We start from the raw sequence: 57,493 nt of genomic DNA, 5'->3' as shown, positions 1-57,493 counted from the left end.
CCCTTGTAGCCACCATTGCCGGCCATGTTGAGCCGCGATTCGAATGACGAGATCAGGCGTTCGCCGTTGGCGATAAGCCCGACCGAGAAATAGTCGAGATGATACGGCTTGGCGAAAAGCACGCTCTCGATCGATTTCGGATCGAACCTTGCCGGCGACGCCGGATCGGCGGCGGTCCGTTCGAGCAGCAGATCGTAGTTCTTCTCGAACTCCACCGTCGCTTGCTTGAGCGCGGTAACCAGGGCGCGCTGTTGATCGCGCTGGGAGCTGCCTGTCGCGCCGGCGAGGAAGACGATGCGCTGCGACAGGGCTTTCTGTGTGCTGACGATATCGAGCAGCGCCTGATTGTGCCGTTGGGTAGACATCATCTGTTCCAGCAGGATGAAGGAGGCCACGACCATGGCGGCTATGATCAGCAGAGCCAGCCAGTAGCCGGATTTGATCAGGAGTATGAGCCTGCCCGAAACGGCGTGCACCGGCTGCTGCGACATTTTCTGAGGCGGCCCTCTCGCCAACGAATTCTCGTGCGATAACCTTTGGCTCCAAAGTGTTAACAGGTTTGGGACGGCAACAGGCCGGCGGCGGCGACCGTGGCGGGAAACCCGCAAAGTGGTTATTGCAATCTTTCGCGGCGCCTCCGCATTTGAACATCGTGGCCTCTGCCGTGCCATTGCCGCCACCGAAGCGGTCGCTTTTGCGATGGATTTTTCGTCCGCGCGGCGCGACAGTCCTCGTCGATCTCAACAGGGCCTGATCATGACCGAAGCATTCCTTTCCCACATCAACAGTGAGCTTGAAGGACTGAAGTCGGCCGGCCTTTACAAATCCGAACGGGTGATAACCTCGACCCAATCGGCCGAGATCGAGGTCGGCGGCGAGAAGGTGCTGAATTTCTGCGCCAATAATTATCTCGGCCTCGCCGACAGCGCCGAACTGCGCGAGGCGGCCAAGCAGGCGCTCGACCGCTACGGCTACGGCATGGCGTCGGTGCGCTTCATCTGCGGCACGCAGGAAGAACACAAGCAGCTCGAGGCGACCATTTCTGACTTCCTCGGCATGGAGGACACCATCCTCTACGGCTCCTGCTTCGACGCCAATGGCGGCCTGTTCGAGACGCTGCTCGGCGAGGAGGATGCGGTCATCTCCGATGCACTGAACCACGCCTCGATCATCGACGGCGTGCGGCTGTCGAAGGCAAAGCGCTTGCGCTACGCCAACAACGACATGGCCGATCTGGAGGCGCGGTTGAAAGAGGCGAGCGACTGCCGGTTCCGGCTGATCGCCACCGACGGCGTGTTCTCGATGGATGGCATCATCGCCAATCTGAAGGGCGTCTGCGACCTCGCCGACAAATATGATGCGATGGTGATGGTCGACGACAGCCATGCAGTTGGCTTCGTCGGCAGGAACGGCCGCGGCTCGGCCGAACATTGCGGCGTCGAGGGCAGGGTGGACATCATCACCGGCACGCTTGGCAAGGCGTTGGGCGGCGCGTCGGGCGGCTACACTTCGGGCAGGAAGCAGGTAGTCGACTGGCTGCGCCAGCGCTCGCGCCCCTATCTGTTTTCCAACACGCTGATGCCGGCGATCGCCGGCGCCTCGATCCGGGTGTTCGAACTGGTCCGCAATGGCGATGCGTTGCGTCAACTCCTATATGCCAATGCAGCGCGGTTTCGCTCCGAGATGGGCAGGCTCGGCTTTACACTGGCCGGCGCCGACCATCCGATCATCCCGGTGATGCTGGGCGACGCGACGCTGGCACAGGAAATGGCGGCGCGGATGCTGAAGCGCGGCATCTATGTCATCGGCTTCTCGTTCCCGGTGGTGCCGAAGGGCCAGGCGCGCATCCGCACGCAAATGTCGGCCGCCCATTCCGGCGCTGACATCGATCGTGCGGTTGAGGCGTTCGCCGCAGTCGGTCGCGAACTCGGCGTGATTTCCTGAGCGGCCGGGACCGAAAAGCGATTCCGGATCAAGAGATTCAAGCGACTGAGGTTCAGGCGACTAAGGTTCAGGGGACAAGAGAATGTCAAACATGATGAAGGCGCTGGTCAAGGCCAAGGCCGAGCCGGGCATCTGGATGGAAGAAGTGCCGGTGCCGGAAATCGGTCCGAACGACGTGCTGATCAAGATCAGGAAGACGGCGATCTGCGGCACCGACGTGCACATCTACAATTGGGACCAGTGGGCGCAAAAGACGGTGCCGGTGCCGATGGTGACCGGCCACGAATTCGTCGGAACCGTCGCCGATTTCGGCACGGCGGTGACCGAGTACAAACTCGGCCAGCGCGTTTCCGGAGAAGGCCATATCGTCTGCGGCCATTGCCGCAACTGCCGGGCGGGCAGGGGGCATCTGTGCCGCAACACGCTCGGCGTCGGCGTCAACCGGCCGGGTGCTTTCGGCGAGTATCTGGCGATCCCGCAGCACAATGTTGTGCCGATCCCCGACGACGTGCCGGACGAGATCGCGGCGATATTCGATCCCTTGGGCAATGCGGTTCACACCGCATTGTCCTTTGATCTCGTCGGCGAGGACGTGCTGGTCACCGGCGCCGGGCCGATCGGCATCATGGGCGCGCTGGTGGCGCAGTGCGTCGGCGCGCGAAAAGTGGTCATCACCGACATCAACCCGGTGCGCCTAGCACTGGCGAAAAAGCTCGGCGTCCAGCATGTCGTCGATGCGTCGAAGGAAAAGCTGCGCGATGTCATGCCGGCGCTCGGCATGACCGAGGGTTTTGACGTCGGCCTTGAAATGTCGGGCGCAGCCCCTGCCTTCCGCGACATGATCGACACCATGAACAATGGCGGCAAGATCGCCATCCTCGGCATTGCGCCGACCGGCTTCGAGATCGACTGGAATAAGGTCATCTTCAAGATGCTGCATCTGAAGGGCATCTACGGCCGCGAGATGTTCGAGACCTGGTACAAGATGATCGCGCTGGTGCAGGGTCCTCTCGATGTCAGTGGTCTGATCACCCACCGGATCGGCATCGACGACTATATTTCCGGCTTCGAAGCGATGAAGAGCGGCAATTCCGGCAAGGTGGTGATGGATTGGTGAGGCCAGCTCACTGCCTGCACTTTGGGGGACAAAATGGCGGAGAACGAGCACGGACGTATCATTGCTTCGGAAGCAAAGACCGTACTGCAGCCGGCCGGATTTCGGCGAAAGGGGCAGTCACGTGTCTGGATCGCTGATCGTGGCTTCTGGCTGAGTGTAGTCGAATTTCAGCCCAGCTCTTGGTCCAAAGGCACTTACCTGAACGTGGCTGTCCACTGGCTTTGGGGTTCGCTTCCGCAAACACTGACCTTCGATCGTTCTGAACGCGTCGGCGGGTTCGTTGAGTTCCAGAACTCCGCACAGTTTGTGCCCATGGTCGGTCAAATGGCGAGGAAGGTACTCGAAATTGATCAGATTCATCGATCGATGTTCCCTTCCGTGCAGGCGACAGCCGCGATCCTCGTGAATGAATTGCTGCTTGGTGCGTACGGCGAATGGGCAGCTTTCCACGCCGGGGTGGCGGCCGGCTTGGCTGGTGACTTTGAAACGGCAAGGCGGCTGTTTGAAAGCGCTCAGAGACATGCGGCTTCGCAGGCGCAGCTTCTCTTGGGCTACATCGATGATCCGATAGCATTTCGAAGCCGTGTCAGAGGCTTCATTGTAGCCGAACGCGCCTACTACGGTCTAGGAGCGTTACCTGCCGCAATAGCGATCTGATTTCTACGACGGTCAAACCTATAGAGGATTTCAACCCACTATGAGTTTTGCCTCCAGCGCCGCTACCCCACTGACAATCGCCGCCCGCTCTTCCGCACCAAGCCTCTCCAGCAGCTCCCGCTCGAACTCCTTCGCCAGCGGCACCATTTCGCGATAGGCGGCAAGCCCCGCTTTGGTCAGCGTCAGATGCTCGACGCGACGGTCTTTCTCGTCTGGCGTGCGGGTCAGCCAGCGGCGCCGCTCGAGTTCGGCGACCGCGCGCGAAACCTTGGTCTTGTGCATGGCCGATTGCTCGCCGAGCGCCGTCGCCGTCATCGTGCCGTGCTGTCCAAGTCCCGCAAGCGTGCGCCATTCGGGCCGTGTCAGGCCGTGGCGGTCCTTGTATATCCTTGAGAATTCGCGGCTGACGGCATCGGCGAGCCGATAGAGCCGGTAAGGCAGGAAGGATTCCAGCTCGAGGATTTCCATGGTTGGCCCTGACTGGGCATGCTGCCGGCTCATGCCGAAATCACCGTTGATGGTTACATTTTCAATGGTTACAAATGAAACCGGTATGGTCAACTCGGAGCATCTTTGCGGATGCGCAAACGATGCTCCGAGACCATGAATTCGGGAGGATTCCATGGCCTATTCCTACATGCCGGGTTTCGGCAACGACTTCGAGACCGAGACTCTGCCGGGCTCGCTGCCGCAAGGGCGAAACTCGCCGCAGCGGCCGGCTTACGGCCTCTATGCCGAGCAGCTTTCGGGCTCTCCATTCACCGCCCCGCGCGGCACCAATGAGCGCTCCTGGCTTTATCGGATAAGGCCGAGCGTCAGGCACACCGGTCGCTTCAAAGCGGCGAATTATCCGCTTTGGAAAAGCGCGCCGAACGTCGGCGACCATCGGCTCGCACTCGGCCAGTATCGCTGGAGCCCGGTGCCGATGCCGAAGGAGCCGACCGATTTCATCGCCGGCATGCGCTCGATCACCACCGCCGGCGACGTGCTCGGCCAGACCGGCATGGCGGCACACGTCTATGTCGCCAATCGCTCGATGGTCGACGATCATTTCTTCAACGCCGACGGCGAGTTGCTGGTCGTGCCCCAGATTGGAGCCTTGCGCTTCGTCACCGAGATGGGTGTCATCGAACTCAGGCCGGGCGAGATCGCCGTGCTGCCGCGTGGTCTGGTGTTCAAGGTCGAACTGGTCGATCCGCAAGTGCGCGGCTATGTCTGCGAGAATTACGGTGCCAAGCTGACGCTGCCGGATCGCGGCCCGATCGGCGCCAATTGCTTGGCCAATCCGCGCGATTTCAAGACGCCCTGCGCCTGGTTCGAGGACAAGGACACGCCCTGTCGGCTGATCGCGAAATGGTGTGGCCAGTTCCATGTCACCGAAATCGACCATTCGCCGCTGGATGTGGTGGCGTGGCACGGCAATTATTCGCCCTACAAATATGATCTTGCGACCTTTTCGCCGGTCGGTGCGATCCTGTTCGACCATCCCGACCCATCGATCTTCACCGTGCTGACCGCGCCGAGCGGCGAGGAAGGCACCGCCAATATCGATTTCGTCATCTTCCCGCCGCGCTGGCTGGTCGCCGAAGATACGTTCCGCCCGCCCTGGTATCACCGCAACATCATGAGCGAGTTCATGGGCCTGATTCATGGTCAGTACGATGCCAAGGAAGAGGGCTTCGTGCCCGGCGGCATCAGCCTGCACAACATGATGCTGGCTCACGGACCCGATGCGTCTGGCTTCGAAAAAGCCTCGCGCGCGGAGCTGAAGCCGGTCAAGCTCGACAACACCATGGCCTTCATGTTCGAGACACGCTTTCCGCAGATGGTGACCCGCTATGGCGCCGAGCTTGAAACCCGACAGGACAATTACATCGACTGCTGGGCCGGCCTGAAGAAGCGCTTCAACGGCACGCCAGAGGGCGACTGGTCTTGAGCGCCGTCGCATGATGGATCGTCTGGTGCTTCTGGGTTCGAAGGGTGGGCCGGCGCTCCGGCCGGGCGGGCCGTGGCCGAGTTCGTCGCTGCTGGAGATTGGCGGCCGCACCATCGTCGTCGATTGCGGGCTGGGCGTAACGCGCGGGCTGACCGATGCCCGTGTCAGCCTGAAGGCGCTCGACCTGATCTTCATCACGCATTTGCATTCCGACCATGTGCTGGAACTCGGACCGTTGATCCACACCGCATGGACGGCCGGCCTGGCAACAAAGGTCGCCGTGTTCGGCCCGCCCGGCACCGGCTACTATTGGCAGCGCTTTTGCCAGGCGATGGAGTTCGACATCGAGATCCGCATCGCCGATGAAGGGCGGCCGGATCTCCGCGACCTGGTTTCGATCGTCGAGTTTGGTGAAGGCCAGGTGGCGGAAGAGCGCGGTCTCAAAATATCGGCGCTGCGTGTCGACCACCCGCCGGTGACGGATTGCTTTGCGCTGCGCTTCGATCATGCGGGGCAAGGCATCGTCTTTTCGTCGGATACGGCGTTCTTTCCGCCATTGGCGGATTTCGCCGAGGGCGCCGACGTCCTGGTCCACGAGGCCATGCTGGAAGAGGGTATCGAGCGGCTGGTCGCGAAGACCGGCAACGGCGCAAGGCTGAGGGAACACCTGCTTGCCAGCCATAGCTTTGCCGAGGAGGCGGGCCGCATCGCCAGCGACGCAGGCGTCAAAAGGCTAGTCGTCAACCACCTCATTCCGGCCGACGATCCGGAGATCGGCGAGGCCGACTGGATCGCCGCCGTCAGGAAAACATGGGCCGGCGACTTGACGATCGCCCGCGACGGCCTTGTTGTGGGGCTGGAGCATGATCCCGAAAAGTGGGAACCGGTTTCGGAAGAGATCATGCGTAGAACAAAAAATCAAAGCAGCGCCAAAGCTGCGCCAGGAGAGGAAACCGCATGAAGCTTGCCACATTAAAGGACGCGACGCGCGACGGAAAGCTCGTCGTCGTCTCGCGCGACCTGACGCGGTTTACCGATGCTTCGTTCCTGGTGCCGACCCTGCAGGCCGCGCTCGACGACTGGCATCGGATCGCGCCGCATCTCGCTGCGATGGCCGAATCGCTTGAGAATAATGCGGTGCCGTCTGCCCGCTTTCACGAGCATGACGCCCATTCGCCGCTGCCGCGCGCCTATCAATGGGCCGACGGCTCGGCCTATGTGAACCACGTCGAGCTGGTGCGGAAGGCGCGCGGCGCCGAGATGCCGGCAAGCCTCTGGACCGATCCGCTGATCTACCAGGGCGGCTCGGACGCTTTCCTCGCACCGCGCGACCCAATCTGCATGACCGACGAGACCCTTGGCATCGACATGGAAGGAGAGGTCGCCGTCATCGTCGACGACGTGCCGATGGGTGCAGGCCTCGACCAGGCGCGGGCGGCGATCCGGCTGGTCATGCTGGTCAACGATGTAACGCTGCGCGGCCTGACCGGACCCGAGCTCGCCAAGGGGTTCGGCTTCTACCAGTCGAAACCGTCATCGGCCTTTTCGCCGGTTGCGGTGACGCCGGACGAGCTGGGCGATGCCTGGGACGGCGGCAAGGTCAGCCTGCCGCTGCTGGTCGATCTCAACGGCAGACCGTTCGGCCGGGCGAACGCCGGCATCGACATGACTTTCGACTTTCCAGCGCTGATTGTTCACGCCGCAAAAACGCGGCCGCTGGCCGCCGGCACCATCGTCGGTTCGGGCACCGTCTCCAACAAGCTCGACGGCGGCCCGGGCAAGCCTGTCTCGGCGGGCGGCGCCGGCTACTCCTGCATCGCCGAGTTGCGCATGATCGAGACCATCGAAGCCGGCGAACCGAAAACGCCGTTCCTGCGCTTTGGCGATACCGTGCGTCTCGAGATGAAGGACCGGGGTGGGCATTCGATCTTCGGCGCCATCGAGCAGAAGGTCGAGAAGTACGAGGGGGCAAGAGAATGACGGGCGAGACATTCTACCTGCTGTGCGGTGTCTGGGCTCTTGTCATGCTGGCGATCTTCATCCTGGCGATCCGCCTGAGCTATCGCATCGAGGCGCGCTCGCCCGGCCTGACCAACCGCAGCGGCTTTCCGCGCAAGGCGATGATGTTTCACACCGTCACCAACACGAATGTCGCGCTGGACCAGGAAACGCAAGGCATGCGGCGGCGCATGATCGGGCTGCTGCTGATTGTTTTGGCTGGATTTGCGCTTCTATGGGCGGGTGTGTCGCTATTCCGGGTCGCGCCGTGAAGTCATGGACCTGCTGAACCATTTCCGCCGCATGGCAGCCAACAATCTCTTGTCGAACGACCGGCTCTACCGCGCCGTGCTGCAGCTTGAGCCCGGCGAATTCGAAGCCGAACGGACGAGCTTTTTTCCGTCGATCAAGGCAACGCTGAACCACATCCTGGCGGTCGATCACCTCTATCTCGATTTTCTCGAAGAGGGCGGCGTCGGCGCCGCGGTCTACGATGAGTTCTTGCTCTTCGACGAAGCGGACGCGCTCTTTGGCAAGCGGACGGAGGCCGACCGGCGGCTGATCGCCTTTTGCGACCGCCTGTCGGCGGACGATCTCGAGCGCCGCGTTCTCACCGATCGGCGCGAGGACGGCATGATACCGGAACGGATCGGCGACCTGCTCGCCCATCTCTTCATCCACGACATCCATCATCGCGGCCAGGTGCACGCGATGCTGTCCGGCACCTCGGTGAAACCGCCGCAACTCGACGAGTTTTTCCTCGATTATGATCTGAAACTCAGGAAAGCCGAGGTCGAGAGGTTGGTGCTCGAAGGTCGCAATTAGTTGTAGTTACGAAAATTATTGACTTAATTATTGTAGGTACATAAATTCTGATGAAGATCGTTTGGGACGAACCAAAACGGTTGGCCAACATTGACAAGCACGGCTTGGATTTTGCGGCGCTTGATGACGAGTTTTTTCTTGCCTCGACAATCCGCACTGCCAAGGCCGGTCGTCTCATGGCAATTGGCCGGATCATCGATGGCATCGTTGCGGTGGTGTTTGCCCGGCTCGGTTCCGAGGGCATCTCGATAATTTCGATGCGCCCGGCAAGTCCCGCGGAAAGGAGATTGTTCAATGGCAAAGCGTAAGGTGCGCACCGAGTTCGAAGCTGGTCGCGGCTACAGCAAAGAAGACTGGGAAGCCGTTTCGGAGAATCCGGAATGGACAGAGGAGGATTTTCGAAACGCTCGTCCTTTCGCCGAAGCGTTCCCTGAGCTTGCCGAAAGCATTCGCCGTTCGCGCGGCCGGCCGGCTCTCGATAATCCGAAGAAGCAGGTAACACTCCGTCTCGACAGTGACGTAGTCGCCCGCTTTCGTGCCGGCGGCCCCGGCTGGCAGAGCCGCATCAACGAGATTCTGCGCAAAGCCGCCGGCCTCGCCAAATAGACGTTTGCCTGTGACAACGTCATTTGACATACCCGTCCCATTCGGGACCGAGTTCGTCAAAATCGTCGGCAATCCTGATTTTGCCCTTCATGGCGCCGACACGAGGCAGAGACTCGGGCACGGCTAGCGGCACGAGGCGCGCCGCAACCTTGCCGCGACGGGTAATCACAATCTCTTCGCCAGCTTCCGCGCGGCTGACGAGTTCCGACAGTCTTGCCTTGGCCTCTGCGATAGCAATGTTCATGGCCAAAGTCTGAGCTACTACTGACCGAATCGCAAGAAGTCCGGTTAGCCTACTCCGCCGCCTGCACCTTCAGCACGCCGCGCTTGATCTGGTCCTGCTCGATCGATTCGAACAAAGCGCGGAAGTTGCCCTCGCCAAAACCTTCGTCGCCCTTCCTCTGGATGAACTCGAAGAAGATCGGGCCGATCACTGTCTTGGAAAAGATCTGCAGCAGGATCTTGGTCGTGCCGCCATCGACGACGCCTTCGCCGTCGATCAGGATGCCGTGCCTTTTCATACGTTCGATCGGCTCTTCATGGCCGTTCACGCGGGCGTAAGACATGTCGTAATAGGTCTCGGGCGGTCCCGGCATGAACTTCAGGCCGTTGGCGGCCAGCCTGTCGGTGGCGCCGTAGATGTCGTCGGTGCCGACGGCGATGTGCTGGATGCCCTCGCCATTATACTTCTTCAGATATTCGGCGATCTGGCTGGTCTCGTCCTTGGACTCGTTCAGCGGAATGCGGATCTTGCCGCAGGGCGAGGTGATGGCGCGGCTGACCAGGCCGGTGATCTTGCCGTCGATGTCGAAGAAATGGATCTGCTTGAAGCCGAACAGATCGCGGTAGAAATCCCACCATTTGTCCATCTGGCCGCGATAGACATTGTGGGTCAGGTGGTCGAGGTAATAGAAGCCGACGCCTTCCGGCCTGGGGTCGCGCTTGCTGAGCCAGTCGAACTCGGCGTCGTAAGCCGAGCCCTTCTCGCCGTAAGTTTCGATGAAATAGAGCAGCGATCCGCCGATACCGACGATCGCCGGCACATCGAGCGTCTTGTCGTTGCCTTCATAGGGCGTCGCGCCCTTGGCCACAGCGTGATCGAAGGCATGCGTTGCATCGACCACCCGCCACGCCATCGAGGCGGCGCAAGGGCCGTGCTTGTCGACGAATTTCATGGCATGCGAGCCGGGTTCGGCATTGACGACATAGTTGATGTCGCCCTGCCGCCAGACGGTGATGTCCTTGCTGCGGTGCTTGGCCACCGGCACATAGCCCATGCGGGTGAACAGTTCGGCGAGCTTTTCCGGCTCGGCATGCGCGAATTCGACGAACTCGAAGCCGTCGGTGCCGGCGGGATTGGTTTTGCTGATCTTGGCGGGCGGTGCGTCGTGCGGGAAGGGACCCATGGCATTGCTCCGAAATCTGGAACTGGCCGCGTCGGCCATCTGAACGCAATTATAGCGCGGAGCGAGTGCAAATTGCTTGCATTCAAACGCTTGAAATGGTCTGATCATGCGCGAGTTGTGCACTGCGGACCCGAAATTCATGGATGAGGCGCGCATCGACCAGTTTGACCGCAAGATAATGGCTCTTTTGCAGGGCGATGCACGGCTGACCAACAACGATCTGTCGGAACGGGTGAACCTGTCCGCGTCGCAGTGCTCGCGTCGTCGCCAGCGGCTGGAGGAGGACGGCTATATCAAGGGTTACCGGGCGGTGCTCGACCGCGACAAGCTCGGTTTTTCCCTGGTCAACGTCATCTCGGTTACGCTCGCCACCCACAACCGCGACAATGCGCGGCGCTTCGGCGAATTGGTGGCGCGGCTGCCGCAAGTGCAGGAAGCGCACGCGCTGACCGGCGAGATGGACTACATATTGAAAGTCGTGACGCCGGACCTGAAGTCGCTGTCGGAATTCGTTAACAGCGTGCTCCTGCCGCACGAATCGGTGCAGCACGTGAAGACGGCGATCGTGCTGGAGACGTTGAAGGAGACCGGCGCGCTGCCGATTTAGCCAGACGGCTTTTCGTTAGATATGGCGGAGGGACAGCACCCCCCTCTGGCCTGCCGGCCATCTCCCCCTCAAGTGGGGAGATTGGCAGCTCTGACCTCGCTGCCCACTCCGCAACGCTGAAAATTGGCGAAAGCCAACGCGACATCCAATCTCCCCACTTGAGGGGGAGATGGCCGGCAGGACAGAGGGGGGTGCGAAGGATCGCCACAGTGCGGAACTTGACTTCCTCCGCTCGGAATGTGAGGCCTCTCACCCCTTCGACTGCTGGATCAGCCCATAAAGATTAGTGCAGCGGGCGCCGGACCGGCAGTAAGCGAAGACCGGGCCTTCGAGTTCGTCAAGCGCCTCGGCCTGGTCCTCGACATTCTCGGCCGTGATCTGGCCGCTGATGACCGGGATGTAGCGGAAGGCGAGCCCGGCGCCCTCGACCGCCGCTTTGACGGTGTCGGCCGATGGCTGGCCGGGCTGCTCATCGTCCGGCCGGTTGCAGATCACGCTTTTGAAGCCGGCGGCCTTGATGGTGGCGACATCTTCGGGCTGGATCTGGCCCGAGACCGAATAGTCCTCGCTGATCTGGCGGTATTCCATGGCGGTGTCCTCGCAATCTGGTTAGCGGCAGTCTTGCCACTCCCTGACCCGGTCGGCAACAGCCATTAGATAGAAATCCGGCCGGGCAATTTCAGCCCGACCGGATGGAGTGACTAGACAGCTCAGCTGCCGAGGATCGCGCCTTTGATCTGGGCGATGTTATTGTGCATCAGGTCGATATAGGTCGCGGCCGGGCCGTCGGGCTGCGACAGCGCATCGGAATAGAGCGTGCCGCCCACCTTGATGCCGGTCTCGCTGGCGATCTGCTCGATCAGCCGCGGGTTGGTGATGTTCTCGACGAAGATCGCCGCCGCCTTGTCCTGTTTCACCTGGCTGACCAGCTTGGCGACGTCGGCGGCGGAGGGCTCCGACTCGGTCGACACGCCTTCCGGGGCCAGGAACGTCAAGCCGTAGGCCTGCTCGAAATAGCCGAAGGCGTCATGCGAGGTGATGACGACGCGCTTCTCCTGCGGGATCGACTGGATCGCCGCCTGCACTTCGCCCTCAAGCGCCTCGAGCTTTTGCGTATAGGCGGCTGCATTGGCCTTGTAGCTGTCGCAACCCGCAGCGTCGGCCGTGCAAAAGGCGTCGGCGATGTTCTTCACATAGATCTTGGCATTGGCGATCGACTGGAAGGCATGCGGATCGGTGACCGTCTTGCCGCCATCGGTTTCCGCGCCTTCGGCGGCATCGGCCTCGGCGAATTCGGGTTTGAAATTGATCGGCGTGACCCCCTTGGTCAGCACGGCAATCGAGGCCTTGGTGGCGCTGGCGTCGACCAGGCGCTGCAGAAAACCTTCGAAATGCAGGCCGTTGACCAGCACGATGTCGGCCTTGGCCATCGCCACAGCATCGGCGGGGCTCGGCTCGTAGACATGGGCGTCGCCGTCAGGCCCGACGATGGTGGTCAGATCGATGCGGTCGCCGCCGACATTCTTGGCGAAATCGGCGATGATCGTGAAGCTGGCGACCACCTTCAAAGGCTCAGCAAAGGCCGAAGATGCGCCAAAGGCGGTTAATGTTATAACGCTCACGGCCAAAGCGGCGCGGATCGATTTCAGCATGGACAGTTTCTCCTTGTTGGGATCAGGCAGTTCTGTGGCGGTGATGGACGATGCGGGCGCGCAGGATACCGCGCGTGCCGAACAGGATCGAGGCGAAATAGACGACGCCGGCGGACAGGATGATGGCCGGGCCGGAGGGCAATGACGCATGGTAGGACAACAGCAGCCCGGCAATGCAGGAGGCAAAGCCGATTACTGTGGCCAGCACGCACATCGGCTCGACGCGCGAGGTCCAGAAGCGGGCCGCCGCTGCCGGCAGCATCATCAGCCCGACCGACAGCAAGGTGCCGAGCGCCTGGAAGCCGCCGACGAGGTTGAGCACGACGAGGCCGAGAAAGATGAAATGCACCGGGCTGCCCATCCGGCTGACCGAGCGCAGGAACAAAGGGTCGAGGCATTCGGCGACCAGCGCCCGCCAGAAGATGGCGAGGCTGACCAGCGTCACCGCGACGATGCCGCCGATCAGCGTCAGCGCCTCGTTGTTGAGCGCCAGCACGGTGCCGAAGAGCACATGCATGAGATCGACGCTGGAGCCGCGGATCGACACCATGAGCACGCCGATGGCCAGCGAAATCAGATAGAAGGCCGCCATAGAGGCGTCCTCGCGCTGGATGGTGAAGCGCGAGACGGCGCCGGCGCCGAGCGCCACGATGATGCCGGCGATCAGTCCGCCGATGGTCATCGGCAGGATCTCCAGGCCATAGAACAGGAAGCCGGCGGCAGCACCCGGCAGGATGGCATGCGCCATGGCATCGCCGGACAGGCTCATGCGCCGCAGCATCAGGAACACGCCGACCGGGCAGGCGCCGAGCGACAGCATCATCGAACCGGCGAGCGCCCGCTGCATGAAGGCGTAGTCGGCGAAAGGAGCGACGAAAAGACCGTAAAGCACCTCCATCATGCCGCCCTCGGCCCGGAGCCGTGATGATGGTCGTGGTCATGGCTGTGCTCGTGGCCACCGTGCTCGTGATCATGCTCGCCGGGCTCACACCATGGCGCGTTGTCCTCCCAGGCCTCGTGGAAGCGGCGCGCACGCAACAGATTCTCCGGCTGCAGCGTCTCTTTGGTCTCGCCCCAGGCGATCGGCTGGCGCGCCAGGAGCAGTGTTTCGGGGAAATTCTGCCGCACCAGATCGAGATCATGGACCACAACCATGATCGTGCGTTCCTCGCCGTGCCAGCGCTTGATCAGCGCGATCAGGTCACCGACCGTCTTGGCATCGACGGCGTTGAACGGCTCGTCGAGCAGGATGAGCTCGGCATCCTGCAACAGCACGCGGGCAAACAGCGTGCGCTGCAGCTGGCCGCCCGACAGTGTGTCGATCGGCCGCTTCTCGAAGCCGCCGAGGCCGACGGCCATCAGCGCCTTGCTGACAGAGTCGCGATCTTCCCTCGTATAACGGCCGAGCATGCCGCGCCGCGGCCACAGACCAAGCGAAACCAGGTCGACGACCCGGGCCGGAAAGGAGCGGTCGAGTTCCGATTGCTGCGGCAGATAGGCGGCGCGTACGCCGGGCGCCCGGATCACCGCGCCGGCCATCGGCTTCAGGACGCCGACAATGCCCTTCATCAGCGTTGATTTGCCGGAGCCGTTGGCGCCGACGACCGCCGTCAGCGATCCCTTGCGGATCGTACCATTGAGGTGGTGGACCGCAGGATGGCTATTGTAGCCCAGCGTCAGGTCGCGGAAGGTCAGGCAGGTTTGGCTCATGTGACGATCCATGGGGGCGATGATCGGCGCTGCAGGGGCGGATTCGATATGTGATGTTATTACATTAGTCAACAAGCCAATCGGGCGGAATTGCGGCCGGGCCGTCTTGTTGTGTGCTTTGGCTTGGCTCAAGAAGTTCCGCTTGAGCGGCCTTGCCCCCGGCGAACCCGGCCCCTAAACAGGCGCACCGACAAGAGGAGAAGGAATATCCAATGAGCATTCGTCGTATCGATGTAGGCCCGCGCATGAGCCAGATCGTCATCCACGGCAACACCGTCTATCTGGCCGGTCAGGTCGGCAAGCCGGGCGGAAACGTCGGTGCCCAGACCAGGGACATTCTGGCGGCGATCGACGAATTGCTGGCCAAGGCCGGCACCGACAAAACCAAGATCCTGCAGGCGATCATCTGGCTGGCCGACATGAGCACCTTTGCCAAGATGAACGCGGAGTGGGACAAATGGGTACCGCAAGGCAACACGCCGGCCCGCGCCACCGGCGAAGCCAAGCTTGCCGGACCGGAATATCTGGTCGAGATTATTGTTACCGCGGCGATTTGAGAATGCGGCTCTTTACCCTCCCCCTCGAGGGGAGGGTCGGCGAGTAGTCGAAGCGAAGCGGAGACTGCGAGACGGGGTGGGGTCGGCGAGGTCGCACCGACCCCACCCCGCGTCACAAAATGCCGCCATGCGGCAATTTGCTCCGCGACCCTCCCCTCGAGGGGGAGGGTTTACCCCTGCGACGGCGTGAACCGCGCCACCAGCGTGTGGTTCTCTGCCGCATAGGTGAAGCGGACATGGGTGACGGGGTGCTCGGCGCTCCATGTCCGCCGCTCGATCACCAGGCACGGCGCGCCCGTCGCGATGTCGAGTGCCGCCGCGATGTGCTTTTCGGCGGCAACCGCGCGTATGCGATGCTCGGCCGCACTCCATGGAACGCGGCCGATCAGCCACGGACCGGGCGCGGTGTCGAAAAACGCCTCTTCGGCAGCCTCCGGTACGGCAGCCAGGTTGATCAGCCGCTGCTCGTGGGCGAACGGCCGCTTGCCGGCGAAATGCCGGCATTCCAGCACCAGCACCGGCCCGGCGACGTCGAGTTCCAGCAGGGCGCGGTCGCCGGCGCTGCTGCGCCTTCTGTTTCGCGCTATGCGCTCATAGCGGTAGGGCAGGCCAAGTGCCTCGACCTCGATCCGGATGTCGTGGATTTCGAGAACGGCTGCCTGCGACTGCGGCCGGCGGACAAAACTGCCGGAGCGACGCCGGCGCTCGATCAGCCCGGCCTTGGCCAGTTGCGACAGCGCCTTGTTCACTGTCATGCGCGAACAATTGTATTCGGCCGTCAGTTCATGCTCGAACGGAATGCGGTGGCCGGGCGCCCAGGCACCCGACAGGATCCGTTCGCTGATGTCCGACAGGATGCGCTGGTGCAGCGAAAGAACCTCGCCGCCGTCCGCGCTTCCAGAATCCGCGCTTATTGTCCCGATCATGCTCATGCCGAAAGCGCCGTCATGACCTTGCGGAACCGCTCGGCGATAACATCGCGCCTGGCATGCATGCCGCCGCTGACCAGTTTCCTGCCATGCACCCAGACGCAATCGATCTTGGTGCCGTTGGCAAAAATCCAGGCGTCGAGGATTGCATCGCCCGTCTTGCCGGCCAGCGATGGATGCTTGCCGTCGAGCGAGACGAAATCGGCCGAGGCACCTGCTGCGATCTGCGAGAGGCCGGCGCCCAGCGCGGCACTGCCACCATCGAGCGCTGCATCGAATAGCGCACGGCCGGTCGAGCCGCCGGCGACCGCCAGCACATTGCGGGCGCGGTGGGCGAGGCGCTGCGAATATTCGAGCTGCCGCAACTCGTCCGGCAGGCCGATCAGTACGTTTGAATCCGAACCGATGCCGAAGCGGCCGCCATGCTGCATGAACAGGGGCGCGGCAAAGGTGCCGTCGCCGAGATTGGCCTCGGTGATCGGGCAGAGGCCGGCAACGGCGCCGCTTTTCGCCAAATCGGTCGTCTCGGTATCGGTCATGTGGGTGGCGTGGATGAGGCACCAGCGCCGGTCGACCTTGGCGTTGGCAAGCAGCCATTCGACCGGCTGCGCGCCGGACCAGGCAAGACAATCCTCGACCTCCTTCATCTGCTCGGCGATGTGGATGTGGATAGGCCCCTCCGGCGCCATCACCGTGATGTTTTCCAGTTCCTCCGGTGTCACGGCACGCAGGCTGTGCGGGGCGACGCCCACGACGCCTTGATTCAGCGCGCGAATGGATTCGCGGCATTTCTCAACAAGCCGCGAGAACTGGTTCACATCGTTGATGAACCGGCGCTGGCCTTCATTCGGAGCAGCGCCGCCGAAAGAGGAATGCGCGTAGAACACCGGCAGCAAAGTCAGCCCGATGCCTGTCTCGGACGCTGCGGCAACAATGCGCTCCGCCATCTCGGCGATGTCAGTATAGGGCCGGCCGTCACGGTCGTGGTGGAGATAGTGAAACTCGCCGACGCGCGAGAACCCGGCCTCCAGCATCTCGACATAGATCTGGGCCGCGACCGCCTCGACTTGGTCCGGCGTCATCGACAGCGCGAAACGGTACATCACCTCGCGCCAGCTCCAGAAACTGTCGGCGGAAGGGCCGCGCAATTCGGCAAGGCCGGCCATGCCGCGCTGGAAGGCATGGCTGTGCAGGTTCGGCATCCCTGATAGCAGGATGGCACGGCGCTCGTCGCCAGGCAGGAGCGAGGTATTCGCCTTGACCGTGGCGATCTTGCCGTCGGAGATGACGATCCGCACATTGCTGTGCCAGCCGTCGGGCAGAAGCGCCTGTTCCGCAAAGATTGCTGTCACGTTTTTCTCCAAATCCCGGTCTGCCGTGCGATGATAGCGCTTGCAGTGCCTTTTCATATGTATATACATAATCGTCACCTATTGAAACGGAAAAGATGATGGCTGCAGAGAGCAAAAGCCGGGCAGGAGAGCTCCGTCTCTGGCGCAATGCGCGCCTCGCGACCATGGCCGAAAGCAGCGCCGGGTCAGGCGTCGTCGAGCACGGTGCGGTCGCCGTGCGCAACGGCCGGATCGTCTATGCCGGGCCGGAAGTCGACATGCCGGCGGCTCTCCGCGAGGGCGCCGAGGCGACCGACTGCGAAGGCCGCTGGATTACGCCCGGCCTGATCGACTGCCACACCCATCTGGTCCACGCCGGCAACCGTGCCAATGAATTCGAGATGCGGCTGGCCGGCGCCAGCTATGAGGAGGTTGCCAAGGCCGGCGGCGGCATCGTCTCGTCGGTCAAGGCGTTGCGCGCGGCTAGCGAGGACGAACTGGTCGCCCAGTCGCTGCCGCGCCTCGATGCGCTGATTGCCGAAGGCGTCACCACCGTCGAGATTAAATCCGGCTACGGTCTCGACCTCGAAAACGAGAAGAAGTCGCTGCGCGCCGCACGACGGCTGGGCGGTGAGCGGCCGGTGACGGTCAGGACCACTTTCCTCGGCGCTCATGCGCTGCCGCCCGAAGCAAAAGGTGACAAGGACGCCTTTATCGATCTTGTTGCAAAGCAGATTTTGCCGGCCGTCGCTGCCGAGGGCCTGGCCGATGCCGTCGACGGTTTTTGCGAAGGCATTGCCTTTTGGCCGGAGCAGATCGCCCGCGTGTTCGATGCCGCGAAGGCGGCGGGCCTGCCGGTCAAGCTCCATGCGGACCAGCTGTCCAATCTGCACGGCGCCGAACTTGCGGCGCGCTATGGTGCGCTATCGGCCGACCACCTCGAATACACCGACGAGGCGGGTGCGGCGGCGATGGCGAAGGCAGGAACCGTGGCGACCATCCTGCCCGGCGCCTACTACTTCATCCGCGAGACCAAGAAGCCGCCGATCGCCTTGTTTCGCCAGCATGGCGTCAGGATGGCCGTTGCCACCGATAACAATCCCGGCACGTCGCCGCTGACCTCGCTGCTGCTGACCATGAACATGGCCGCGACATTGTTTGGCCTGACCGTCGATGAATGCATTGCCGGCGTTACCCGCGAGGCTGCCCGCGCGCTCGGGCTGCTTGGACAGACCGGCACGCTGGAGGCCGGAAAATCCGCCGATCTGGCGATCTGGAACGTCGAGCGCCCGGCCGAACTCGTCTACCGCATGGGCTTCAACCCGCTGCATGCCCGCATCTGGAGGGGACAATGACCGAACTCAAGCTAAGGCCGGGCAATGCCACGCTGGCCGATTGGCGCGCCATCTATCGCGGCGCCGCACTGAGGCTCGATGATGCCTGCCGGCCGAAGATCAAGGCCAGCGCCGAGGCCGTCGCCAGGATCGTTGCCAAGGGCGAGCCGGTCTATGGCATCAATACCGGCTTCGGCAAGCTGGCCAGCGTCCGCATCCCCGCCGCCGATCTGGAAACGTTGCAGCGAAACATCGTGCTGTCTCATGCCGCCGGCGTCGGCGAGCCGATGCCCGTCGCAATCTGCCGGCTGATGATGGCGCTGAAGCTGGCCAGCCTGGCACAGGGCGCCTCCGGCGTGCGGCCGCGGACGATCGAACTGATCGAGGCGATGCTGGCCAACGACGTTATCCCCGTGGTGCCGGCGCAAGGCTCGGTCGGCGCTTCCGGCGACCTTGCGCCGCTGTCGCACATGACCGCCGTGATGATCGGCGTCGGCGAGTGCTTTACCCCGCATGGCCGCTTTCCCGCCAAGGTCGCCTTCGTTTCGCACGGCCTGGAGCCGGTGACACTGGGCGCCAAGGAAGGCCTGGCGCTGCTCAACGGTACCCAGTTTTCGACCGCCTATGCGCTTGCCGCTTTGTTCGAGGCGGAAGTGCTCTACCAGTCGGCACTGGTCGCCGGCGCGCTGTCGACCGATGCCGCCAAGGGCTCCGACGCTCCGTTCGATCCACGCATCCATCTGCTCAGGAAACATCGCGGCCAGATCGAGACGGCCGAGGCGTTGCGCAATTTGATGGCCGGCAGCGCCATCCGTGAATCGCACCGCGTCGGCGACGAGCGCGTGCAGGATCCGTATTGCCTGCGCTGCCAGCCGCAGGTGATGGGCGCAGCACTCGACGTGCTCCGCAAGGCCGCCGAGACGCTCGGCACCGAGGCCAACGGCGTCACCGACAATCCGCTGATCTTTGCCGAGGACGACTCCGCACTTTCGGGCGGCAATTTCCATGCCGAGCCGGTCGCCTTCGCCGCCGACATGATCGCACTCGCCGTCTGCGAGATCGGCTCGCTGTCGGAACGGCGCATCGCCATGCTGGTCGATCCCGCGCTGTCGGGCATGCCGGCCTTTCTCACGCCCAAGCCGGGTCTGAATTCCGGTTTCATGATCCCTCAGGTCACGGCGGCAGCACTGGTTTCTGAAAACAAGCAAAAGGCCTATCCGGCCAGCGTCGATTCGATCCCGACCTCGGCCAACCAGGAAGACCACGTCTCGATGGCGGCGCATGGCGCGCGCCGCCTCATCGGCATGGTCGAGAATGCGACGGCCGTCATCGGCATCGAATTGCTGGCCGCCGCGCAAGGCTGCGATTTCCACGCACCGCTGGCCTCGAGCGCGGCACTGGAGGCGGTGCGCCGGCTGGTCAGGGCAGAGGTGCCGCATCTCGACAACGACCGGCACTTCCACCCCGACATGGAGAAGGCCATCGCCATGATACGCAGCGGCGCGGCGGTGAAGGCCGCGGGTGCGGTGAAACTGCCGGGCGTTGCGTCATGAGGCGGTGTGCCGTGACAGGTCGCGTTCTGTCGCGCCCCCCTCTGTCCTGCCCTCTTTGCCATCACTTGGCATCTCCCCCTCCAGGGGGGAGATTGGCTGTCGTCTCGGCTTTCGCCAATCTCCAGCGTTGCAGGACTGAGCGAGGCGCCGAAGCTGCCAATCTCCCCCCTAGAGGGGGAGATGTCCGGCAGGACAGAGGGGGGCGCTGTCCCGCCGACGTCCAGCCAGAAACAAAAAACCCGCCTCAAAGGCGGGTCGTCGGGCCGAATCAGCACCATGCGCAAATTAGTAGCATAGCTGCCGGCACAAAGCAAGAACAAAATGCGTTGCGAGCGATAAAAACCGAGGTCGGTGTTCACGGACGATTGCAAGGTCGCGTTCCTTCGCGCCCCCCTCTGTCCTGCCGGACATCTCCCCCACTTGGGGGGAGATTGGCAGTTTCACCGACAACGCCTTTTCTTCAGCGTTGGAGATTGGCGAAAGCCGAAGCGACATCCAATCTCCCCCCGCGTGGGGGAGATGTCCGGCAGGACAGAGGGGGGCGCCGTAGAGCTCCAGTGCAAGGAGACTTTTCATGAACGAGCACGACTGGCTTACCGTGCATGAAGGATCCAAGCCGCTGCTTGTCAGCTTGCCGCATACGGGCACGGATCTGGCTGGCCTGGAAAATCGGTTTGTTTCGCCGTGGCTCGCACGCCGCGACACCGACTGGTGGATCGAGCAACTCTACGATTTTGCGGCTGATCTTGGCGCCAGCGTCATCCGCACGGCGATTTCGCGCACCGTTATCGACGTCAACCGCGATCCGTCCGGCGTTTCGCTCTATCCCGGCCAGACGACGACTGGGCTCTGCCCGACAGAGACCTTTGACGGCGATCAGCTCTACCGCAAGGGTGAGGAGCCGGGACCGTCGGAGATCGACGAACGCCGCGAGAAGTTCTTCGTACCCTATCATGCCGCTCTGCAGGCCGAGATCGGCAGGCTGCGCGCTTTGCATGGGAAGGTCGTCGTCTATGACTGCCATTCGATCCGCTCGGTGCTGCCGCGCCTTTTTGAAGGCAAATTGCCGGTCTTCAATCTCGGCACCAATGACGGCAAGAGCGCCGATCCGACGCTGCAAGCGACGGTTGGCCAGATCCTCGCCGAAACCGGCGAGAGCTACGTCGTCAACGGCCGCTTCAAGGGCGGCTGGATCACGCGCCATTTCGGCCAGCCGCAAGCCGGCGTCCACGCGCTGCAGATGGAACTCTCCAACCGCGGCTATATGCGCGAGCCCGAAGGCAAGGGCGAACCGGCTAACTGGCCGGTGCCTTACGAGGCCGAATTCGCGGCGCCGATCCGCGTCACGCTGAAGAATATCCTGGAAACCGCGATCGCCTGGGCCGAACGCTGACGCGCGGTGGACCTCACTCGAAAGGGACAATCATGACCGATCCTCGCCACAACATCCGTGAAGTGCGCAGCCCGCGCGGCAGCGAGCTCAACGCCCGCACCTGGCTGACGGAAGCGCCGTTGCGCATGCTGATGAACAATCTCGACCCAGACGTCGCCGAAAACCCCAACGAGTTGGTCGTCTATGGCGGCATCGGCCGGGCGGCGCGCACCTGGAACGATTTCGACCGCATCGTTGCCTCGCTGAAGACGCTTGGCGACGACGAGACGTTGTTGGTGCAATCGGGCAAGCCGGTCGGCGTGTTCCGCACTCATCCTGACGCCCCGCGCGTGCTGATCGCCAATTCCAACCTGGTGCCGCACTGGGCGACATGGGAGAAATTCAACGAGCTCGATAGAAAGGGCCTGATGATGTACGGCCAGATGACGGCCGGCTCGTGGATCTACATCGGCACGCAAGGCATCGTGCAGGGCACCTACGAGACCTTCGTCGAGGCCGGCCGCCAGCATTATGGCGGCAATCTCAGGGGCAAATGGATCCTGACCGGCGGCCTCGGCGGCATGGGCGGTGCCCAGCCGCTCGCCGCGGTCATGGCCGGCGCCTGCTGCCTGGCCGTCGAATGCGATCCCGACCGCATCGATTTCCGGCTGCGCACCCGCTATGTCGATGAGCGCGCCGATACCCTTGACGAGGCCTTGGAAAAGATCGAGCTCTGGACCAAAGCCGGTGAGGCGAAATCGGTTGGCCTGGTCGGCAACGCCGCCGACATCCTGCCGGAACTGGTGCGGCGCGGCGTGCGCCCTGACATCGTCACCGACCAGACCTCGGCGCATGACCCGCTCAATGGCTATCTGCCCAAGGGCTGGTCGCTGGCCGAGTGGCGCGAGAAGCGCACCAGCGACCCGAAGGCCGTTGAAAGAGCTGCCCGCGCGTCGATGCGCGAGCATGTCGAGGCGATGGTGGCGTTCTGGAATGCCGGCGTGCCGACGCTCGACTACGGCAACAACATCCGCCAGGTGGCGAAGGAGGAGGGGTTCGAGAATGCTTTTGCCTTCCCGGGTTTCGTGCCGGCTTATATCCGTCCGCTGTTTTGCCGCGGCATCGGCCCGTTCCGCTGGGCAGCGCTTTCCGGCGATCCCGAGGATATCTACAAGACCGACGCCAAGGTGCGCGAGCTGACCCCCGGCAACACCCATCTGCACAACTGGCTCGACATGGCGCGTGAGCGCATCGCCTTCCAGGGCCTGCCGGCGCGCATCTGCTGGGTTGGGCTTGGCGATCGCCACCGGCTCGGCCTCGCCTTCAACGAGATGGTCGCCAGGGGCGAACTGAAGGCGCCGGTGGTCATCGGCCGCGATCACCTCGATTCCGGCTCGGTCGCCTCGCCGAACCGCGAGACGGAGGCGATGAAGGACGGCTCCGATGCCGTCTCCGACTGGCCGTTGCTCAATGCCTTGCTCAACACGGCGTCCGGCGCCACCTGGGTGTCGCTGCACCATGGCGGCGGCGTCGGCATGGGCTTTTCGCAGCATGCCGGCATGGTCATCGTCGCCGACGGCACGCCCGAGGCGGCCAAGCGCCTGGAGCGGGTTCTGTGGAACGATCCGGCGACCGGCGTCATGCGCCACGCCGATGCCGGCTATGACATCGCGATCGAGTGCGCCCGGGAGAACCAGCTCAACCTGCCCGGCATTTTGGGCTGAGCCGCGCCTTGCGCATCCTTCGGGCAGCCGAATACCGGTCGATGCCATGGAAGAACGGCGGCGGGGTGACGACGGAGATTGCCGTCTCGCCGCCAGGTGCCGGGCTCGACGATTTCGACTGGCGCGTCTCGATGGCGCTGGTCGAGGGCGGCGGCCCATTTTCCGGATTTGCCGGCGTCGACCGGACCTTGGCGTTGCTGGAAGGCGAGGGCATGATCCTCGACATCGCCGGCCGGCTACCGGTCGAAATCATCAAGGCTTCCGCACCGCTTGCCTTTCCGGCCGACGTGCCGACGCAAGCCACGCTGATCGCCGGTCCGATCACCGACCTCAACGTCATGACCCGCCGCGCCCGGGCGATCCACACGGTCGAGCGCCTGCTGATTTCGGCTCCGACGGAGATCCAGGCCGGAGCCGATGAAATACTCATCCTGTGCGTCGACGGCGAACTCAGCGTGGCCGGCGCGGCGCCCATGCAACTTGGGCCGCTCGACGCGCTGTTGCTCGGGGCGCAAGCGCCGGAACTGCGCCTGGATCCGGTCCGGCCGGCCATGCTGTTCGTGATCCGCATCGACCGCATTGCCGGCAACGATTAACGTCTGTTTCCAAACATGATCGCGACGCCGGCCAAATATCGCGTAAGCTGGTAGCTGCATCACGAAAAAGCCTGAATCTTCCGCCGATCAGAAGCCGAAACGATGCTCATAGTGCCGCCTGGAAGTTGTCGAAAGACGGCATCTTGTCGTGGTGCGGAAACAAACTTTCGGCCAAGTGTTGCGATGCAACCAATTGCATTTGGACCGGTTTTAGGGACATTGCCGTGGCGGTGACGCCGCACTGCGTCCCCAACACGGAACCTTAGATGAATATCCAGACCAATCTCGCACAGATCGAAAAGACGAGCGCCAGCTTCCCGGCTGTCACCGACGTGCCGATACGCTCCAATTTCCTGCCGGAAGATCGGCTGCGCGCTTTGGGCGCAGCCCTTGCCAATGGCGACGCCAAGGACTTGTTCGGTCTGACGCCTTTCGATTTTCAGGCGCGCATCCGCGACAGCGCCAGGAAAATTCTCGATGTCTACCGTTCCACCAACGCTGCCCAGGCGAGGGGCGAAACGATCACGCCCGCGGCGCAGTGGCTGCTCGACAACAATTACCTGGTCGAGGAGACCATTTTTCAGGTCAAGCGCGACCTACCGCGCCGCTTCTACCGCCAGTTGCCGACGCTGAAACTGTCGGATGGATCCAGCGTGCCGCGCGCACTGGCGGTCGCGTGGACCTATGTCGCGCATTCCGACAGTTCCGTCTCGTCGGCCATGTTCAAGGCGATCGTCGAAGGCTTCCAGTCCGTCGAGCCGCTGAAGATTGGCGAATTATGGGCGCTGCCGTCGCTGCTGCGCTTCGTCCTGATCGAGAACCTTCGCCGGATCGCGGTCCGCGTCAATCGCACGCGGGAACTGCGCCAGATCGCCAACGAGGTCGCCGATCGTGTGCTGGCGACGGACGACAGCGCCGACCGGCAGGCGATACTTTCCCACTACAGCGCCCATGCGCAGGACACCACCTTCGCCACCCAGTTGCTCTACCGGCTGCGTGACGGCTCGCAAAATGCCGGCAGGGCGCTGGAATGGCTGGAGGGCGAGCTGGAAAGGACCGGCTCCGACGCCGAGGAGATCATCCTCAGCGAGCACCACACGCTGTCCAGCGGCAACGTGACCACCGGCAACATCATCCGCGGCCTGCGCCTGATCAACGACATCGACTGGACGGTGTGGTTCGAGGGCGTCAGCCGCATCGACACCTTGCTGCGCGAACGCACCGATTTCGCCGCGCTCGATTTCTTTTCGCGCGACCAATACCGGACTGCGATCGAGGAGCTGGCGCGCCGTTCCGATCTCTCCGAATTTCGCGTTGCCGAAAGGGCGATCGAGCTCGCCGGCCATGCTGCCGATGCACCGGGCTCCGAAAGCGGTCCGATCGCTCACACTGACGTCGGCTTCTTTCTGGTCGGCCCGCGCCGGCAGGAGCTCGAGCGGTCGATCGGCTACCGGCCGACCATCGGCAAGACGCTCAACCGGACCTTCCGCAAGACCGGATGGCTGGGCATCGTCGTGCCGGTGTTTGCGCTGACGGTCCTGCTTCTGGTCGTTTCCGGCAATGCGCTTGCCAATCTCGGCCTGTCGGTGCCGTCGATCGTCCTGATGCTGGCCCTGTTCGCGGTGCCGGCCAGCGAAGGCGCGCTCGCATTCTTCAACACCGTCGTCTCGCTGTTTTTGAAGCCGACGCGTCTCATCGGCTATGATTTCAGGCACGGTGTGCCGCCCGAGGCGCGCACGCTGGTGGTGGTGCCGTCGCTGATCGGCTCGCGCGACGATGTCGAGGAGAACATCCGCAACATCGAGGTGCATCACCTCGCCAACACGGCGGGCGAAGTCTATTTCGCGCTGCTTTCCGACTGGCCGGACTCGAAGACCGAAATCGATACGGCGGATGTCGAAATCCTCGAATTCGCCCGAGCCGAAATCGCCAGGCTGAACGCCCGCTATCCCTCGGAAGGGGCGCCGCGCTTTTATCTGCTGCATCGGCGCCGGCTCTACAACGCATCGCAAGGCGTCTGGATGGGCTGGGAGCGCAAGCGCGGCAAGCTGCACGAATTGAACCTTCTGCTGCGCGGGGACAGCGACACCACCTTCCTGCCGTTGGAAGTGCCATTGCCGGAGAGCGTCGTCCACGTGATGACGCTGGACGCCGACACCCGCACCACCCGCGACGCCGTCGCTGCGCTGGCCGGCAAGCTTTGCCACCCGCTCAACCGTCCGCATTTCGATGTCGCACGGCGCGAGGTTACGGCAGGTTATTCCATCCTGCAGCCGCGTATCACCGCGTCGCTGACCAGTGGCGACGAGGCATCGTTCTTTCAGCGTGTCTTTTCCGCCAATCGCGGGCTCGATCCGTACGTCTTTGCCGTGTCGGACCTCTACCAGGACATCTTCGGCGACGGTTCCTTCACCGGCAAGGGTCTTTACCATGTCGACGCCTTCGAGGCGGCGCTGAAGGGCCGCATCGAGGAAAACACCATCCTCAGCCATGATCTGCTCGAAGGCGCCCTGGCGCGCTCGGCCTTGGTCACCGACGTCGAACTGGTCGAGGACTATCCGACCCGCTATTCGGTCGACGCGTCGCGCCACCATCGCTGGGCACGCGGCGACTGGCAGCTTCTGGGCTTCATTCTTGGCCCGCGCTCAAACGTGCCGGCGCTGTCGCGCTGGAAGATGGTGGACAATCTGCGCCGCTCGGTGACGCCGATCTTCTGGGTGATGGCCGCGATCGCCGGCTGGACGCTGCTGCCCTTCACGCAGGCCGCGCAATGGCAGGCGCTGCTGATCCTTACGCTGTTCATGGCGCCCACGTTCGACATCGTCGACGCCATTCTGCCGAAGAGCGGCGACCAGACGCCGCGCGGCCATTTCTCGGCACTGGCGCGCGACGTTGCCTTCGGCACCGCCCTGGTGGCGCTGAAGATCGTCCTGATGGCGCACCTTGCCTGGATGATGGGCGACGCGATCATCCGCACGCTTTACCGCCTGTTCGTCAGCCGCCAGAACCTGCTCGAATGGCGCACCGCCTCGCAGGCACACAAGGGCGGCGACAACGATCTCGGCTCCTACTACAGCATCATGTACGGCGCGGTGATCATAGGCGTCGTCGGCCTCGCCGTCCCGGTGCTGGCCGATTCCACCGGCGCCTTCGTCGCCTTCTTCTTTGCCTTGTTCTGGATCGGCGCGCCCGCCATCGCCTGCTGGATCAGCCGTTCGGCCGAAACCGAGGACCGCCTGCGCATATCGGCCGCCGACATCCACGCGCTGCGCACCGTGGCGCGGCGTACATGGCACTATTTCGAGACCTTCGTGACGGCCGAGCATCACCATCTGCCTCCGGATAATTTCCAGGAAAGCCCGGCCCCCGTGGTGGCGCCCCGCACCTCGCCGACCAATATCGGCGTCTACCTGCTGTCGGTAATTTCGGCACGCGATTTCGGCTGGATCAGCCTCTCCGACGCGGTCAACCGCATCGACGCGACCATGTCGACCATCGAGAGCATGCCGCGCGACCGCGGCCATCTCTTCAACTGGTATGACACGACGACCCTGAAGCCGCTCTACCCGCTGTACATTTCGGCGGTCGACAGCGGCAATCTCGCCGGCCATCTGGTGGCCGTGGCCGCTGCCTGCGCCGAATGGGCGGAAGCGCCGTCGGTGCATGTGCAGGGCGACTTCGAAGGCATCCTCGACACCGTCACCATCCTCGATGAAAGCCTTGAGGAACTGCCCGACGACCGGCGTCAATTGCGGCCCTTGCGCCAGCGGCTCGCCGACCGTCTCGACGGCATGCGGCGGGCGGTCGAATTGATCAAGGCGCAGCCGGAGATGGCGTCGATCCGTACCATCAACCTGGCCGTCCTGGCCGGCGAGATACGCAAGCTCGCGACAGCCATCCACACCGAGGCCGCGTCGACCCAGAGCGACACCATCGCCGATTGGGCGGCCAGGCTCGAAGCCACCTGCGAGGCGCATGTGCACGACGCGCACAGCGACGAAAACGCCGTCGCGGTATTGCGGGCCAAGCTTCTAACCTTGCGCGAACGCACGCGCCGTTTCGCCTTCGAGATGGATTTCTCGTTCCTGATGCGGCCCGAACGCAAGCTCTTGTCGATCGGTTACCGGGTCGAGGAGCATCAGCTCGACGAAAGCTGCTACGACCTTTTGGCCTCCGAGGCGCGGCTGACCAGCCTGTTCGCCATCGCCAAGGGCGATTTGCCGACCGAGCACTGGTTCCGGCTCGGCCGGCCGATCGTCGAGATCGGCTTCCAGGGCGCACTGATGTCCTGGTCCGGCTCGATGTTCGAATATCTGATGCCGCCGCTGGTGATGAAGGAGCCGCAAGGCAGCATTCTCAACCAGACCAGCAAGCTCATCATCAAGCGCCAGATCCAGTATGGCGGTTCGAAGAACGTTCCCTGGGGGATTTCGGAAGCGGCCTACAACGCCCGCGACCGCGAGCTAACCTATCAGTACACCAATTTCGGCGTGCCCGGGCTCGGCCTGAAGCGCGGCCTTGGCCAAAACACGGTGATCGCGCCTTACGCGACCGTGCTGGCAGCGCAGTTCACGCCGCATGAATCCGTCCAGAACCTGGCCAGGCTGAGGCGGCTGGGCGCACTGGGCCGGCACGGTTTTTACGACGCGGTGGATTTCACGCCGCAACGCGTCCCCGAGGGCACCGACCACGCCGTCGTGCTCAACTACATGGCCCACCACTCCGGCATGTCGATTGCCGCAGTTGCCGATGCGATCTTCGAAGGGCGCCTGCGCGACCGCTTCCACAGCGATCCGGTGATCGAGTCGGCCGAATTGCTGCTGCAGGAAAGGGCGCCGCGCGACATCCCGACTGCGACCGTCAGGACCGAGGCCGACGAGCGCTCGAAGGACGAGACCGAGCTGGAAAGCCCGGATACCCGCATCGTGCTCGATCCGCTCAGGGCGCTCCGCTCGACCAGTGTCATGTCCAATGGCCGCTATTCGGTCATGGTGACCGCCACCGGCTCCGGGTACAGCCGCTGGGGCGAACTTGCCGTCACGCGCTGGCAGCCGGATCCGACCGAGGACCGCCTTGGTTCCTATATTTTCCTGCGCGACGCCAGCAACGGCGACTGGTGGTCGGCCACCGCCGAGCCGAAGCGCGCCGCCGGCGAGCGTGCGCAGACGCTGTTCTCCGACGACAAGGCGAGCTTCGTCAAATCGATTGGATCGCTGCGTTCGGAAGTCGAGTGCATCGTCATCTCGGAAGGCAATGGTGAGGGCCGACGGGTGACGCTCCACAATGATGGCCCCGCTGACCGGCATATCGAAGTAACCTCGTTTGCCGAACTGGTGCTGGGCTCCGAGCCCTCGGATAATGCCCATCCGGCTTTTTCGAAGATGTTCGTGGAAACCGAGATCGCGCCGAATAACGGCGCGATCTTCGCCACCAGGGGCAAGCGCGAAAAGGACGAACCCGACGTCACCATGGTGCATTTCGTCACCGACCCGTCTGGATCGGCGCGAGACGCCGAGGCGGAAACCGACAGGCGCGCCTTCATCGGCCGCGGCCGCACCATCACCGAAGCGGCTGCCTTTGATCCCGGCGCCAAGCTTGGCGGCCATTCCGGCTTCACTCTGGATCCGATCGCATCGCTTCGCCGGCAGGTGCGCGTGCCGGCCAACAAGAAGATTTCGCTGACGTTCTGGACAGTCGTCGGTACCCATCGCGCCGAATTGGATGCCGCCATCGCACGGCTCGACCATCCCGAAAGCTTCGCCCGCCAGGCGATGCTCGCCTGGACGCGCTCGCAGGTGCAGACCCGTCACCTTGGCCTCAGCCTGTCCGACGCCGCCAATGTGCAGAAACTGGCGCGCTATCTGATCTATCCCGATCCGTTTCTGCGCCTTCCGGGCGAATCCATCGTCTCCGGGCTCGGCAGGCAGTCCAGCCTGTGGCCGACCAGCATATCCGGCGATTTTCCGATTTTCCTGGTCAGGATCGCCGATGTCGCCGATCTGGAGATCGTCGCCCAGGCGCTTCGCTTCCAGGAATACATGCGCGCCCGCGGCATGATGATCGATTTTGTCGTCGTCAACGAGCAGGCGTCATCCTACGTGCAGGACCTGCAGCGCGCGGTGGAGACGCTGTGCGAAAACAGCCGGTTGCGCGGCAAGGAACTCGGACCCCGCCAGCACATCTTCGCGGTGCGCCGCGATCTGATGGAGGAAACGACCTACAGGACCTTGCTCGCCGTCGCTCGGGTGGTGCTGCATACGCGCAACGGCACCATCTTCGACCAGATCGAGCGCGCCGAGGCCGCGGCACTGCAGGCGCGGGACGCCGCCCTCCAGCCGGCAGACCTTGCAGCGCTTCGCGAGCCGTCCTTGCCGGTGCCGACGTCGCAAGCATCTGCCGCCCAGGCACTGATCGAGGGCCGCGTCGACGGCAGCGGGCTCGACCAATGGAACGGTTTCGGCGGCTTCGACGGCGACGGACGCCACTACGTCGTGCGTCTTACCGGCCGGCGCACGACGCCGCAGCCGTGGATCAACGTCATCTCCAACCCATCGTTCGGGTTCCACATGTCGGCTGAAGGCGCTGCCTTCACCTGGAGCCGCAACAGCCGCGACTATCAGTTGACGCCATGGTCGAACGATCCGGTCACCAACCGGCCGGGCGAGGGCATCTATATCTACGATCAGGCCAGTGGCAGGGCGTTCTCGCCAATGGCTGCCGTGGTGCGTGACCCGACAATGACCTACGAAACCTGGCACGGGCAGGGTTTTTCGACGTTCCGCTCAAAACGCGGGCCGCTGTCGATGGACCTGACCCATGTTGTCGATCCCGTCGATCCGGTGAAGATATCGCGGCTGCGCATCCAGAATTCGGGTTCGGTGCCGATGCGGCTGCGCGTCTACGCCTATGCGGAATGGGTTCTTGGCGGCCATCGCTCGCGCACCGCTGCAAGCATCGTTCCGTCGAGGGATGCCGCAACCGGCGCGTTGCTGGCGCAAAATCCCTATGGGCTCGATTTCGGCGAGCGGATCGCCTTTCTGGCCGCCGACGGTGCTGTGCATTCGGTCACCGCCGATCGCGGCGAGTTCATCGGCAGGCAAGGCACGAGCGAGTTTCCGCATGCCGTGCTGAGCGGCGCCGGCCTGTCCGGCCGTGTCGAGGCCGGCGACGATCCCTGCGCGGCCATCGCACGCGACATCGACATCGCTGCCGGCGGCGACGTCACGCTGCTCTGGCTGCTCGGCGACGCGGCCTCGCCCGAGGCGGCCAGCGCGCTGGTGCAGACCCATCGCTCAAGGGATTTCGATCAGCGGCTGGCCGATAACGAGCGCACATGGCGCGGCTTTCTCGACACAATCCAGGTCGAGACGCCGGACAAGGCACTCGACGCCATGGTCAATCACTGGCTGCCCTATCAGAGCCTGGCCTGCCGCATCCGTGCCCGCTCTGCGTTCTATCAGGCGAGCGGTGCCTTCGGCTTCCGCGATCAGCTGCAGGATACCTTGGCCTTGCTGGCGCATGACCCCAAGCTGGCGCGCGATCAGATCCTCAACGCGGCGCGGCGGCAATTTCCCGAAGGCGACGTACAGCATTGGTGGCTGCCGCGCACCGAGGCCGGCGTCCGCACCATGATCTCGGACGACGTGGTCTGGCTGGCCCACGCCACGGCCCGTTACCTGCTGGTGACCGGCGACACCGCGATCCTGAAGGAGCAACTGCCCTTCATCGAAGGGCAGGCGCTGGGCGAAGGCGAGCACGATGCTTTCTTCATCCCGGAAATCTCGAAGAAGACAGCCTCGCTCTACGACCATTGCGCGCGGGCGCTCGATCTTGCCGTCAAGCGCAGCAGCCCGGCCGGGCTGCCGCTGATCCTCGGCGGCGACTGGAACGACGGCATGAACCGCGTCGGCGAGCACGGCAAGGGCGAGAGCGTGTGGCTGGGCTGGTTCCTGCTGAAGACGCTGGGCGACTTTGCCGCTGTCGCCAAGGCGGAGCGCGATGCCAAGCGCGTGCAGGCCTGGACGAAGCACGCCGAGGTGCTGAAGCGGGCGCTGGAAAGCACCGCCTGGGATGGCGAGTGGTATCGGCGCGGCAGCTTCGACGACGGCACGCCGCTCGGCTCGCGCAAGTCGGACGAGTGCAAGATCGACTCGATCGCCCAGTCCTGGAGCGTGCTTTCGGGCGAGGGCGACCCGGCGCGGTCGACCACGGCAATGGCGCAGGCGATGAAAGCGCTCGTCGACGACGACCTCAAGATCGCCAAACTGTTCACCCCGCCCTTCTCGAAGACGGAAAAGGACCCGGGCTACATCAAGAGCTATCCGCCGGGGGTCCGTGAAAACGGCGGCCAATACACGCACGCGGCAACATGGTTCGTCATTGCGCTAGCCGAGATGGGTCGCACCGACGATTCCTACCGTTGCCTTTCAATGCTCAATCCGGTCAACCATGCGCTCGACGAAGCCGCGGCAGAGCGCTACCGGGTGGAACCTTATGTCGTCGCGGCCGACGTTTATTCCGGGCAAGACAAGGGCGGCCGAGGCGGCTGGACCTGGTATACCGGGTCGGCGGGCTGGCTTTATCGAGCTGCGGTCGAGAGCATTCTCGGCATAGAGCGCCGCGGACAGCGCCTCCAGTTCACGCCGAGACTTCCTAGCCATTGGGACGGCTATTCGGCAACCCTGAAGATGCTGGGCGCCGAGATCAAAGTACGCGTCGTCCGCGACAAAAAGGCCCGGGCCATCTCACTTGAAGTGAATGGCACGAAGACCAAATCTTCGTCCTTCGAGCCAAAAGCCGGAGATAGTGCCGAGGTGGTCGTCAGAATACCGGCCTAGATTCAAGGGCTTGGAGCGTCGCTTAGCGTTCCCAGGGGCACGCACGGGCGCTCCAAGTGCATCTACCGGTTATATTTGCGTTTGACCTTGCTGAATGCCTGCACACGACTTTAGACGTCGTGCCCAGGGTCTTGCTGATTAAAATTGTGGCAGTGCTTTCCATCTGCCATGATTTTGCCGCAACGCTGACATTTCACCTTTTATCTCAAACTGTTAGACGATCACGGCAAATTTCGAAGCGTCGTCATCTTTTGTTCGCGGAATGGGAACGGAAGAGCTAGACGAGCATTGTTTTGCGACGCGTCAACCGATACGAGTCAAAAAATGACGCACTGCACCATAAATAATTGGCGGAGTAGCTGAAGTGTCACTTCTGCAAATCTACTGGCGAGCCCTTGGTTATCTCGCTGCCGACAGGAAACGCGTTGCGTTTATCTGCGGGGCGAATGTCGCGCTTGCCATTATCGCCATTCTCGAGCCGATCATGTTCGGCCGGGTGATCGATGCCATTTCGGACCGCGGCTCGGTATTCGCGACACTCGCAATGTGGGCCGGCCTCGGCGCGTTCAACATCATCGCCTTCGTGCTGGTGGCGCGCGGCGCCGACCGCTTTGCCCACCAGCGGCGCAGCGAGGTTCTTTGCCAGTCGTTCGAGCGCGTGATCACCATGCCGCTTGCCTGGCATCATCAGCGCGGCACCTCCAATTCCCTGCACACGCTCCTGCGCGCGGTCGAGACCTTGTTCAGCCTCTGGCTGGAATTCATGCGGCAGCATCTGTCGACCGCGGTTGCGTTGGTCCTGTTGGTGCCCACCGCGCTCAGCATGGATATCCGCATGTCGATGGTGCTGCTGGCGCTTGGCGCGCTCTATGTCGGCATCGGACGGCTGGTGATGCGGCGCACCAAGGAAGGCCAGGCGGCCGTGGAGCGGCACTACCACAAGGTATTTGCGCATGTGACCGACTCGGTCAGCAACGTCGCCGTCCTGCAAAGCTACAACCGCATCGGCCATGAGACCGAGGCGCTGAAGCGCTACGTCAAGAACCTGCTCGACGCACAGAATCCGGTGCTCGACTGGTGGGCGATGGCCAACGCGCTGCACCGCCTGTCGTCGACGATTTCGATGATGGTGGTGCTCTTGATTGGCGCCTATCTGGTGACGCACGGCCAGTTGCGCATCGGCGACGTCATCGCCTTTACCGGCTTTGCCACGCTGCTGATTGCCCGGCTCGACCAGATGTCGGCCTTCGCCAACCAGATTTCCGAGGCGCGCGCCAAGCTCGAGGAATTCTATCATCTCGAGGACTCTGCATCCGACGCCGCCGAGCCCGATGGGCTGCGCGAGCTCGTCAACGTCACCGGTCATGTGCGTTTCGAGAATGTCTGCTTCGAGTTCGGCAATTCCGGGCAGGGCGTCGACGACGCGTCGTTCGAGGTCCAGGCCGGCCAGACCGTCGCCATCGTCGGCCCGACGGGCGCCGGCAAGACGACGCTCATCAACCTTCTGCAGCGCGTCTTCACGCCGTCCGGCGGACGCATCCTGATCGACGGCATCGATACCCGCACGGTGACCCGCAAGTCGCTGCGCCATTCGATCGCCACCGTCTTCCAGGATGCCGGCCTGCTCAACCGCTCGATCGAGGACAACATCCGCGTCGGCCGCGCGGAGGCGAGCTATGACGAGGTCCATGCCGCGGCCAATGCCGCCGCCGCGCAGGATTTCATCCTGTCAAAGTGCGAGGGCTACGACACGGTCGTCGGCGAACGCGGCGGACAGCTGTCCGGTGGCGAGCGCCAGCGCATCGCGATCGCCCGCGCCGTGCTGAAGGACGCGCCCATCCTGGTTCTCGACGAGGCGACCAGCGCGCTCGACGTCGAGACGGAAGACCGCGTCAAGGACGCCATCGACGAATTGCGGCGCGGCCGCACCACCTTCATCATCGCCCACCGCCTGACCACCGTTCGCGACGCCGATCTGGTCGTGTTCATGGACAAGGGCCGGGTGGTCGAGATGGGCGGGTTCACCGAACTGTCGCTGCGCAACGGTCGCTTCGCCAGCCTGCTGCGCGCCGGCGGCCTGCTCAACGACGAGGAGGTCCGCCGCCTCAGCCGTCCGGTGAACGAAGCCGCCTGAGCAGCGCGGCTTGCCTTCTCCCCTTGCGGGAGAAGGTGGCCTCGCGAAGCGAGGTCGGATGAGGGGTGCTCCAGCTTGGCGCAAATCTTCATCCAAATCCAGACTTCGGCGCACGGCGATCATTGGCGCCTCACTCCGTCCAGCACCCCTCATCCGGCTCGACGCTACGCGCCGATCCACCTTCTCCCGCAAGGGGAGAAGGGAAGACGTACCGCCGCTGCGGTTGCCGCAACTCCGCCGGCGGTCTATGTAAAGCCGCATGAGCGATACGACTTCACGCCTCTCCGGCTGGATGGACCTTGCCAACCCGACGCGGTTCGTCGCGCTGGTCGACAAGGTGGTGCCGTGGTTGGCGAGCGTGGCCGCCATCGTCCTCGGCGTGGGTCTCTATATGAGCTTCACGGCGCCTGAGGACTTCCAGCAGGGCATCACCGTTCGCATCATGTATATCCACGTGCCTTTCGCCTGGCTTGCCATGATGTGCTACACGCTGATGGCGGTCTCGGCACTGGGCACGCTGGTCTGGCGCCATCCGCTGGCTGACGTGGCGCTGAAATCGGCGGCACCCATCGGCGCCGTCTTCACCGCCCTTGCACTGATCACCGGTTCGATCTGGGGCAAGCCGATGTGGGGCACCTGGTGGGTGTGGGACGCGCGGCTGACCTCGGTCTTCATACTGTTCCTGATGTATCTCGGCATCATCGCGCTGACCCGCGCGCTCGACGATGCCGGGCGCGCCGCCTGGGCCGCCGCCATCATCACCCTGGTCGGCTTCATCAACATTCCGATCATCAAATTTTCGGTCGACTGGTGGAACACGCTGCATCAGCCGGCGTCGGTGTTCCGGCTTGGCGGGCCGACCATCGATCCAAGCCTGTTGTGGCCGTTGCTGGTGATGGCACTCGGCTTCACAGTGCTGTTCTTCGCGCTGCATCTGATGGCGATGCGCACCGAGATCCGGCGCCGCCGCGTCATTTCGATGCGCCGGGTTGCCGCGAGGCAGGCTAACTGACCGCCGTCGAGTTCCTTCGCGCCCCCCTCTGGCCTGCCGGCCATCTCCCCCTCCAGGGGGGAGATTGAATGTCACGTATCGTTTCGCCAATCGCGAATGTTGAAAGAGAGGCGCTACCGGCGAAGCTACCGATCTCCCCCCTTGAGGGGGAGATGGCCGGCAGGCCAGAGGGGGGCGCTGTCCGGGCGCTGTCCCTCCAGCGTTTGAAGGATTTTGTACCTGAAGCGCACGCGCTCCAGCTGGACTCACCCCATCCGTCCTCGCGCCTTGACCGGGAGCGTCTCGATCACCTTGTCGCCTTCGATCAGATGCACCTCGTCGAACAGGTTGGTGACGACGCAGCAATGGTCGGGCACGACGCGCACGCGCTCGCCGATGCGAAGCTCGGCGCCGCCTGACAGCGTGACGTTGCCGTGCTCTTCGCTGAGGCTGGTCACCCTTGCGCCTGAAATGCCCAGCAGCTCGCCGAAATCGGCGAGCCCCAGCGTATCGCTGGACAGGGCCTTGCTGCCGGCGTCGAGGATGGCGCGTATCGGCGTTGGGTGGCTGACCACCGTCGACAGCACCGTCAGTGCGCAATCGTCGAGGCTGCCGACGCCTTTGGCGACCTGGTAGCGGTCGAGATAGATGTAGGTGCCGGGCCGGTATTCGGTAACGACGCTATGCTCGCCGGAACGCCACATATCGGGTGTGCCGCCGCTGGAGATGCGCTCGCAAGAAAGGCCGGCTGCGGCAAGTGCTTGCTGCGCATCGGCGAGCCACGCCTCGGTCTCGGCGGCGCGGCCAGCCCCCGGGTAGGTCATCAAGCCGCCGAAGACGAGCCCCCGGACCTTGTCGATCTCGCTCGCCAGCGCGACTGCCTCGCCGGCCGACTGCACACCGCAGCGGCCCATGCCGGTGTCGCATTCGACCAGCACCGGCAGGCGGTGGCCGGGATCGGTAAAGGTGGCGGCAAGTCCCATCAGCGTGTCCATGCTGTCCGTTGTCACCGACAGGGTTACGCGGCCGTGCAGCGCCTTGAGGCGCTCCAGCTTGGCCCGCCCGAGGATATTGTAGGGCAGAAAGATGTCGGTCAGTCCGGCGTCGGCCATGACCTCGGCCTCGCCGATCTTCTGGCAGGTGATGCCGACGGCGCCGGCCGCGATCTGCTTCTTTGCCCAGTAGGGCAGTTTGTGGGTCTTGATGTGCGGCCTGAGCTTCAGCCCGTGCCGGTCGGCATGGGCCTGCGCCCGCGCGATATTGGCTTCGGCGCGGCCGGCATCGATCAGGATCGCCGGCGTATCGAGGTCGTCTATGCTGCGCATGGTCTCACCATCCGAAAATTGGTTGACCTTATGGCCCTGATCGGACCGCATGTCATGGGGCCAGCGACAGCAGTTTGCATCGACACCGGATGGACGTTCGGCTATTGCGGTTTGAGCAATTCCAGGAAAAGTGTGAAACGGTTTTCCGTCCGGAATTGCGTCCAAAAAAAGATAGAACGGTTCATCGTTTCCGTGAAACGATGAACCGTTCTAGCGCTCGCAAAGCGACGGGAAGGAACCACGATCATGAAACGCTCCGCCATCAACGATATCATCCGCGACGCCGACGCCTTCATCCGCTCGTTCGGCTACATCATGCCGCCCTTCGCCTACTGGTCGCCGGAAGAGATGAAGGCGCGCCGGCAGGATTCGTCGGCAATCTTCTCGTCGCGGCTTGGCTGGGACATCACCGACTACGGCCAGGAGAAATTCGACGAGCTCGGCCTGTTCCTGTTCACCGTTCGCAACGGCCGCTACGAGGACATGAAGAAGGGCATGGGCATGCTTTATGCCGAAAAGATCATGATCTCGCGCAAGGATCAGCTGTCGCCGATGCACCGCCACAACATCAAGGCCGAGGACATCATCAACCGTGGCGGCGGCAAGCTGGTGCTGGAGCTGTTCATGCATGATCGCGATGGCGGCATCGATCCGAAGGCCGAAGTATCGGTGCCTGTCGACGGAACCATCCACAGACTACCTGCGGGTGGGCTCCTGAAGCTCGACCCAGGCCAGAGCGTCACTTTGCTGCCGGGTGTCTGGCATGCCTTCTGGGCCGAGGGCAAGGACGTGCTGATCGGCGAGGTCTCGACCGTCAACGACGATCTCACCGACAACGTCTTCCGCGAGCCGATCGGCCGCTTCGCGGACATCGACGAGGACACAGCACCGCTGCACCTGCTGGTATCCGATTATGAGAAGTGGGTGGGGTAGGGGAGGAGGTGGCGCTGGTTGGAAATGCCGGAACCGATAGCTAGGAGTCCCAATTCAGCTGCTGAAAAAATGTCCGAATACCGATTGTGCTGTCACTGAATTCGCTCGTGCTGTGCAGTGAAAAAACGATATCCACCGTGGGCGGCGCTTCTATTCTCGCTATTATTAGGCGCACTCCGTCATCCAGGATCTCAACGCCCGTTTCTCGTTTCCAATTTCCTCCCACTTGCTGAAGTCGGGGGGAGGAATCGTCGAATTGCTCTCGCATCGATTCGTCGTTTGGAAAGGGAGTGTCGGTGAGGCTGCTGAATTCTTCCCAGGACCCAGACACTGCTGCCTGAATTGCGCGCTCAATTCGGGATTTTTCGGTCTCGCTAATTTTGACTTGCATCGCCTTCGGTCTCTCCGCCCTACCGCGCATGCTTGTCGGCCCTGCGGTTGCCCAGCAGCAGCTTGCGCTCGAGATGCGCCCGCAATTCCCCGTAATACACCGTCAGGAACGGGCGTGCGTCATGGGCTTGGGGTGCCGCGCCGATCTTGCGTCCGATCGTTTCGGCCACCGTCCGCAGGGCGAAATAGTCGTCGCGGCGCAGCACCTCCTCCAGCTTGTGGAGTTCGGCAATCCCGTAGGCATCGAGTTGGGCGTGGCTGAACCGGAAGGCGCCGGCCGCCGGATCCTGCCGTGCCGACAGGTCTTCAAGCAAGGCGCGCTTCGGCGCCTCGACCACCCAGGTCCCCGCCAACAGGTCGCCGATCCGCATGCGGTCTCGATTGAACAGCGGGAACAAGGCAAACAACAGCGTCCACACCAGTCCGAACACCGTCGTCAGCGTGTCGGCGAGGTCGGTCCCGCTGCGTCCAACGATGATCGACAGCGGCAGGAACACCTCGATCTCGCGCATCAGGTTGCGGGCGATGACCTGGTCGATCGACAGGCCGTCTCCGCTGCGCGACGCGACCCGGATGCCGACGATCCGCTTGCCGGGCGTAGCCGCGCGCCGGCCCGCTTCGAAAACGATGAAGTAGGCGTTGCGCAGAAAGAAGATCAGGATGATCCAGACTACGAAGAGCGGCTGAAATCCCTCGCTGCCAAGGCCTCCCACCCCGAACAGCGCGACGATCGTGATCACGATTGCAGCCACGGCGATGAACACGATGTCGAGCAGGAAGGCGGAGGCCCGCGTGCCGGCGTCAGCAAGCCTAATCCGGAGATCGACGCCTTCGGGCGTGATCAGCGGCCGTATAGCCGCGAAGGCGGCGCGTTTAACGATCGCCATGCCGCACCGCCCGGAACAGGTAGAAATAACCGATCCACAGCACCAGCATGCCACCGCCAATGCCGTAGCGCGTGACGTCGCTGGTGATGGTCTGCCTGCCAATGCCCTCGAGCAGCCCGGCAAACAGCAGCATGACTGAGACCCCGACCATGGCGTTCGCGGCGATGCGTCCGGCGCGAGCCGCTGCCGCCATGCGTGTCAATTCGCCGGGAAAGGCGATGCTGGTGCCGATGCGCATGCCGGCCGCGCCGGCCAAAGCGATCGCGAACAATTCGCTGGTGCCGTGGATGGCCAGCCAACCGCCGAGCTCCATGCCAAGCCCCTTGGACCAATAGACTTGGAACAACGCCCCGATCATGCAGCCGTTGAACAGCATCAGCAGCACCGTCGGCACCGCGAAGGCGAAGCCAAGGGCGAAGGCCAGGATTGCGACCTGGACGTTGTGCGTGAACAGATAGGCGGCAAAGCCTGAGAGAAAGCCATTGTCGCCATCATAAAGCATGCCTCGCAGCAGTTCGGCCGAGGTGTCGGGGCCACGGCCTCCTGCCAGGCCGGGCGGGATGATCGCGCCGAACCAGCTCTTGTCGGATGCCACCAGCCAGGCGCCTGCACCAATGCCGATCACCATCAGCGCGACCGACGCCAATGTCTCGCGCCACAGGTCGCGAATGGCTTCGGGCCAGTCATGCAGGAAGAAATCGGCGAGGCGCTGCCGCAGCCCGCGGCGCGCGCCGTAGAGATAGAAATAACCGCGCAGGGACAGCGCTTCGAGATAGCCGACCAGCGCATTATCGAGCGAGGTCGCGCGCGCCACCGACAGGGAAGACAGCGCCGATCGATAAAGCAGCGGCAGCGACAGCAGCTCCTCTTCGGAAAGCGTCCGCGGCGCACGCTTCTCGACACGCGCCAGCAGCGCCTCGAATGCTTTCCAGTCGGCCTCGCGCTCGCGGCGGAAGCTGGCTAGCGACTGGCGTACCGCGTCGCCGCGCATCGCATTGCCGCGTACCGGCGCCGTCACAGCAAATCCTCCTGCTTGAACTGCAGATAGCGCTCGACCAGCGCCGGACCGAGCCGGTTGTGGTCGGCTTCGATCACATGCGCCCCGAGCAGGCGCAGCCGGCCGATGACGACCTGCCTTTCGCGCAAGAGCCCTCCGGCAACGACCGCGCGGGCAACATCCTCGCCGGAGCGTGGCGGCAGGTCGGCCAGGCCCTCCAGTTCGGTGTCCTTCATCATCATGAACAGCACGAGATGCCGTTCGGTGAGCCGGCCCACGGTGCGCAGCATCAATTCCGCACTGATCGGATCGACGAAATCGGTGAAGATGATGACCAGCGAGCGGCGGTCGAGCCGCGCCGCCAGCGTCGTCAATGCCAGCGTGAAATTGGTCTCCTCGCTGGAGTAGTCGATCTCGGCGGCCCGTTTCTGGATCATCGCAAAGCTGGCGGGGCCGCGCACCGCGCCGCTCGAAACGCGCGGCCTTGCATCGAAGCCGAACAGGCTGACCATGTCACCGCCCTTCAGCGCAATGAATGCCGACAGCAGGGCGGCCGTCACCGCCCGGTCCACCTTCGGCACACCGTCGACCGGCTCGCACATCAGGCGTCCGCTATCGATGGCCAGCACGATGTTGTTGTTCTCCTCGATGCGGAACTCGCGCGCCAACAGCTTGCCGTGGCGGGCGCTGCGCTTCCAGTCGATCATCCGCCGGCCCATGCCCGGCTGGTAATCCTTGAGCGCGTCGAACTCGCGGCCTTGACCGGCGCGGCGCTGCGCATGGCCTTCGGCAAGCGCCGCATGTTGCAGCAGCGTGATCGCCTCGCCGCGAGCGCTGCTGACGTCGGGCAGCACCGCAACCTTGCTTTCCACCGGCAGGACGACCTGGTTCCAGACCAGCCCGAATGGCCCGCGCCAGCGCACCCAGAGACGGTCGAAGCTGGCGACGCCGCGCCGCAGCGCCTGGAAGCGGAGGAAGAGCGACCCGCCTCCGGCGGTTGGCAGCAAGGCGCCGCCGCTGCTGTCCACCGGCGCCAGACGCCCATCGTGGCCGACGCGAGCCTCCGCGGCGCGCGGCCCCGAGTGACGGGCGGTGATTTGCACGCCGAATTCCCCACCAACACCGACCTGCTGCGGCGCATCGATGCTGGCACTCAGCGATGCCCGTCCGCGTCCGGCCGCGGCATCCACCGCCAGGAAGGCAAGCAGCAGGCAACTCCACAGCAATCCCAGATACCAGAACGACGGCAATGCCAGCGCGACCAGGAAGGCCGGGACCGCGCCGGCCGCAGCTGCCCATACCGCTCGGCCGCTGGGATAGATCAACGTGGTGCTTCCGTCTGGTCGACCAGGTCGGAGACGATCTGCTCGACCAGCCGGCCATCGATCTGTGCGGCAGGCGAAAGGATGACGCGATGACGCAGCGCCGGCACCGCCAGCGCCTTGACGTCGTCGGGGATCACATAGGCGCGTCCGTCCAGCGCCGCCCGGGCACGCGCCGCCCGCGCCAGCATGGCGCCGGCGCGCGGACTGGCCCCGACCTCCAGATCGGCATTTTCGCGCGTAGCCCGAACCAGCGCCGCTATGTAGCCGACGACATCGTCGACAAGGGTGACGGAGCCGACGACTTCAAGGGCCTCCTGCAGCGTTTCGCGATCCGTCTGCGCCTCGATGCCATATTGCGCGATGTCGTGCGAGGCGGAGCCGCCGCCATGATGGACGATGATGGCTCGTTCTTCCTCGGGGCCGGGATAGCTGACGCGGTGCTTGAACAGGAAGCGGTCGAGCTGCGCCTCCGGCAGCGGATAGACGCCCTGGTGCTCGATCGGATTCTGGGTCGCGACGACCATGAAATTGCGGCCGAGCGAATGCGTGGTGCCGTCGAAGGTGACCGCATGTTCCTGCATCGCCTCGAGCAGTGCGGCCTGCGTCTTGGGCGGCGTGCGGTTGATTTCGTCGGCAAGCAGGAGATCGCAGAAGATCGGGCCGCGCGTCAGCGTGAACTGCCCGGTCTGGAAGTTGTAGATGTTCGACCCGACGATATCGCCGGGCATCAGGTCCGGCGTGAACTGGATCCGCCCGTAGGCGATCCCAAGCGCCTGGGCGAAGCAGCGCGCCGTCATTGTCTTGGCCGTGCCCGGAGGACCTTCCAGCAGGATATGCCCGCCCGCAAACAAGGCGGTCAGCATCAGGTCGACCGTATCGTGCTGCCCGGTGATCGCCTTGGCCACTTCTTCCCTGATCCGTGTCGCCAGGGCCTTCACATCATCGACGTTCACCGAGCCTCCTTGCCGTCCAGTCATGCAGCCGTTCTGCTGCCTGTTGCATCTGCGTCAGATTCTTCGCCTCGCCGGCCGCTTGCGAGCGCGTCGTGAAGCCGCCAGCTTGCTCCTTATCGCGAGAGTCGAGCCAGTGGTCGAGCGCTTTGCCTTGCAACCCTTGCGGTGCGCCGAGCAGCGCGCCGGCGCGCACCCGCATCAAGGCCGCATAGCGGCCTCCCAGCTCGTCCAGCCGGCCGGCACGCCGCATGAGCATCGCCGTCGTATCGACCAGCGCACGCTTGCCGAAGGCGATCGCGCGCTGGTCGATACGCGGCGGGCCAAACCGGCCAAGGCCATGCAGGAACGCCAGCGCCGCAGCGATCAGGATCGTCAGTGTCAGCGCCAGGAACGGCGGCTCGACCAGAAGCTTGGCCAGATCATACTTCCGCCCCGCGCCGTGCAGCGTCAGATCGAACATCACCGGGCCGTCGTCGGGCTGGAGCAAGGCAATCAGCCCGAGCGCGGCTGCTGCCTTTTCGGGATCCTTGAGGGCGGCGTTGTTGATCAGGTCGGGGTCAGTCAGGATATAGAACGGCTTGTCGTCTAGTTCGGTAAGCACAGCCTTGTCATTGCCGGCTGCGATGAGAGGGTACTTGTCGGCCACCCACTGCAATTCTTCGGGTGCGGCAACCATGTTGCCTTCGATGTCGAGTTGCTTTGCCGTGCTGTGGCCGGCACCGATCTTCGCATCGGCGATGCGGCCAAGCCATTCGTTCACCACCGAACCGGGCAATCGCCCGAATTTCATGTTCCAGCCTTCATGCCCCTGCAGCGGCAGGATCTGCCATTTGGGCAGCACGAAGAGTGTGTTCTGGTCCTGGCGAAGTTTCAGGATGTGGTCGAGCGCTTCCGGATCGCTGTCGGACGAAATGGTGACGATCAGCAGCATGTCGGTGCCGAGATCGTCCTCGGTCCGCGCCATCAAGGGCGCTTCGCCGGTGAGCCGCAGCCATTCCGCCAGGCCGGCGTAGCCGACGCCGCTTTTCGACAGCGGCGTGGCGCCGCCATTGCCGGGTTGCCGGAAATCGGGAGCATAGGTGGACAGCAGGAAGAAACCGGCTGCCGCAAGGAGGCTGGCGAAAATCCCCCAAAACAGTGTCTTTCGATTGAACGGCTCCTGTGCCTCGACCGCCGGTGCACTCACGTCCAGGCATCCCGGAAGGCGAAACGTTCGTAGGCGCCGCGCGCCTGCCGCCAGCCTTCCGCGCCGACCGGCCGGCGCGCGAACAGCGCCGCCTCGACAATGCGGGCGATCTCGGTAAACGCATGGCGCGCCCTTCCCGGCAGGGAAGGGGCATTGGCGATGTCGCGCGCGGTGAGCGACGGGCGCAGGAAGTCCGGCAGCCGGCCGGCAATATCGGCGACGCTGCGCCGAAGCAAAAGGTGAACCGCCTCGTCATAGTCGCCGCGTGCGGCCAGCCCATCCGCTTGCGACAACAGGATCTGCGCGGCGCCGGCGTCTGGGCGCCATGCTTCTTCGTCTTCGACTTCGGGTCGAGCGCGCTGCCACGGCAGCCGCCAGGCGATGCCTTTCACCTCAAGGAAGACCAAAAGCAGGATGATTGCGACGCCCGATATCACCGCCCCCCAGAACAGATAGATCATGTAGGGACCGAGCCACGACAAAAAATCCTGCAGCGGTTTCAGCCACTCGGGCGGCTTCGGCGGCACATAGGCCGGCAGGTCGAACTGGATCGACTCATCGGCGATCAGCTGCTTGTGCAGATTGGTCAGCCGTTCGGCTTCCGCTGTGCCTGGCTGTGCCACCGCCACCCGCTCCCCCTGCAACCTGTGGTTCCCTGCCGACACTGACAATGCAGAACAAGAATTGCAAGTGGGCTGGACGCCCACCGTTAATCTTGGCAGAATTACTATTAGGGCGCCGTGATACTGTTACGGCGAAACACGGGGGGAAATCATGGCTTCAACGACACTGGAACGGCCTGAGAAATTCGAGATCGGCAGGGTGTTCAACAACAGCTTCGCCGTGATCGGCCGCAACATCGGCTTGTGCCTTGGGCTCGCGCTGCTGTTTTCAGGCTTGCCGGCGATTATTCTTCGGCTGTGGAGCCAACCGCAAATAGATGCGGTTCTGCAGGGCGACCCCGGCGCCGCGGCCGATCCCTCGATGATGTTTCGGAATTCATGGTTTACGATTATTGCGGGATTGCTATCCTTCGTTTTCGCGCTGCTGCTCCAGTCGGCGCTGGTGCGGGCGACGATCGAGGACTTGAACGGCAAGCGGCCGACCTTTGGCGACTGCATTCAGATAGCCATCCGCAATTTGCTGCCGACCCTCGGTATTGGCCTGCTCGTCGGCCTGGGTGCGGGCCTGGCGTCGATAGCTTTGCTGGTTCCCGGCATCATCTTATGGCTCGGATGGTGCGTGGCGGTGCCGGTTCTGATCCAGGAGCGGCTTGGCGTGTTCGGTTCGATGTCGCGTAGCCGTGTCCTGACCAAGGGCAACCGCTGGCCGCTATTTGGCCTCTTCTTGATCCTGATGGTCATCGCGATGGTCATCCAGTGGGTGATGCTGGCAGTCATCGTCATGTTTGGCGGGATCATTGCCGATGTGGCGGCAGCCTTGGTGTCGACCGTACTGTCGATGGTGCTGTCGGTCGCCACGGCGGTCAGCTATGTCGAGCTGCGTCAGGTCAAGGAAGGCACCAGCGTCGAAGAACTGTCGCAAATCTTCTCGTAGCAAAGTCGCGCGGCTGCACCACGTCGGGACCGGCCTGAACATCAGGCGGGCCCGGCGAGCCGCGACAGCCGTTCGCCATGCTGCCGCCGGCGGGTCAATGTCGGCCAACACCGGGTCGCAATGACGGACCGGTCAAAACAGGTAGAGGTATATCGTGGCGTCAATAACGCTGGACCAGCCCAACAAATTTCGCATCGGCAGGGTTTTCGGCGCCAGTTTTGCGGTCATCGGCCGCAACCCCATGCTTTGCCTCGGACTTGCATTGCTGTTTTCGGGTTTCCCGACCCTTGTTTATGAGCTTTGGATGCAGGTGCCGCAGGCCGGCGTCGCCCGAGGGGATCCTGATGCCGCCCTCGGCGGCCTCCGCATGATGTCTCGTGATTCTCTGATTACGTTCGGCGTCGTGTTGATGTCCTTTGTCCTGGATCTGTTGCTTCAGTCTGCGCTGGTCCGGGCGACTATCGAGGATCTGAACGGCAAGCAGCCATCCATTGCCGACTGCATCAAGATAGCGATCGGCTGTTTTCTGCCAACGCTCGGCGTCGGGCTGCTGGTCGTCCTGGGCGCAGGATTGGGCTTGATCCTGCTCGTCATTCCCGGAATCATATTGTGGCTCCGGTGGCTGGTAGCGGTGCCGGTTCTGGTACAGGAACGGGTCGGCGTGTCTGGCTCCATGGCGCGCAGCGGTGAACTTACCAAAGGCAGCCGCTGGGCACTGTTCGGCCTGTTCTTCGTTCTGATCGTGGCCTCGGTGGCCATTCAGTTGGCACTTGAAAGTGCTGTCGAACCGTTGGGCGGCATAGTGCGAGCTGTAGTGGCGACTTTGGTGTCGACGATATCGTCAATGGTGACGTCGATTGCCACCGCGGTCAGCTATGTCGAGCTGCGTCAGGTCAAGGAAGGCACCAGCGTCGAAGAACTGTCGCAAATCTTCTCCTGAGGACGGTGGCCAGGCCGACCGTAGGCTCTCGCTTTGCGCTCACTCGGCCGAGCTCTTTCACGACTCCTTAGTCAGCTGTGCCGGCAATGCTGTGGCCAGCCGCTTCGCCCATTCCTCGATGCCGGAGCGGCCCGCCAGCAGGTCCTGCCTGATCTCGATGAGGACGGCGGGAATGCCGCGATCGTCGCCATGGACGGGTATGGCATAGTCGCCGTCACGGCTGATCACGTAGGGCTCGTTTGCCGCGGCGTTGAGTGCACTGTCGGCGCGCAGGCCGGCAAGCACTGCCTGGCCGAAATCGACTGCCCGATCGTAAAGCACGCCGGCGTGCCAGGGCCGCGCAATGCCGAGAAAGACCGGCGTGAAGGAGTGGATCGTCGCGATCCGCGTCGGTCTGCCCTGCTTCGCCCGGTCGTCGAGATGGGCGGCCACGCGGTCATGAAACGGCGCGAACATGACTTCGGCACGCCGGCTTCGTTCCTCCGGATCGAGGCCGACATTGCCGGGGATGTCCGTGTCCTCCGATTGCACCGGAATGCTGCCGCTGGAACCAAGCGGCCGGTTGAGATCGATCAAAAGCCGCGAATAGGAGCTGAGGAAAGCCGGAGCATCGAGCAGCTTCGACAGGGCGCGGGTCACTTCGGCGGCGCCGATGTCCCAGGCGATATGGCGCTGCAAATGGCTGCTGTCGAGACCGAGCCGCGCATACTCGGCCGGGATGTGATTGGACGCGTGCTCGCATATCAGAACGATATCGGAACGCCCCGTTTCGTTGATTGCTTCGACCGCTGGAAGCCGACCTTCCGGTAGGATGGCGTTAGCAAGCGGCTCAGCCATCAATACAGCGTCCGGTAGAGATCGCAGACCGCCACTGGGTCGAAACCGGCGAGGCGCTCGGTCTCATGCCGCTTGAGGCCGACAAAGGTCTCGACGAACACCGGCGCGAACCATCCGGTGACGGTCTTGTCGGCAACGAGCGCGTCGAGTGCCGCAGGCAGCGTTTCCGGCAGCCGCACGAGGCCAAGCTTCTTGCGCTCGGAACCGCTCATCTGCGTCGGGTCGCCCGAGACAAGCGGCGGCGCCGGCAGCTTGGCCTTCAGCCCCTCCAGCCCGGCGCGCACGATCGCCGCCAGCGACAAATAGGGATTGCCGGTGGCGTCGGCTGCCCGGTATTCGATATTGTACTGCCGCGCCGGATCGCGCCCGCCGATCGTTGTCGTCGGGCAGATGCGCAGGCTCGCCTCGCGGTCGCGATCGGCAAGCCAGGTGTAGGACGAGCTCCAGCTATGCGGCTTCAGCCGGTAGTAGGACGACACACTCGCCGCCGTCATGGCGGTGGTCGCGGGCAGGTGACACAGCACGCCGGCGCAGTACGAAGCGGCCTGGCTGGAAAGGCCGCCAGGCTGGGCCGGATCGTAGGTCGCCGGGTTGCCGGCCTCGTCGACGAAACTGAAATGGATGTGGACGCCGTTGCCGACGGCATCCGGCGCGATCTTGGGCGCGAAGCTGGCCCGCCAGCCGGCACATCGCGCGACTTCGCGCGTGATCTCGCGGATGGCGACCGCGCGATCGGCCGCGGCGAGCGCATCGGCCGGCTCGCACGTCACCTCGAACTGGTCGGTGCCGAATTCGGCGATCACCACTTCGGGCGCGACGCCGGCTTCCGCCAGCGCCGCCATCAGATTGGCGGCAAACGGGTCGGCGCGGCGCAGTGCTGCCAACGACATCGAATGAGCCGGCCCAAAGTCGCCCTCGATATGGAATTCATGCTCGAACGCGGCGATGACGGAAAGCCCGGCCGCTGCCTTCAACTCCGCCAGCGCATCCTTGAGCATGGTCCGCGTGCAGCCGACCCACGGGCTGCCGTCGAGTTCGACGATGTTGGCGGCGACCATATCGAAGGGCGTCGCCGATCCGGTCAGCGCCGTGCGAAACCGCGCGTTGAGATCGGGAATGAGCCGCACATCGCCCGACGAGCCCCACGGATTGGGGTCGACGATCGAGTTGAACGGCGTCAGCGACAGGTTGGCCTGCAGCCAGCCGACGCCGGTCGCGGCGATCTTCTGCAGCCTGCTTTCGACGACCGAGCGGCCGCGCGTGATCGCCGACAGGTCGGTGGTGACGACGGCAACGAGCGGTTCGACGGTCATGCAGCTTTTCCCAAGGCTTCGAAACGGCCCGTAACGGTGGCGGTATCAGCGACCCAGCAATAGCCACCGAAAGCCTCGAGCGCGCCGTCATGATGCTCCTGCGAGGCGGCGGCGCAGGCATCGGATACGCAGGTGACGAGATAGCCGCGATCGGCGGCATCGCGCACCGCCATGTCGACGCACTGGTCGGTCATGATGCCTACGACGATCAGATAACGCACGCCGAGGTTCTTCAGGACATAGTCGATGTTGGTCGAGTTGAAGACGCCCGACGACGTCTTCGGCAGCATGATCTCGTCGCCGACCGGCGCCAGCGACGGCACCGGCAGTCCGTCCGGCCGGCTCGGCGCGATATGGATCGGCGTCAGCTTATGGTCGAGCGAGCGGTCGCGGCCGTCTTCGGTCAGGCTCTGGATGATCGTATGGATCACCTCGACGCCGTTGGCGCGCGCCGCCGCCAGCAGGCGCTCCTGGTTGGGGATCGTTTGCGACGCCGTCTGCCGGTAGAAATAGTGGTCGGGACCGCGCTCCGGATGCGCCGGATCGGCACCCGGCTCCAGCCAGACGCGCTGCATGTCGACCAGCAGCAGCGCGGTTTCGCCGGCCCGGAACGGCTCGTTTCGTTTCGGCAATGATGGCGCCATGCTTGGGGGTCCTGTGTCGCTGATCACGTCTGGCTGATTTAGCTGATTTTGGTCCACGCGTCCTGCGTGGCGCACGCACTTATTGGGATATTCGAAGTCACTAATCTAAGGTAAGCTTTGTTTTCGGGCGTGGAGACGGGGGTCTCTGTCATGATCGATTCAGACGTGTTCGACTTTGTCGAACGCTGCAGGAAGCACACAGCTACCGGGCCGCTGCTGAGCGACCTGCTCGAAACCGTGCGAAATCTCGGCTTCGAGCACCTGATCCTGAGCGGGGTGCCGCTCGGTGGCCAGAAGCTTGCACCGATGGTCGAACTGAATGGCTGGCCGGCCGGCTGGTTCGAGCGCTATGTCGAGGCCGAGCATGCGGCGGTTGATGGTGTTTGCATCTACTCGGCAAAGACCTTGAAGCCGTTCCTTTGGTCCGAAGTCCCGGCAAAGTGGTCGGATACGGAGGGCTCACGACGCGTCGCCGGCGAGGCGACGGAGTTCGGCATCTGTAGCGGCTTCGCCGTGCCGATGCTCAGCGTTCATCACTGGCAGTCCGTGCTGTCGTTCGCCTCTTCCGCGAAGGCCTGCACCCTGTCGCCGCGCCATCAGGTGCAACTGGTGACGATGGCGGTCTATGCCGGCATGTCGATCCAGGCATTGTCGAATGACGATGATGACCATGAAGGCGTGCTGACCGACCGGGAAAAAGAGGTGCTCTTGTGGGCCGCGGCCGGCAAGACCTCGTCCGAAACCTCGCAGATCCTTGGCCTGACCGAGCGCACGGTCAAATGGCATTCGACAAGAGCCAGGGAAGCTTTTGGCGTCGGCACGACCACGCAAGCGGTCGTCGAGGCGGTGCGCCGGCGCCTGATCCACCCCTAAACGCGTCAACTGTCCCATCGGACAGGTGACGTATATTAGCGCGACTGCGAGTATCCCTGCGAGAACGGTCGGGGGATCGCGCCATGATAACGGCCCACGTAGTCAATGCGCATAACAAGCATCTCTACGAAAACGAATTCGACGAGTTTCTGCGCCGCCGGCACGATTTCTTCGTGCACCAGAAACATTGGCGCCCTCCGAGCCCGGACGGTCGCGAGCTGGACCAATTCGATACCGACGCGGCGACTTACCTGCTTGGTATTGAAGATGGTCGCGTGGTGACCTCGGCTCGATTGATCCCAACGAGCGAGCCGCACATGGTCTCGGAGGTTTTTTCTCACATGTGCGAAAAATCGGGCGTCCCCAGACGTCCCGATTGGGCCGAATGGACGCGCACATTCGTCGTTCCCGACAAACGCACTGCCGGACTGAGGGGCACGCTGACGCAGCTGTGCTGTGCCGTGATGGAATACGCGCTCGACGAGGGCCTCAGTGCAGTCGGCGGCATCCAGGAAACCTACTTCATGCCGCACCACGGTGCGCTCAAATGGCGGGCCGAGCCGATGGGCATGGCCAGGGAAGAAAACGGCGAGTGGTACATCGTCGCCTATATCGAGGTGAATGAGGCGGCGCTGGCCAGTGTGCGCAAGATACTTGGGATTGATCGCTCGTTGTTGGCGCGAAGAGAGCCTCAACTGCCCTTTATCGAAAGGAATAGGAGCCTGCGCCGCGTATCTGCCTAACGACGATTACAGTCGATGTTCATAGAAATACCTCTAGCAAGTTGGTGGCGAACCGACTGAAAACTGCCGTCACGCGCACCGCTGTTCGCGCAATATTTGGGCTGCAAGCCAACACAAGAAATGGAGGGGATCATGAAAACAGTATTCCATAGAGTCCTTGTCGTTCTCACAGCGATCACGCTTGCGCTTCCAATGAACACCTCATCGTTCGCCCAGGACCAGGCGCCTCCAGCTTCTGAAGAAGCGGTGGCATTTAGTCGGCTTTCCGCACTAGTGTTGGGTGCCGCTGATCGAGATGGTATTTCAGAAGACGATAAAGCTAAACTAGAAGCAGACATCGCAGCAATACAAGAGATCTATAAGAAACCCGAAAGGAATGAAGCCGACAAAAAGACGCTGCGTGAGTTACTTAGCCGAGTAACTCCTCACATAACTTCGCTTGTCGCAGCTTACAAGGCCGACACTTTCACAATCGGACAAGGTGAGATTGAAGGCTTTACGCAGGCTGAGCTTGAAAAAATACGGAGCGTCTGCGGGGGCGCTCTTGAGGCAGTGCTGAAGGCGGTGCAGTCGCAGGACCAAGGCGCCTCATTCGCCGAAGAAAATGGTGCGAGAGCAGAAGAATGCCGATTGCTCGTTTTAAACGCAACAGAAATACTGAACAAGCAACTGGCGGCTCTTTCTAAAGCTGAACAGGATATTGTCACTGAGATCAATGAACTTGAGCGTCAGTATCAGGTCGCCGAGACTCCCGAAAAAAAGCAAGAGATCAGAAGCAAAATTCAGGAGAAGGAAGCGGAGCTGAAGGAGACGCGTGAGAAGAAGAAGCGCGTTGAGGAAGTCAAGGGGAAGGTCGATTGGGGAAAGATACTGGCAGGGGTTGCACTGTTCGTAGCCGGTGTCGTGGTTGCCGTTTATGGCGACCCCAATACAGGTGTCGCAATGATGACGGCCGGCGGAAAACTGGCGGAAGAAGGGGGCAATCCTAAGACGGACAAGCGCGAAGTGGTTGACGAAACCGTTAAGAAACAGCGGGAAGGTCTAGAAACGGGCAAACCTCACGACACCGCTAAGGCAGCGCCGATTTTGGATGAGTACAAGGCGGCTGGCTATGAGGTCCTCTCGGCCAGCAACGCAGGCAACTTCATGGTTTTTCGAGACCCGTCTGACAAAGCGTGGATCGTTCTCCAGATCGATCCGCGATCGCAGGTGGAAAGGATTGCTCCTGCAATCGCAACAGTTCAACCTAGCGGCCCGCCTTTGAAGGGGCTTGAGGAGTTAACAGAGATCCAAGTCCGAACGCTGGATCTTGCAAACGGTGTCTCCCTAACCTTTGGTGCCAAGCTTAATGGAGCGCCGGTGTCCGGGGGTTTAGTGGAGCAAGGCGTGGGATCCAAGAATTACTCCCTGACGCTGGATGCGGAATACAAGGCAGAGAAGTGAGTAAGAACGGTGGAGCGCAAGAAGTTCAACGTAGCGTCTCTTTCCGAACTCTTCGTTCTCTTGGCCATCGTTTTTATGGTTCAAACCATAGTAAACGTGGCCGTGAGTGAAGTTAGTAGGGACTCACCGGATGTTCCGCTGACCGTTGTAACGCTCAACCAATACGCAGTTGGGGGTGATGCAACCGACCATCTACGCTACATTCGAATAGGTGACTCGGTCCTGGTTTTCGCGTTTGCAAATGAGAGAGCGTGTAGTCTTGTAGCTTTTGGCAATGGTGGTCCTAAGAGTCAGTTGAGAGCAAGTGGATGTGTCGGCCTTCCCGTACCCCAACCAATGTTCAATGTTGGATTTGGGGAGGAGGACAAAGACGCGATTCGACTTTTTGAGAACAACATCTTTCTCATGTATAAAGTACGACTTCAAATTAGACGCGAATTGGGATCGCAAACCAAGATAACAATGACCTTCGATCCCAAAGTGTCGAGCTCCGAACTTAGTATTCACGTAGGCATTTGCGTGTGCAACAAAGAAGGGGAGGATAAAGATGTCGTCCCACCACAAGAATGGAAGCTTGGATTAAGCCGTTTCCTGAAGCCCCATCCGATGTTTTTGCAGGTGCTTACGTTTCGCAATGGCGTAAGGAAAACCACCGCGTTCTTCTACAGCCACAAAGACGATTTTGTTAAGGATGCTAAGGGAGTGTTCCGGCCTCGCATTGCGTCAGCAGCAAAGTACGCTTTCCGAAGCGAGGACTGCACTGTCAAGAGCCCCAACGTTCGCGAAGAATTCATAAGAGACTTACAGATCCACTGGCCAGAGGTTGCTCAGGGGGCAGTTGGCGATGTATAGGCGGCAGATGAAGTCGGGACTTATGGTCCTTGTGGATCTGTTCTCACTTCTGACCATGGCCATGTTCAGCGTCTTTGTGATTACAGCTGACGTCAAGACATCCGAGACGAACAATGCTGACGGCCTTACGATTGTGGAAATCTCTCTGACGCCAATCAACGAGCAAGCTGATGCTGTTTCTATAGCAGAAATGATGGAACTTGGCGTCCGTCTTGTGGACTCCGCGGGCGATCTAGTCCGACCGGAGAGCCGGGCGCTCAGGGTGGAAACTGTTGTGGTCCCGGACGGTGCAATCGTAACCATGGAGGGTATCACCACCGACCTTGGCCTGCGAGTTGACATAAAACGAATCAAATCCCCTGTGGCCTTCTTGTCCAATTACAACGTTAGAATTGTGCAGGTGTTAGGGGGCTCAGGGAACGGCATATCCTTTGACAACGTACAACTGGGGGGCTGGACTGTTGCAGCGCTTAAACTTGGCTAGTCTCGCCGCCGCTTTGGCAGTCCCGTTGCTCTTTGCCCCACTGTTGGCATCTCACGCCATGACTCAGTCAGAAGCTGACGAGACTATCAGGAAGAATCGCGCGATTGAAAGGTCATCCTATCGCGGTGCCAATATTCGTTCTTGGCTTCTTACACCAGACGGAAAGTGGATCATTCTAGTTCCTCAGGCTGATGGCTTCGCCTTCTTCGTCAACGTCCAGCAGAAGGCATCTTGCATCGTGTTCTTTGGTTCAGCCAAGAGCGAGCTATATGGACGGGTTACTCAGTACGACGGGTCGATCCAGTTGTCGCAAGGCATCGATCCTGATTTGAATGGCCTGCTGCTTCAAGCCCTCTCGATCAACACCTCGCCGCAAGGCTGCCTCGTTCGCTTGTTCCCGTGCGATGAAACAATCGCCATAGCATACTCGACGGCCCCGGAACCTGGCCGAGCAGAGGTCTCGGTGCTGCGTGCCAACGGTCCTCCGGTGCCCGCCTCGCTATCAATCGAGAGCACTGAGCGCTACCTCGAAGCGGTTGAGAGTGGTCTATGCTCGGTCGTTAAATCGGGCGCCACTAACATTTTGAAAGCGTCTGCCTCTCGTTCGGTTTTCCGAGCGCAGGATGGGACTGTTAAGTGGATGTTGTGGGACCAAACCTGCAACATCATCCTTCCGCTTGCAACTCCCGAACTGATAAATCGCCGCATTGCAGCAGCAGGTCTAACAATTGGTGTCAGCCTCGCAAGTTATGAGGGAATCGCTGACGGTCTCATAGACAACCATGGTGGGGTGCCCAATGAAACTTTACAAATCGATCTTGGTAGCATTGCAACAGCCGAAGGGCTCCCGCTGGCGACATGTCAGTAACGTCATCGACACGGACGAAGCTACGTTCACAATTGCCCCCTTCTTAGTTCTGGTCGCCTTGGCGGTCGCCATTGTTTCATACGGATACCTCTCTCGACTCGGTGCTGAGTACGATTTCACTAACGAAATTCAGAGCGGCGAATCAAAATACCGACAGTTTGAAAAATTCGCGTTCCTCACGGAGCCAAGCGGTGCCAGCCTGGGAAACGCTATTACCCTATACTACAAGAATTCTCCCCTCTTCACAGCAAAGCTTGGAGCAGACAGGACGGGAGTAAACCTGCGCTGGCAGTATCATTTTTCCTTATGGGAACGCATTGAGCAATCTGACAGCCCAGAGAAGCGGGCCGGCAAGCGCTCCGTGATCAGTTCCGCAGGGTCTTACCTTTGGGTTCCCTACGTTGATAATATAACATTAGAGATCCCTGAAGGAACGCTCCCCCCTGCCTTAGAAAGTATTATGCGCTATGCTGAAAATGTGAGCGGCAACCAATTCGACGACGGGGAAGAGCGAGCAGCCATAGCAATCATGGAGGAGTACTTTCTAAAGGACTCCGGCCTGAGGAACGCATACGTTCGAGTCCTAAACGACGCGTTCTGGAGCGGCGATATTCAATTTTTGACCCTTCTTGCGTTTCTCGTGTTTTTCCTCTTCACCCTTGTCACACTACTTTCTAATCGGTTGGTCATGCCAGCTAACTATCTAATGGAGTCACTGCCTTATCTTGGTTTTTTCGGAACGCTGGTGGGAATGGCTCAGGCCCTCAAAATCCTAGGTACAGCAAATCTGAGCGATGGGCTAGCAAAGGCCATTAGTTTGGGCCCAATCGGAAGCCAGATGGGACTTGCAATCGAAACGACAAAATTTGCACTTGTGTTTTATCTGTTGGCGGGGCTGACAAACCACGTGATCGATGTGGTTGCAAAAAGATTCCGGAAAACGGCTGGGGTAACGATATGAGAGTCGCGGGGTCGCTCTCACGTACGGAATCCAATTGCGCGGCGATTTGCCTCGTTGCGCGATTGGGGCACTCAATGACCTTGAGAGCGACACGGGCAAACCATCCTGGATCCTTCGATCTGGCCGTCGGAGGGTCGTGTCCCATCAGGTGGTGTCGCTCGGGAGTTACGAAGCCGCTCGCGAGCGCGCCGTTTAGTCTAGTGGCGCTGTAGCAAGTGAGCGACGTATACGGGGTGGTTGTTGACGCCATCCATTTCGGATGACCACCGATGCCGAGGACATGATAAACCTGAGCAGCTCGTGGAAAAGACCCCGGACGCTTTCTCGTGGGAAAGATGAACGGCTTTTGTCGCGCGGCCTTCAGGCAACCTTTTAGTTTCCTGCAGAAGCAGCAACGGCTTAGCAGCGGAAGAAGCTCGTAGGGCCACTTTATCCACAGGGATTACGGTGACAATGCACTATTTCTTTTCGCCGCCTGCCTCGTTTTCCGGGTTTCACGGCTTTGCGGATTTGCCCGGCGATGCTCGGCCCACGGGTGCATCGATAACCGCGACATCGGCGACGCGGCAATACTCGATGAGCAATTCTTGTGGAACCATAGTCTTCGGACGTGAAATCACTTTGGCTCGCCCGTGCGGTGCTGGGGATGCGACGGACCGGCAACGCCGGCAAGGTGCACCATGCGCCGGGGGCGACATGGTAAAAAGTGCACTCACCGTAATTCTGATCTATACTCCGGACACCAGCCCGAACGGCAAGGTGAAGGGCGGATGAAGCGCTTGATAGAGTTCTCTTTTTAGTTTCATGGGGCGATGTTAAGATGTTAGCCTCCGACCTGACGAAATTTATCGAGCAGGATCATCTGGCTCTGGATGCCTTCGTAAAGGGCGATCCTGAGCCCTTGAAAAACCTCTACTCGCGACAGGACGACGTCATTATTGCCAATCCCTTTGGCCCGCCGGCGAAGGGATGGAGAAAGGCCGCTGAGATCATGGAACGGGCCGCCACCAATTACCGGCACGGCAAGGCCATCGGCTTTGAGCGCATCTCGGAGTATGCGACAGCCGATTTGGGATACATCATCGAGGTCGAGCGGTTCCAATCCAAGGTCGGTGGTGGCAACAAGCTGGTGCCGATTGCGCTTCGAGTCACCACCATATTCCGGCGCGAGGAAGGCACGTGGAGGATCGTCCTTCGTCATGCCGATCCGATAACCTCGGCACGCCCGCCGACGTCCATTGTCGGGAAGTAGAAGGGTTGCCCGAGAGGTTTTAGGAATTACGGTGACGGTGCACTAATTTCTTTTCGCCGCCTGCCTCGTTTTCCGGGTTTCACGGCTTTGCCGATTTGCCCGATCTCGGTCCCAAGGGGTGCATCAAAATCGTAACATCGGCGACGCGGCAATACTGGAGAGGGCGACACGGGAAAAAGTGCACTGTCACCGTAATTGGAGGAGCGGATTCGGTAGCTAAGTAATTGAAATTGCTTGGCTGGGGAACCTGGATTCGAACCAGGACTAACGGAGTCAGAGTCCGTGGGTCTACCGTTAACCTATTCCCCAGCAGGCGCTTGTCGCGCAGGGTGGGCCGCCAGGCAGCCGCGCGGCCCTTGTAGCCGCCGCCGGAAAATAGTCAACCCTGCCATAGGCATTTCAATCGGCACACGATTGCTGCAGGTTTTTAATTCGCCTCCCATCCGTACACATTTCGGGGCGAGACAGTGAAATCATTGGATCGCTGCGCGCTTCGGCTACTGTAACGGCAGGGATCCTAGGGTCTCCGCTACGTCGCTTCGCTCCTGCTCCGCCCTAGGATGACGAACGGAGTGTTATTTCGGCCAATCTCCAGGATTGTGACTTGCGCCAGTTTCCAGACATTTGCGACTGTCCCAGTGCCAATTTCCAACAGCTGCGATTAGCCAAAAGCCAACACGCCCTCGTCATCCTAGAGCCTTTCACGTTTTGATGGAAGCGTAGCCGGCGTTTGCGAAGTAGTTGTTGCATTCGGTTGCCTCGATCGTTTCAACGAGGTGGCCGATGTGGCGCCAAGTGTCCTCGACGGTATGTTTCTGAGCTTGGCGCATCCAGTGTTTGATTTTGGCAAAGGCCTGCTCGATCGGATTGAGGTCTGGGGAGTAGGGCGGTAGGTACCAAAGCCTGGCGCCGGC

At 62.3% G+C, this 57,493-nt stretch carries 53 protein-coding genes and 1 tRNA gene (1 of these 54 cut by a window edge); 31 read left to right on the top strand and 23 right to left on the bottom strand.

Annotated elements, in window-relative coordinates; translation table 11 throughout:
* Positions 1–491 carry the start of a putative bifunctional diguanylate cyclase/phosphodiesterase gene (locus tag NKI18_RS11595; RefSeq protein ID WP_352616971.1) on the bottom strand. Its footprint begins 1,582 nt before the window's first position, so only the first 491 of its 2,073 coding nucleotides appear in the window; the start codon lies at positions 489–491; its stop codon lies off the left edge, out of view.
* 265 nt (positions 492–756) lie between these two features.
* On the opposite strand from NKI18_RS11595, the gene NKI18_RS11590 reads away from it, so the two are divergent.
* From NKI18_RS11590 to NKI18_RS11580, 3 genes are all read left to right on the top strand, one after another.
* Positions 757–1,944, top strand: coding sequence for a glycine C-acetyltransferase (locus tag NKI18_RS11590; RefSeq protein ID WP_352616974.1), 1,188 nt, complete (start codon positions 757–759; stop codon positions 1,942–1,944).
* 82 nt (positions 1,945–2,026) lie between these two features.
* Positions 2,027–3,061 (top strand): L-threonine 3-dehydrogenase, encoded by a 1,035-nt coding sequence (tdh, locus tag NKI18_RS11585; RefSeq protein WP_352452270.1) that lies wholly within the window; start codon positions 2,027–2,029, stop codon positions 3,059–3,061.
* A 33-nt stretch (positions 3,062–3,094) separates the two neighbouring features.
* Positions 3,095–3,718: a DUF4304 domain-containing protein gene (locus NKI18_RS11580; RefSeq protein WP_352616978.1), complete on the top strand. Its 624-nt coding sequence runs from the start codon at positions 3,095–3,097 to the stop codon at positions 3,716–3,718.
* 30 nt (positions 3,719–3,748) lie between these two features.
* On the opposite strand, the gene NKI18_RS11575 is transcribed toward NKI18_RS11580, so the two are convergent.
* Complete coding sequence (locus NKI18_RS11575) at positions 3,749–4,186, bottom strand: MarR family winged helix-turn-helix transcriptional regulator (protein WP_352617021.1); 438 nt, start codon at positions 4,184–4,186, stop codon at positions 3,749–3,751.
* A gap of 154 nt (positions 4,187–4,340) precedes the next feature.
* Here NKI18_RS11575 and hmgA point away from each other — a divergent pair, with 154 nt between their 5' ends.
* The 7 genes from hmgA to NKI18_RS11540 are packed head-to-tail and all read left to right on the top strand — an operon-like array spanning position 4,341 to position 9,083.
* Entirely contained in the window at positions 4,341–5,654 is a 1,314-nt protein-coding gene (hmgA, locus tag NKI18_RS11570; RefSeq protein ID WP_352616980.1) for a homogentisate 1,2-dioxygenase, read from the top strand.
* Between the two features lie 10 nt (positions 5,655–5,664).
* Positions 5,665–6,615 carry an MBL fold metallo-hydrolase gene (locus NKI18_RS11565; RefSeq protein WP_352616983.1) on the top strand — a complete coding sequence of 317 codons (951 nt, stop codon included), beginning with the start codon at positions 5,665–5,667 and terminating at the stop codon, positions 6,613–6,615.
* Positions 6,612–7,634: a fumarylacetoacetate hydrolase family protein gene (locus tag NKI18_RS11560; RefSeq protein ID WP_352616985.1), complete on the top strand. Its 1,023-nt coding sequence runs from the start codon at positions 6,612–6,614 to the stop codon at positions 7,632–7,634. The genes NKI18_RS11565 and NKI18_RS11560 overlap by 4 nt, the downstream gene beginning before the upstream one ends.
* On the top strand, positions 7,631–7,924 hold the full coding sequence (locus tag NKI18_RS11555) for a hypothetical protein (protein WP_352616988.1): 294 nt from the start codon (positions 7,631–7,633) through the stop codon (positions 7,922–7,924). Before NKI18_RS11560 ends, NKI18_RS11555 begins: the two co-directional genes overlap by 4 nt.
* Before the next feature lie 4 nt (positions 7,925–7,928).
* Complete coding sequence (locus NKI18_RS11550) at positions 7,929–8,477, top strand: DinB family protein (RefSeq protein WP_352616991.1); 549 nt, start codon at positions 7,929–7,931, stop codon at positions 8,475–8,477.
* 50 nt (positions 8,478–8,527) lie between these two features.
* The gene (locus NKI18_RS11545) at positions 8,528–8,785 is read left to right on the top strand and encodes a BrnT family toxin (RefSeq protein ID WP_352616993.1); all 258 of its coding nucleotides are present in this window, start codon (positions 8,528–8,530) and stop codon (positions 8,783–8,785) included.
* Positions 8,772–9,083: a BrnA antitoxin family protein gene (locus NKI18_RS11540; RefSeq protein ID WP_352457131.1), complete on the top strand. Its 312-nt coding sequence runs from the start codon at positions 8,772–8,774 to the stop codon at positions 9,081–9,083. The genes NKI18_RS11545 and NKI18_RS11540 overlap by 14 nt, the downstream gene beginning before the upstream one ends.
* A 19-nt stretch (positions 9,084–9,102) precedes the next feature.
* Here NKI18_RS11540 and NKI18_RS11535 read toward each other — a convergent pair whose 3' ends face one another.
* A complete protein-coding gene (locus tag NKI18_RS11535; RefSeq protein ID WP_352457132.1) occupies positions 9,103–9,327 on the bottom strand; it encodes a type II toxin-antitoxin system Phd/YefM family antitoxin in 225 nt (74 codons plus the stop codon).
* A gap of 49 nt (positions 9,328–9,376) precedes the next feature.
* Positions 9,377–10,489, bottom strand: coding sequence for a 4-hydroxyphenylpyruvate dioxygenase (gene hppD, locus NKI18_RS11530; protein WP_352616996.1), 1,113 nt, complete (start codon positions 10,487–10,489; stop codon positions 9,377–9,379).
* Between the two features lie 139 nt (positions 10,490–10,628).
* Between hppD and NKI18_RS11525 the strand changes: the two genes are divergently transcribed.
* Entirely contained in the window at positions 10,629–11,096 is a 468-nt protein-coding gene (locus NKI18_RS11525) for an Lrp/AsnC family transcriptional regulator (RefSeq protein ID WP_254817488.1), read from the top strand.
* Between the two features lie 249 nt (positions 11,097–11,345).
* Here NKI18_RS11525 and NKI18_RS11520 read toward each other — a convergent pair whose 3' ends face one another.
* The 4 genes from NKI18_RS11520 to aztA form a co-directional block, all read right to left on the bottom strand.
* Entirely contained in the window at positions 11,346–11,684 is a 339-nt protein-coding gene (locus tag NKI18_RS11520) for a protein tyrosine phosphatase family protein (RefSeq protein WP_023674411.1), read from the bottom strand.
* 122 nt (positions 11,685–11,806) lie between these two features.
* Positions 11,807–12,748 (bottom strand): zinc ABC transporter substrate-binding protein AztC, encoded by a 942-nt coding sequence (gene aztC / locus NKI18_RS11515; RefSeq protein WP_352501460.1) that lies wholly within the window; start codon positions 12,746–12,748, stop codon positions 11,807–11,809.
* A gap of 22 nt (positions 12,749–12,770) precedes the next feature.
* Entirely contained in the window at positions 12,771–13,646 is an 876-nt protein-coding gene (aztB, locus tag NKI18_RS11510; protein ID WP_353019803.1) for a zinc ABC transporter permease AztB, read from the bottom strand.
* Positions 13,646–14,458 (bottom strand): zinc ABC transporter ATP-binding protein AztA, encoded by an 813-nt coding sequence (aztA, locus tag NKI18_RS11505; RefSeq protein ID WP_352617001.1) that lies wholly within the window; start codon positions 14,456–14,458, stop codon positions 13,646–13,648. The genes aztB and aztA overlap by 1 nt, the downstream gene beginning before the upstream one ends.
* Positions 14,459–14,670: 212 nt before the next feature.
* Between aztA and NKI18_RS11500 the strand changes: the two genes are divergently transcribed.
* The gene (locus tag NKI18_RS11500; protein WP_352617004.1) at positions 14,671–15,015 is read left to right on the top strand and encodes a RidA family protein; all 345 of its coding nucleotides are present in this window, start codon (positions 14,671–14,673) and stop codon (positions 15,013–15,015) included.
* A 170-nt stretch (positions 15,016–15,185) separates the two neighbouring features.
* Here NKI18_RS11500 and hutC read toward each other — a convergent pair whose 3' ends face one another.
* Both hutC and NKI18_RS11490 read right to left on the bottom strand, forming a co-directional pair.
* Positions 15,186–15,947, bottom strand: a complete 762-nt coding sequence (hutC, locus tag NKI18_RS11495) for a histidine utilization transcriptional repressor HutC (protein ID WP_352620982.1) — start codon at positions 15,945–15,947, stop codon at positions 15,186–15,188.
* A complete protein-coding gene (locus NKI18_RS11490) occupies positions 15,944–17,296 on the bottom strand; it encodes a formimidoylglutamate deiminase (protein WP_352620983.1) in 1,353 nt (450 codons plus the stop codon). Before NKI18_RS11490 ends, hutC begins: the two co-directional genes overlap by 4 nt.
* Positions 17,297–17,394: 98 nt before the next feature.
* On the opposite strand from NKI18_RS11490, the gene hutI reads away from it, so the two are divergent.
* The 8 genes from hutI (at position 17,395) to NKI18_RS11450 (ending at position 35,837) form a co-directional block, all read left to right on the top strand.
* Positions 17,395–18,630 (top strand): imidazolonepropionase, encoded by a 1,236-nt coding sequence (hutI, locus tag NKI18_RS11485; protein ID WP_352620984.1) that lies wholly within the window; start codon positions 17,395–17,397, stop codon positions 18,628–18,630.
* Positions 18,627–20,162: a histidine ammonia-lyase gene (gene hutH / locus NKI18_RS11480; RefSeq protein WP_352571517.1), complete on the top strand. Its 1,536-nt coding sequence runs from the start codon at positions 18,627–18,629 to the stop codon at positions 20,160–20,162. The genes hutI and hutH overlap by 4 nt, the downstream gene beginning before the upstream one ends.
* A 574-nt stretch (positions 20,163–20,736) precedes the next feature.
* A complete protein-coding gene (hutG, locus tag NKI18_RS11475; RefSeq protein WP_352620987.1) occupies positions 20,737–21,555 on the top strand; it encodes an N-formylglutamate deformylase in 819 nt (272 codons plus the stop codon).
* A 32-nt stretch (positions 21,556–21,587) separates the two neighbouring features.
* Positions 21,588–23,258: a urocanate hydratase gene (gene hutU, locus NKI18_RS11470; protein ID WP_352620989.1), complete on the top strand. Its 1,671-nt coding sequence runs from the start codon at positions 21,588–21,590 to the stop codon at positions 23,256–23,258.
* Positions 23,259–23,266: 8 nt separating this feature from the next.
* On the top strand, positions 23,267–23,854 hold the full coding sequence (locus NKI18_RS11465; protein ID WP_352620991.1) for a HutD/Ves family protein: 588 nt from the start codon (positions 23,267–23,269) through the stop codon (positions 23,852–23,854).
* A 266-nt stretch (positions 23,855–24,120) separates the two neighbouring features.
* Entirely contained in the window at positions 24,121–32,691 is an 8,571-nt protein-coding gene (locus tag NKI18_RS11460) for a glycoside hydrolase family 94 protein (RefSeq protein WP_352620993.1), read from the top strand.
* 364 nt (positions 32,692–33,055) lie between these two features.
* Positions 33,056–34,825, top strand: a complete 1,770-nt coding sequence (locus NKI18_RS11455) for a glucan ABC transporter ATP-binding protein/ permease (RefSeq protein ID WP_352571513.1) — start codon at positions 33,056–33,058, stop codon at positions 34,823–34,825.
* Positions 34,826–35,084: 259 nt separating this feature from the next.
* On the top strand, positions 35,085–35,837 hold the full coding sequence (locus NKI18_RS11450; protein WP_023674426.1) for a heme ABC transporter permease: 753 nt from the start codon (positions 35,085–35,087) through the stop codon (positions 35,835–35,837).
* 245 nt (positions 35,838–36,082) lie between these two features.
* Here the strand turns inward: NKI18_RS11450 and NKI18_RS11445 are convergent, their stop codons facing one another.
* Positions 36,083–37,141, bottom strand: a complete 1,059-nt coding sequence (locus NKI18_RS11445) for a D-TA family PLP-dependent enzyme (protein ID WP_023674427.1) — start codon at positions 37,139–37,141, stop codon at positions 36,083–36,085.
* Positions 37,142–37,387: 246 nt separating this feature from the next.
* Between NKI18_RS11445 and NKI18_RS11440 the strand changes: the two genes are divergently transcribed.
* Positions 37,388–38,074 carry a D-lyxose/D-mannose family sugar isomerase gene (locus tag NKI18_RS11440; RefSeq protein WP_023674428.1) on the top strand — a complete coding sequence of 229 codons (687 nt, stop codon included), beginning with the start codon at positions 37,388–37,390 and terminating at the stop codon, positions 38,072–38,074.
* A gap of 40 nt (positions 38,075–38,114) precedes the next feature.
* Here NKI18_RS11440 and NKI18_RS11435 read toward each other — a convergent pair whose 3' ends face one another.
* Genes NKI18_RS11435 through NKI18_RS11405 form a run of 7 tightly spaced genes read right to left on the bottom strand, consistent with a single transcriptional unit; the run spans position 38,115 to position 44,435 of the window.
* Positions 38,115–38,465 (bottom strand): hypothetical protein, encoded by a 351-nt coding sequence (locus NKI18_RS11435; protein WP_352620998.1) that lies wholly within the window; start codon positions 38,463–38,465, stop codon positions 38,115–38,117.
* A 19-nt stretch (positions 38,466–38,484) separates the two neighbouring features.
* Positions 38,485–39,351, bottom strand: coding sequence for an RDD family protein (locus NKI18_RS11430; RefSeq protein ID WP_023674430.1), 867 nt, complete (start codon positions 39,349–39,351; stop codon positions 38,485–38,487).
* Positions 39,338–40,369, bottom strand: coding sequence for a stage II sporulation protein M (locus NKI18_RS11425; protein WP_245274615.1), 1,032 nt, complete (start codon positions 40,367–40,369; stop codon positions 39,338–39,340). The genes NKI18_RS11430 and NKI18_RS11425 overlap by 14 nt, the downstream gene beginning before the upstream one ends.
* On the bottom strand, positions 40,366–41,673 hold the full coding sequence (locus tag NKI18_RS11420) for a DUF58 domain-containing protein (RefSeq protein WP_352621001.1): 1,308 nt from the start codon (positions 41,671–41,673) through the stop codon (positions 40,366–40,368). The genes NKI18_RS11425 and NKI18_RS11420 overlap by 4 nt, the downstream gene beginning before the upstream one ends.
* Positions 41,670–42,626 carry an AAA family ATPase gene (locus NKI18_RS11415; protein WP_352449246.1) on the bottom strand — a complete coding sequence of 319 codons (957 nt, stop codon included), beginning with the start codon at positions 42,624–42,626 and terminating at the stop codon, positions 41,670–41,672. Before NKI18_RS11415 ends, NKI18_RS11420 begins: the two co-directional genes overlap by 4 nt.
* On the bottom strand, positions 42,613–43,812 hold the full coding sequence (locus NKI18_RS11410) for a DUF4350 domain-containing protein (RefSeq protein WP_352621003.1): 1,200 nt from the start codon (positions 43,810–43,812) through the stop codon (positions 42,613–42,615). Before NKI18_RS11410 ends, NKI18_RS11415 begins: the two co-directional genes overlap by 14 nt.
* The gene (locus tag NKI18_RS11405) at positions 43,809–44,435 is read right to left on the bottom strand and encodes a DUF4129 domain-containing protein (protein ID WP_352621005.1); all 627 of its coding nucleotides are present in this window, start codon (positions 44,433–44,435) and stop codon (positions 43,809–43,811) included. The genes NKI18_RS11410 and NKI18_RS11405 overlap by 4 nt, the downstream gene beginning before the upstream one ends.
* Positions 44,436–44,586: 151 nt before the next feature.
* Between NKI18_RS11405 and NKI18_RS11400 the strand changes: the two genes are divergently transcribed.
* Positions 44,587–45,369 (top strand): hypothetical protein, encoded by a 783-nt coding sequence (locus NKI18_RS11400; RefSeq protein WP_352516778.1) that lies wholly within the window; start codon positions 44,587–44,589, stop codon positions 45,367–45,369.
* Between the two features lie 154 nt (positions 45,370–45,523).
* On the top strand, positions 45,524–46,309 hold the full coding sequence (locus tag NKI18_RS11395; RefSeq protein ID WP_352579802.1) for a hypothetical protein: 786 nt from the start codon (positions 45,524–45,526) through the stop codon (positions 46,307–46,309).
* A 57-nt stretch (positions 46,310–46,366) separates the two neighbouring features.
* Here NKI18_RS11395 and NKI18_RS11390 read toward each other — a convergent pair whose 3' ends face one another.
* The 3 genes from NKI18_RS11390 to NKI18_RS11380 are packed head-to-tail and all read right to left on the bottom strand — an operon-like array spanning position 46,367 to position 49,103.
* Positions 46,367–47,146 (bottom strand): N-formylglutamate amidohydrolase, encoded by a 780-nt coding sequence (locus NKI18_RS11390; RefSeq protein ID WP_352621007.1) that lies wholly within the window; start codon positions 47,144–47,146, stop codon positions 46,367–46,369.
* Positions 47,146–48,459: a type I glutamate--ammonia ligase gene (locus tag NKI18_RS11385; protein WP_353019738.1), complete on the bottom strand. Its 1,314-nt coding sequence runs from the start codon at positions 48,457–48,459 to the stop codon at positions 47,146–47,148. The genes NKI18_RS11390 and NKI18_RS11385 overlap by 1 nt, the downstream gene beginning before the upstream one ends.
* Positions 48,456–49,103, bottom strand: coding sequence for a cysteine hydrolase family protein (locus tag NKI18_RS11380; RefSeq protein WP_352621011.1), 648 nt, complete (start codon positions 49,101–49,103; stop codon positions 48,456–48,458). Before NKI18_RS11380 ends, NKI18_RS11385 begins: the two co-directional genes overlap by 4 nt.
* 150 nt (positions 49,104–49,253) lie before the next feature.
* Between NKI18_RS11380 and NKI18_RS11375 the strand changes: the two genes are divergently transcribed.
* The 8 genes from NKI18_RS11375 (at position 49,254) to NKI18_RS11340 (ending at position 56,579) form a co-directional block, all read left to right on the top strand.
* Positions 49,254–49,976 carry a LuxR family transcriptional regulator gene (locus NKI18_RS11375; RefSeq protein WP_352621013.1) on the top strand — a complete coding sequence of 241 codons (723 nt, stop codon included), beginning with the start codon at positions 49,254–49,256 and terminating at the stop codon, positions 49,974–49,976.
* Between the two features lie 83 nt (positions 49,977–50,059).
* Positions 50,060–50,719 carry an acyl-homoserine-lactone synthase gene (locus NKI18_RS11370; RefSeq protein ID WP_352621015.1) on the top strand — a complete coding sequence of 220 codons (660 nt, stop codon included), beginning with the start codon at positions 50,060–50,062 and terminating at the stop codon, positions 50,717–50,719.
* A 132-nt stretch (positions 50,720–50,851) separates the two neighbouring features.
* Complete coding sequence (locus NKI18_RS11365) at positions 50,852–52,162, top strand: hypothetical protein (RefSeq protein ID WP_352621017.1); 1,311 nt, start codon at positions 50,852–50,854, stop codon at positions 52,160–52,162.
* Positions 52,163–52,171: 9 nt separating this feature from the next.
* The gene (locus NKI18_RS11360; protein WP_352621019.1) at positions 52,172–53,014 is read left to right on the top strand and encodes a hypothetical protein; all 843 of its coding nucleotides are present in this window, start codon (positions 52,172–52,174) and stop codon (positions 53,012–53,014) included.
* Positions 53,015–53,021: 7 nt separating this feature from the next.
* Positions 53,022–53,498: a hypothetical protein gene (locus NKI18_RS11355; RefSeq protein ID WP_352621021.1), complete on the top strand. Its 477-nt coding sequence runs from the start codon at positions 53,022–53,024 to the stop codon at positions 53,496–53,498.
* A gap of 58 nt (positions 53,499–53,556) precedes the next feature.
* On the top strand, positions 53,557–54,366 hold the full coding sequence (locus NKI18_RS11350; RefSeq protein ID WP_352621023.1) for a hypothetical protein: 810 nt from the start codon (positions 53,557–53,559) through the stop codon (positions 54,364–54,366).
* A complete protein-coding gene (locus tag NKI18_RS11345) occupies positions 54,296–55,327 on the top strand; it encodes a hypothetical protein (protein WP_352621025.1) in 1,032 nt (343 codons plus the stop codon). Before NKI18_RS11350 ends, NKI18_RS11345 begins: the two co-directional genes overlap by 71 nt.
* Before the next feature lie 820 nt (positions 55,328–56,147).
* Positions 56,148–56,579 (top strand): YybH family protein, encoded by a 432-nt coding sequence (locus tag NKI18_RS11340; protein WP_352621027.1) that lies wholly within the window; start codon positions 56,148–56,150, stop codon positions 56,577–56,579.
* 235 nt (positions 56,580–56,814) lie between these two features.
* On the opposite strand, the gene NKI18_RS11335 is transcribed toward NKI18_RS11340, so the two are convergent.
* Both NKI18_RS11335 and NKI18_RS11330 read right to left on the bottom strand, forming a co-directional pair.
* Positions 56,815–56,888 (bottom strand) — tRNA-Gln (locus tag NKI18_RS11335).
* A gap of 392 nt (positions 56,889–57,280) precedes the next feature.
* The coding region (locus tag NKI18_RS11330; protein ID WP_353019734.1) for a transposase at positions 57,281–57,493 on the bottom strand (213 nt) is incomplete at its 5' end.

The organism is Mesorhizobium sp. M0800, assembly GCF_040320095.1.
In the GTDB taxonomy this organism is placed as follows: Bacteria; Pseudomonadota; Alphaproteobacteria; order Rhizobiales; family Rhizobiaceae; genus Mesorhizobium.
Note: the sequence above shows the minus strand (reverse complement) of the source record. Positions and strands in the feature narration are given on the sequence as shown.

Coding starts and splice junctions, on each gene's coding strand:
- hutI (WP_352620984.1), top strand. CDS start 17,395: ATGGCTGCAGAGAGCAAAAGCCGGGCAGGAGAGCTCCGTCTCTGGCGC.
- NKI18_RS11450 (WP_023674426.1), top strand. CDS start 35,085: ATGAGCGATACGACTTCACGCCTCTCCGGCTGGATGGACCTTGCCAAC.
- NKI18_RS11370 (WP_352621015.1), top strand. CDS start 50,060: ATGATAACGGCCCACGTAGTCAATGCGCATAACAAGCATCTCTACGAA.
- NKI18_RS11540 (WP_352457131.1), top strand. CDS start 8,772: ATGGCAAAGCGTAAGGTGCGCACCGAGTTCGAAGCTGGTCGCGGCTAC.
- hutU (WP_352620989.1), top strand. CDS start 21,588: ATGACCGATCCTCGCCACAACATCCGTGAAGTGCGCAGCCCGCGCGGC.
- NKI18_RS11385 (WP_353019738.1), bottom strand. CDS start 48,459: ATGACCGTCGAACCGCTCGTTGCCGTCGTCACCACCGACCTGTCGGCG.
- NKI18_RS11580 (WP_352616978.1), top strand. CDS start 3,095: ATGGCGGAGAACGAGCACGGACGTATCATTGCTTCGGAAGCAAAGACC.
- NKI18_RS11460 (WP_352620993.1), top strand. CDS start 24,121: ATGAATATCCAGACCAATCTCGCACAGATCGAAAAGACGAGCGCCAGC.
- NKI18_RS11345 (WP_352621025.1), top strand. CDS start 54,296: ATGAAACTTTACAAATCGATCTTGGTAGCATTGCAACAGCCGAAGGGC.
- NKI18_RS11440 (WP_023674428.1), top strand. CDS start 37,388: ATGAAACGCTCCGCCATCAACGATATCATCCGCGACGCCGACGCCTTC.
- NKI18_RS11390 (WP_352621007.1), bottom strand. CDS start 47,146: ATGGCTGAGCCGCTTGCTAACGCCATCCTACCGGAAGGTCGGCTTCCA.
- NKI18_RS11380 (WP_352621011.1), bottom strand. CDS start 49,103: ATGGCGCCATCATTGCCGAAACGAAACGAGCCGTTCCGGGCCGGCGAA.
- NKI18_RS11350 (WP_352621023.1), top strand. CDS start 53,557: ATGACTCAGTCAGAAGCTGACGAGACTATCAGGAAGAATCGCGCGATT.
- NKI18_RS11525 (WP_254817488.1), top strand. CDS start 10,629: ATGGATGAGGCGCGCATCGACCAGTTTGACCGCAAGATAATGGCTCTT.
- tdh (WP_352452270.1), top strand. CDS start 2,027: ATGTCAAACATGATGAAGGCGCTGGTCAAGGCCAAGGCCGAGCCGGGC.
- NKI18_RS11500 (WP_352617004.1), top strand. CDS start 14,671: ATGAGCATTCGTCGTATCGATGTAGGCCCGCGCATGAGCCAGATCGTC.
- NKI18_RS11430 (WP_023674430.1), bottom strand. CDS start 39,351: ATGGCGATCGTTAAACGCGCCGCCTTCGCGGCTATACGGCCGCTGATC.
- NKI18_RS11555 (WP_352616988.1), top strand. CDS start 7,631: ATGACGGGCGAGACATTCTACCTGCTGTGCGGTGTCTGGGCTCTTGTC.
- NKI18_RS11535 (WP_352457132.1), bottom strand. CDS start 9,327: ATGAACATTGCTATCGCAGAGGCCAAGGCAAGACTGTCGGAACTCGTC.
- NKI18_RS11445 (WP_023674427.1), bottom strand. CDS start 37,141: ATGCGCAGCATAGACGACCTCGATACGCCGGCGATCCTGATCGATGCC.
- NKI18_RS11520 (WP_023674411.1), bottom strand. CDS start 11,684: ATGGAATACCGCCAGATCAGCGAGGACTATTCGGTCTCGGGCCAGATC.
- NKI18_RS11575 (WP_352617021.1), bottom strand. CDS start 4,186: ATGGAAATCCTCGAGCTGGAATCCTTCCTGCCTTACCGGCTCTATCGG.
- NKI18_RS11565 (WP_352616983.1), top strand. CDS start 5,665: ATGATGGATCGTCTGGTGCTTCTGGGTTCGAAGGGTGGGCCGGCGCTC.
- NKI18_RS11365 (WP_352621017.1), top strand. CDS start 50,852: ATGAAAACAGTATTCCATAGAGTCCTTGTCGTTCTCACAGCGATCACG.
- aztB (WP_353019803.1), bottom strand. CDS start 13,646: ATGGAGGTGCTTTACGGTCTTTTCGTCGCTCCTTTCGCCGACTACGCC.
- NKI18_RS11375 (WP_352621013.1), top strand. CDS start 49,254: ATGATCGATTCAGACGTGTTCGACTTTGTCGAACGCTGCAGGAAGCAC.
- aztA (WP_352617001.1), bottom strand. CDS start 14,458: ATGAGCCAAACCTGCCTGACCTTCCGCGACCTGACGCTGGGCTACAAT.
- NKI18_RS11435 (WP_352620998.1), bottom strand. CDS start 38,465: ATGCAAGTCAAAATTAGCGAGACCGAAAAATCCCGAATTGAGCGCGCA.
- hppD (WP_352616996.1), bottom strand. CDS start 10,489: ATGGGTCCCTTCCCGCACGACGCACCGCCCGCCAAGATCAGCAAAACC.
- hmgA (WP_352616980.1), top strand. CDS start 4,341: ATGGCCTATTCCTACATGCCGGGTTTCGGCAACGACTTCGAGACCGAG.
- NKI18_RS11545 (WP_352616993.1), top strand. CDS start 8,528: ATGAAGATCGTTTGGGACGAACCAAAACGGTTGGCCAACATTGACAAG.
- NKI18_RS11340 (WP_352621027.1), top strand. CDS start 56,148: ATGTTAGCCTCCGACCTGACGAAATTTATCGAGCAGGATCATCTGGCT.
- hutH (WP_352571517.1), top strand. CDS start 18,627: ATGACCGAACTCAAGCTAAGGCCGGGCAATGCCACGCTGGCCGATTGG.
- hutG (WP_352620987.1), top strand. CDS start 20,737: ATGAACGAGCACGACTGGCTTACCGTGCATGAAGGATCCAAGCCGCTG.
- NKI18_RS11560 (WP_352616985.1), top strand. CDS start 6,612: ATGAAGCTTGCCACATTAAAGGACGCGACGCGCGACGGAAAGCTCGTC.
- NKI18_RS11590 (WP_352616974.1), top strand. CDS start 757: ATGACCGAAGCATTCCTTTCCCACATCAACAGTGAGCTTGAAGGACTG.
- aztC (WP_352501460.1), bottom strand. CDS start 12,748: ATGCTGAAATCGATCCGCGCCGCTTTGGCCGTGAGCGTTATAACATTA.
- NKI18_RS11355 (WP_352621021.1), top strand. CDS start 53,022: ATGAAGTCGGGACTTATGGTCCTTGTGGATCTGTTCTCACTTCTGACC.
- NKI18_RS11400 (WP_352516778.1), top strand. CDS start 44,587: ATGGCTTCAACGACACTGGAACGGCCTGAGAAATTCGAGATCGGCAGG.
- hutC (WP_352620982.1), bottom strand. CDS start 15,947: ATGAGCATGATCGGGACAATAAGCGCGGATTCTGGAAGCGCGGACGGC.
- NKI18_RS11550 (WP_352616991.1), top strand. CDS start 7,929: ATGGACCTGCTGAACCATTTCCGCCGCATGGCAGCCAACAATCTCTTG.